This window comes from Hymenobacter antarcticus, from assembly GCF_039539545.1.
GTDB classification, from domain to species: Bacteria; Bacteroidota; Bacteroidia; order Cytophagales; family Hymenobacteraceae; genus Hymenobacter; species Hymenobacter antarcticus.
The window spans coordinates 1-57,671 of the sequence record NZ_BAABDI010000010.1 but is presented as its reverse complement, the minus strand read 5'-3'; the positions used below and the strand labels follow the sequence as shown (position 1 = coordinate 57,671).

At 59.8% G+C, this 57,671-nt stretch carries 40 protein-coding genes, 1 tRNA gene and 2 pseudogenes (1 of these 43 running past the window's edge); 32 read left to right on the top strand and 11 right to left on the bottom strand.

Annotated elements, in window-relative coordinates; genetic code table 11:
• Positions 1-552, bottom strand: partial view of a flavin reductase family protein gene (locus tag ABD819_RS09085; protein ID WP_345123322.1) — the 5' portion only. It extends 381 nt beyond the left edge of the window; only the first 552 of its 933 coding nucleotides appear in the window; the start codon lies at positions 550-552; its stop codon lies off the left edge, out of view.
• A gap of 61 nt (positions 553-613) precedes the next feature.
• Positions 614-820 (bottom strand): hypothetical protein, encoded by a 207-nt coding sequence (locus tag ABD819_RS09080; protein ID WP_345123320.1) that lies wholly within the window; start codon positions 818-820, stop codon positions 614-616.
• Positions 821-888: 68 nt separating this feature from the next.
• On the opposite strand from ABD819_RS09080, the gene ABD819_RS09075 reads away from it, so the two are divergent.
• From ABD819_RS09075 to acs, 8 genes are all read left to right on the top strand, one after another.
• Entirely contained in the window at positions 889-1,305 is a 417-nt protein-coding gene (locus ABD819_RS09075; protein ID WP_345123318.1) for an IS1/IS1595 family N-terminal zinc-binding domain-containing protein, read from the top strand.
• 145 nt (positions 1,306-1,450) lie between these two features.
• Positions 1,451-3,067, top strand: a complete 1,617-nt coding sequence (locus ABD819_RS09070) for a hypothetical protein (protein WP_345123316.1) — start codon at positions 1,451-1,453, stop codon at positions 3,065-3,067.
• A 53-nt stretch (positions 3,068-3,120) separates the two neighbouring features.
• Positions 3,121-4,635 carry an MFS transporter gene (locus tag ABD819_RS09065; protein ID WP_345123314.1) on the top strand — a complete coding sequence of 505 codons (1,515 nt, stop codon included), beginning with the start codon at positions 3,121-3,123 and terminating at the stop codon, positions 4,633-4,635.
• Between the two features lie 109 nt (positions 4,636-4,744).
• On the top strand, positions 4,745-4,990 hold the full coding sequence (locus ABD819_RS09060) for a hypothetical protein (protein WP_345123312.1): 246 nt from the start codon (positions 4,745-4,747) through the stop codon (positions 4,988-4,990).
• Between the two features lie 281 nt (positions 4,991-5,271).
• The gene (locus ABD819_RS09055) at positions 5,272-8,103 is read left to right on the top strand and encodes an ATP-binding protein (RefSeq protein ID WP_345123310.1); all 2,832 of its coding nucleotides are present in this window, start codon (positions 5,272-5,274) and stop codon (positions 8,101-8,103) included.
• Positions 8,104-8,175: 72 nt separating this feature from the next.
• The gene (locus ABD819_RS09050) at positions 8,176-8,565 is read left to right on the top strand and encodes a response regulator transcription factor (RefSeq protein ID WP_345123308.1); all 390 of its coding nucleotides are present in this window, start codon (positions 8,176-8,178) and stop codon (positions 8,563-8,565) included.
• A 73-nt stretch (positions 8,566-8,638) separates the two neighbouring features.
• Positions 8,639-10,555 (top strand): AMP-binding protein, encoded by a 1,917-nt coding sequence (locus tag ABD819_RS09045; RefSeq protein ID WP_345123306.1) that lies wholly within the window; start codon positions 8,639-8,641, stop codon positions 10,553-10,555.
• Positions 10,556-10,706: 151 nt separating this feature from the next.
• A complete protein-coding gene (gene acs, locus ABD819_RS09040; RefSeq protein ID WP_345123304.1) occupies positions 10,707-12,617 on the top strand; it encodes an acetate--CoA ligase in 1,911 nt (636 codons plus the stop codon).
• 82 nt (positions 12,618-12,699) lie between these two features.
• On the opposite strand, the gene ABD819_RS09035 is transcribed toward acs, so the two are convergent.
• From ABD819_RS09035 to ABD819_RS09015, 5 genes are all read right to left on the bottom strand, one after another.
• Complete coding sequence (locus ABD819_RS09035; protein WP_345123302.1) at positions 12,700-14,187, bottom strand: T9SS type A sorting domain-containing protein; 1,488 nt, start codon at positions 14,185-14,187, stop codon at positions 12,700-12,702.
• Between the two features lie 2,846 nt (positions 14,188-17,033).
• Positions 17,034-19,052: a monovalent cation:proton antiporter family protein gene (locus ABD819_RS09030; protein ID WP_345123300.1), complete on the bottom strand. Its 2,019-nt coding sequence runs from the start codon at positions 19,050-19,052 to the stop codon at positions 17,034-17,036.
• A 400-nt stretch (positions 19,053-19,452) separates the two neighbouring features.
• Complete coding sequence (locus tag ABD819_RS09025; RefSeq protein WP_345123296.1) at positions 19,453-20,937, bottom strand: exonuclease domain-containing protein; 1,485 nt, start codon at positions 20,935-20,937, stop codon at positions 19,453-19,455.
• 169 nt (positions 20,938-21,106) lie between these two features.
• On the bottom strand, positions 21,107-21,580 hold the full coding sequence (locus ABD819_RS09020) for a PA2169 family four-helix-bundle protein (RefSeq protein WP_345123293.1): 474 nt from the start codon (positions 21,578-21,580) through the stop codon (positions 21,107-21,109).
• Between the two features lie 79 nt (positions 21,581-21,659).
• Positions 21,660-22,856 (bottom strand): AI-2E family transporter, encoded by a 1,197-nt coding sequence (locus tag ABD819_RS09015; protein ID WP_345123291.1) that lies wholly within the window; start codon positions 22,854-22,856, stop codon positions 21,660-21,662.
• A 199-nt stretch (positions 22,857-23,055) separates the two neighbouring features.
• Between ABD819_RS09015 and ABD819_RS09010 the strand changes: the two genes are divergently transcribed.
• From ABD819_RS09010 to rplT, 9 genes and pseudogenes are all read left to right on the top strand, one after another.
• Positions 23,056-25,002 carry a DNA topoisomerase IV subunit B gene (locus ABD819_RS09010; protein WP_345123289.1) on the top strand — a complete coding sequence of 649 codons (1,947 nt, stop codon included), beginning with the start codon at positions 23,056-23,058 and terminating at the stop codon, positions 25,000-25,002.
• A gap of 225 nt (positions 25,003-25,227) precedes the next feature.
• A complete protein-coding gene (locus tag ABD819_RS09005; protein ID WP_345123286.1) occupies positions 25,228-28,362 on the top strand; it encodes a DUF7948 domain-containing protein in 3,135 nt (1,044 codons plus the stop codon).
• 644 nt (positions 28,363-29,006) lie between these two features.
• Entirely contained in the window at positions 29,007-31,742 is a 2,736-nt protein-coding gene (locus ABD819_RS09000) for a DNA gyrase/topoisomerase IV subunit A (RefSeq protein WP_425553963.1), read from the top strand.
• A gap of 137 nt (positions 31,743-31,879) precedes the next feature.
• On the top strand, positions 31,880-32,893 hold the full coding sequence (locus ABD819_RS08995; protein ID WP_345123284.1) for a tetratricopeptide repeat protein: 1,014 nt from the start codon (positions 31,880-31,882) through the stop codon (positions 32,891-32,893).
• A 36-nt stretch (positions 32,894-32,929) separates the two neighbouring features.
• Complete coding sequence (locus ABD819_RS08990; RefSeq protein WP_345123282.1) at positions 32,930-34,096, top strand: tetratricopeptide repeat protein; 1,167 nt, start codon at positions 32,930-32,932, stop codon at positions 34,094-34,096.
• Between the two features lie 137 nt (positions 34,097-34,233).
• Complete coding sequence (thrS, locus tag ABD819_RS08985; RefSeq protein ID WP_345123280.1) at positions 34,234-36,168, top strand: threonine--tRNA ligase; 1,935 nt, start codon at positions 34,234-34,236, stop codon at positions 36,166-36,168.
• A 277-nt stretch (positions 36,169-36,445) separates the two neighbouring features.
• A pseudogene (infC, locus tag ABD819_RS08980) lies at positions 36,446-37,003 on the top strand (translation initiation factor IF-3); the annotation flags it as partial.
• A 213-nt stretch (positions 37,004-37,216) separates the two neighbouring features.
• Positions 37,217-37,411 (top strand): 50S ribosomal protein L35, encoded by a 195-nt coding sequence (rpmI, locus tag ABD819_RS08975; RefSeq protein ID WP_070731735.1) that lies wholly within the window; start codon positions 37,217-37,219, stop codon positions 37,409-37,411.
• Positions 37,412-37,549: 138 nt separating this feature from the next.
• Entirely contained in the window at positions 37,550-37,894 is a 345-nt protein-coding gene (gene rplT, locus ABD819_RS08970; protein WP_070728591.1) for a 50S ribosomal protein L20, read from the top strand.
• A 208-nt stretch (positions 37,895-38,102) separates the two neighbouring features.
• Here rplT and ABD819_RS08965 read toward each other — a convergent pair.
• Positions 38,103-38,176, bottom strand: a tRNA-Met gene (locus tag ABD819_RS08965).
• Between the two features lie 132 nt (positions 38,177-38,308).
• On the opposite strand from ABD819_RS08965, the gene ABD819_RS08960 reads away from it, so the two are divergent.
• The 8 genes from ABD819_RS08960 to bshB1 all read left to right on the top strand — a co-directional run bounded on the left by ABD819_RS08960 (position 38,309) and on the right by bshB1 (position 47,415).
• Positions 38,309-38,722 carry an START-like domain-containing protein gene (locus tag ABD819_RS08960; RefSeq protein WP_345123269.1) on the top strand — a complete coding sequence of 138 codons (414 nt, stop codon included), beginning with the start codon at positions 38,309-38,311 and terminating at the stop codon, positions 38,720-38,722.
• A 107-nt stretch (positions 38,723-38,829) separates the two neighbouring features.
• Positions 38,830-40,281 carry an LptF/LptG family permease gene (locus ABD819_RS08955; RefSeq protein ID WP_345123266.1) on the top strand — a complete coding sequence of 484 codons (1,452 nt, stop codon included), beginning with the start codon at positions 38,830-38,832 and terminating at the stop codon, positions 40,279-40,281.
• 219 nt (positions 40,282-40,500) lie between these two features.
• Positions 40,501-40,776: a 30S ribosomal protein S15 gene (gene rpsO / locus ABD819_RS08950; RefSeq protein WP_345123263.1), complete on the top strand. Its 276-nt coding sequence runs from the start codon at positions 40,501-40,503 to the stop codon at positions 40,774-40,776.
• Positions 40,777-41,051: 275 nt separating this feature from the next.
• Positions 41,052-43,223 (top strand): polyribonucleotide nucleotidyltransferase, encoded by a 2,172-nt coding sequence (gene pnp, locus ABD819_RS08945; protein ID WP_345123261.1) that lies wholly within the window; start codon positions 41,052-41,054, stop codon positions 43,221-43,223.
• A gap of 122 nt (positions 43,224-43,345) precedes the next feature.
• A complete protein-coding gene (locus ABD819_RS08940) occupies positions 43,346-44,209 on the top strand; it encodes a sigma-70 family RNA polymerase sigma factor (protein ID WP_035566352.1) in 864 nt (287 codons plus the stop codon).
• Positions 44,210-44,379: 170 nt separating this feature from the next.
• The gene (trxB, locus tag ABD819_RS08935; protein WP_345123258.1) at positions 44,380-45,315 is read left to right on the top strand and encodes a thioredoxin-disulfide reductase; all 936 of its coding nucleotides are present in this window, start codon (positions 44,380-44,382) and stop codon (positions 45,313-45,315) included.
• A 118-nt stretch (positions 45,316-45,433) separates the two neighbouring features.
• Complete coding sequence (locus tag ABD819_RS08930) at positions 45,434-46,564, top strand: peptidoglycan DD-metalloendopeptidase family protein (protein ID WP_345123256.1); 1,131 nt, start codon at positions 45,434-45,436, stop codon at positions 46,562-46,564.
• 131 nt (positions 46,565-46,695) lie between these two features.
• Entirely contained in the window at positions 46,696-47,415 is a 720-nt protein-coding gene (gene bshB1, locus ABD819_RS08925) for a bacillithiol biosynthesis deacetylase BshB1 (protein WP_345123254.1), read from the top strand.
• A gap of 58 nt (positions 47,416-47,473) precedes the next feature.
• On the opposite strand, the gene ABD819_RS08920 is transcribed toward bshB1, so the two are convergent.
• The gene (locus tag ABD819_RS08920) at positions 47,474-48,328 is read right to left on the bottom strand and encodes a bestrophin-like domain (protein ID WP_345123252.1); all 855 of its coding nucleotides are present in this window, start codon (positions 48,326-48,328) and stop codon (positions 47,474-47,476) included.
• Between the two features lie 350 nt (positions 48,329-48,678).
• Between ABD819_RS08920 and parS the strand changes: the two genes are divergently transcribed.
• The 3 genes from parS (at position 48,679) to ABD819_RS08905 (ending at position 50,690) form a co-directional block, all read left to right on the top strand.
• Positions 48,679-49,122: a type II RES/Xre toxin-antitoxin system antitoxin gene (gene parS, locus ABD819_RS08915; RefSeq protein ID WP_345123250.1), complete on the top strand. Its 444-nt coding sequence runs from the start codon at positions 48,679-48,681 to the stop codon at positions 49,120-49,122.
• A 141-nt stretch (positions 49,123-49,263) separates the two neighbouring features.
• Positions 49,264-49,716: an RES family NAD+ phosphorylase gene (locus tag ABD819_RS08910; RefSeq protein ID WP_345123248.1), complete on the top strand. Its 453-nt coding sequence runs from the start codon at positions 49,264-49,266 to the stop codon at positions 49,714-49,716.
• A gap of 23 nt (positions 49,717-49,739) precedes the next feature.
• Complete coding sequence (locus ABD819_RS08905; RefSeq protein WP_345123246.1) at positions 49,740-50,690, top strand: hypothetical protein; 951 nt, start codon at positions 49,740-49,742, stop codon at positions 50,688-50,690.
• Between the two features lie 73 nt (positions 50,691-50,763).
• Here the strand turns inward: ABD819_RS08905 and accC are convergent, their stop codons facing one another.
• A complete protein-coding gene (gene accC / locus ABD819_RS08900) occupies positions 50,764-52,275 on the bottom strand; it encodes an acetyl-CoA carboxylase biotin carboxylase subunit (RefSeq protein WP_345123244.1) in 1,512 nt (503 codons plus the stop codon).
• Between the two features lie 216 nt (positions 52,276-52,491).
• Here accC and ABD819_RS08895 point away from each other — a divergent pair, with 216 nt between their 5' ends.
• Together ABD819_RS08895 and ABD819_RS08890 are read left to right on the top strand one after the other, a co-directional pair.
• On the top strand, positions 52,492-53,739 hold the full coding sequence (locus ABD819_RS08895) for an aminotransferase class I/II-fold pyridoxal phosphate-dependent enzyme (RefSeq protein WP_345123242.1): 1,248 nt from the start codon (positions 52,492-52,494) through the stop codon (positions 53,737-53,739).
• A gap of 253 nt (positions 53,740-53,992) precedes the next feature.
• A pseudogene (locus tag ABD819_RS08890) lies at positions 53,993-54,163 on the top strand (histone H1); the annotation flags it as partial.
• 210 nt (positions 54,164-54,373) lie between these two features.
• Here the strand turns inward: ABD819_RS08890 and tyrS are convergent.
• Positions 54,374-55,951 carry a tyrosine--tRNA ligase gene (gene tyrS, locus ABD819_RS08885; protein WP_345123240.1) on the bottom strand — a complete coding sequence of 526 codons (1,578 nt, stop codon included), beginning with the start codon at positions 55,949-55,951 and terminating at the stop codon, positions 54,374-54,376.
• Between the two features lie 152 nt (positions 55,952-56,103).
• On the opposite strand from tyrS, the gene holA reads away from it, so the two are divergent.
• Together holA and ABD819_RS08875 are read left to right on the top strand one after the other, a co-directional pair.
• Positions 56,104-57,162 carry a DNA polymerase III subunit delta gene (holA, locus tag ABD819_RS08880; protein WP_345123238.1) on the top strand — a complete coding sequence of 353 codons (1,059 nt, stop codon included), beginning with the start codon at positions 56,104-56,106 and terminating at the stop codon, positions 57,160-57,162.
• An 86-nt stretch (positions 57,163-57,248) separates the two neighbouring features.
• Entirely contained in the window at positions 57,249-57,551 is a 303-nt protein-coding gene (locus ABD819_RS08875) for a hypothetical protein (RefSeq protein WP_345123236.1), read from the top strand.
• Positions 57,552-57,671: the final 120 nt, after the last annotated feature.

Genomic DNA, 57,671 nt, shown 5'->3' with positions numbered 1-57,671 from the left:
GATGCCGTTGGCATCGGGCAGCAGAATATCCTGGCGAAAGTGGGCCCGCACCACCCGGCATATTATAAGGTTGCCGGCTCCGTTGTTCTGGCCCAGCTCGATGATTTGCTCCACCACGCACTCGAAAGCGGCCGGGGCTTCGGCCACGCGGGGCGGCCGCACCAGCTCCGAAGCCAGCTCGGTGAGGCCGGCTTTGGTGAATTCATTCACGCCCTTGGCGTATTCGGTGCTGGCCAGCGAAAGCTGCTCGACCAAGGCAAAATCGCAGATGTTGATGACGACTTCGGGCACCTCGCGCACGTTTTGCAGGGTGTGCTTCTGAGTATTGTCGCGCACGCGGTTGGCCGGCGAAAACACGAGGATGGGCGGGTTCGAGCTGAAGGCGTTGAAGAAGCTGTAGGGACTGAGGTTGACCCGGCCTTCGGCATCGATGGTGCTGGCGAAGGCCACGGGGCGCGGGGCCACGGCCCCCACCAGAAACGGGTGCCACTGGGCGGGCGTGAGGTCGGAAGGGGTGAGGGAGTGGAAAAGCGGGGCGTCGGGCGTAGGCATGGTCGGGAAATTGCCGCGGAGGTGTGTTGGGCAATCAAAGCTAAGTACTCATCGTGGAGTACTACCGAAAGCCCGCCCCGCTGGGGTCTATTGCCGTTCCGGCTACCCGGCGGTACTGCTCACTGACACTGCTTTTTATCGCAACCGGAGCTGCCACGAAACCACCGACACCCTGGCCCGGCTGAACATGCGCCCCCTGGGGCTGGCCGTGGATGCCCTGCTGGCCACGCGGCGGGTTGGCCAATAGTTGCCGGTTGTAGCCTGTCATTTGCTAAACAGATATATGTTTGCTAAATAACTGTAGCTTTACGCCATCCCCGCAATCGACTCTGTTCCATGAATGCTCCTGCCTGCCCCAAATGCGACTCGGTAGAAGCCACTAAAAGTGGCGTAATAGACGAGCGGCAGCGGTTTAAGTGTAAAAATTGCGGCTATCACTACACGGTGGCTAAAATGGGCCGTGAAGTCGATAGCTACTACGTAATCAAGGCTTTGCAGCTTTATATAGAAGGTGTGAGCTACCGGGAAATTGAGCGGCTGCTGGGCGTGAGTCACGTGAGTGTGATGAACTGGGTGAAGAAATACGGGGTGAAAGCTCCGCGTCAGAATGACTACCATCCGACCTACAAAATCCTCAATCAGAAGGAGCTGGCCGAGTTTTTTCAGAAACCCGAGAACGTGAAGGGGGCCGGAATGATGGTGACGGAGCTGGGCGATAAGTTCATGGTGATTCGCTGGGAGCGGTTTCGGTAGGGGGAGCTATAGTAAGGGGCCAGAGCTATAGCCGGTGCGCGGCATTCGGCGGGGGATTCTGCTACTTAGCCGGACCAAGCCGCCGAATGATGATTTCGCGGCCGGGGAAGTCATCCGTTCACCGCCTTATTCCCCCCTATTCTTCATGCGAAACATTCGTTACGCACTTACGCTAAGCGCACTGCTGTCGGCCGCTGGCGCCGGAGCGCAGGTGCTGCCTACTCCGCCCGCTACCCCACCCACGCCGGCCCCGTCGGGCACCAACCCGCTGCCCTCGGCGCAGCCCACGCCCTCGGCACCGGTGGCCCCGCCGGCTGGCAGCGCCGCCACGCCCACACCCACCGAGAGCGTGCCCTACGGGGCGGGCATGAAGGTGAACATCTCGCCCGATGGCTCCAAATACCTGCGCTTCATCAGCTGGCACCAGGTATGGACGCGCTACACCGAGAACAACTCGAATACCCTGCGCGCCCCCGGCAAGCCGCAAAGCGACCAGCTGGACTTTGCCCTGCGCCGCTCGCGCCTCATCGTGCTGGCCCAGCTCAACCCGCGCTTTCTGATTTACACCCACATCGGCATCAACAACCAGACGGCGGTGAGTGGCGGCGTAGCCCCAGCTGTGGACGGCAAAAAGCCCCAGCTGTTCATCCACGAGGCCGTGGTGGAGTACAAGGTGAATAAGTACATGAGCCTGGGTGCCGGGATGCACTATCAGAACGGCCTTTCGCGCCTCACGCGCTCCAGCACCCTGAACTTCCTGACCATGGACGCGCCGCTGACCAACTGGCCGGTCATCGAGGCCATCGACCAGTTTGCCCGCGGCATCGGGGCCTACGCCAAGGGCCGGGTGGGCAAGCTCGACTACGTCCTGAGCGTGAACGAGTCGTTCCTGACCAACCAGGCCGGCGCCTTCAGCACCCCCGTGGGGCTGGGCGTCACCACCGGTACGGGCTCGGCGGCCATCAACCGGGGCACCAACACGGCGCAGTACAACCCGCAGGGCACCAAGCACATCTATCAGGGCTACGTGAGCTATGAGCTGCTGGACCAGGAATCGAACCTGATTCCCTTCAACGTGGGCACTTACCTGGGTACCAAGCGGGTGCTGAACTTCGGCGGCGGCTTCTTCTATAACCAGGACGGCATGGTGTCGCGCGGTACCAGCAGCGTGCTCGACGCGACGGGCATCACAGCGGCCAGCGCGGCCGGTATTCCCGCGTACAACAACGCCGCCAACGGCACCCAGACGCACGACATCGGCCTGTGGTCGCTCGACGCCTTCTTCGACACGCCCGTGAACAAGGAAACCGGCACGGCCTTCACCTTCTACGGGGTGTACTACAACTACGACTTCGGCCCCAACCACGTGCGCTTCATCGGCGCCTCCAACCCCGGCTACGGCACCGACCCCCGCCGCGGCAACGCCGTGCCGCAGTCCGGCACCGGGCAAGTGGGCTTCGTCGAAACCGGCTTTCTGTTGCCCAAAAGCCTGCTCGGGCCCAAGGTGCGGGTGCAGCCCTACGTGTCGCACCAGCTGGCCAGCTACGAGGGCCTGCGCGCCGCCAGCGGCGAGCAGCGCAACGTGAACATCACCGACCTCGGGGCCAACTTCTACCTCGACGGGCACAACGCCAAGTTTACCCTCAACTACCGCAACCGGCCCGACTTCTCGCTGCCCGCCGGCACGGCCGCCACGGTCACGGCACCCTCCGACATTCGCTACCGCCCCGAAATCACGCTGCAAACCCAGATATTCTTGTAGGCCGCCTGGCCATTCCCGCTTTCTTACTCACCTTTTTTTTTGCCAGCAACCACATGGAACAGAGCTTGAAACCCGGCGCTTATGCCGCCACTGTTGACGGCCCGGTGGCGCACGACAACAACGCGACCCCAACCAGTAAAATCTGGCAGGTCATCACGGCTTCCTCAGTGGGCACCGTGATTGAGTGGTACGACTTCTACATCTTCGGCTCGCTGGCCACCATCATCGGGCCGGTGCTGTTTGGCTCGAAGGGCAAGATTGAGGACACCTTGCTGGGGGCGCTGGCCGTGTTTGGGGCGGGCTTCGTGGTGCGGCCGTTTGGGGCCATCTTCTTTGGCCGCATCGGCGACATGATTGGCCGCAAGTACACCTTCCTGCTCACGCTGCTGATTATGGGCGGGGCCACGTTCGTGACCGGCCTGATTCCGAGCTACGATAAAATCGGGCTCGCGGCCCCGGCCATCGTGGTGGTGCTACGCCTGTTGCAGGGCCTGGCCCTGGGCGGCGAATATGGCGGGGCCACCACCTACGTGGCCGAATACGCCCCCGACAACAAGCGCGGCTACTACACCAGCTTCATCCAGATTACGGCCACGGCCGGCCTGTTCCTGTCGGTACTCGTGATTCTGGCCACCCGCAAATTCCTCGGCGAAGAGGCTTTCAAGGAGTGGGGCTGGCGCTTGCCCTTCCTGCTCTCGGGCTTTCTCATTATTGCCTCCTACTACATTCGTCGCCGGCTGGCCGAGTCGCCGCTGTTTGCCAAAGCCAAAGCCGAGGGCAAAACCAGCACCAACCCGCTGCGCGAGTCCTTCGTGAACCCCGTAAACCGCCGCCTCGTGCTCATCGCCCTGTTTGGAGCCACCATGGGCCAGGGGGTGGTGTGGTACACCGGCCAGTTCTACGCTTATTCCTTCATGCTTTCGACCCTGAAAATGAGCATCGTGGATGCGGCCATCGTGCTCTGCACGGCCCTGCTGCTGGCCACGCCCTTCTTCGTGTACTGGGGTAGTTTGTCGGACCGCATTGGCCGCAAGAAAATTATCATGACCGGCCTGATTTGCGGGGCCCTGTTCACGATTCCGCTTTTCTACGGTATCAAGGCCTTTGCCGGGCCGCTGACGGAAAAAACGGCTGCCATCCCGGCTACCGTCGATGCCGCCGGAGCAGCCGTAGCGGCCGTGCCCGCCGTCATGCAATCGGCCTCGCCCCAGCTCCTGCCCATGATTGCGCTGGTGTTCTGCCTGGTGCTGTTCGTGACGATGGCCTACGGCCCGATTGCCGCCTACCTCGTCGAGCTGTTTCCGACCAAGGTGCGCTACACCTCGCTCTCGCTGCCCTACCACATCGGCAACGGCGTGTTTGGGGGCTTCGTGCCCTTCATCGCCACCTCGCTCACGGTGTGGGCGGCGGCTCAGCCCGAGGGCACGTTCTCAAAATCGTACAGCAGCTTCATGGGCCTGATTTACCCGGTTACTATTGCCTTCATCTGCTTCATTATTGGGTCGATTTACATGAAGGATGTGCGTAATGTGAAACTGATGGACGACCAGCCCTCGGCCGGCGCTTAGCGTCCCCGCGCCGGGCCTGGATAAGCCCTCAAAAGCCGCCGGCCTGTTGGGCCGGCGGCTTTTCCGTTACATTGGCGGGCGGTCGCTTACTTGGCGCATCGCCCGCCCCATGCCCATCAAGCCCTCATTGCCCGTGCCCAACCGCTCGCACCCCGACCACGTCGAATCCCGCCGCAGCCAGCGCCTGCTGTTCCTGGCCGGACTATTCGGATTACTGCTCAATTTCCCCCTGTTGGCCGTGTTCGACCACGACGGCCGGGTGGGCGGCGTGCCCGTGCTCTACCTCTACATGCTGCTCACCTGGATTCTGCTGGTAGGATTAACCGCCTGGCTGGTTCGTCGAACCAATGAGTGACTGAGTGGAGTGATTAAACTGGGATATGAGCGAATAAGAAATTCCTTGTTCAATTGCACAGTTAAATAATTCGATGAAATTGATTTTACAAAAAGACGGTCATGCTGAGCTTGTCGAAGCATCTCTACCGCTTCGCCAGGGCCGTTCAACGAAGCGGTAGAGATGCTTCGACAAGCTCAGCATGACGTTCTAAAATGACAAAACAATTCCTCCAAACTACTTAGTCTCAGTTGACCCACTCCTTCACTCAGTCATTCCTTCACTCAGTCACTCATTGAATAATGTCCAAGCTGCTTGTCATTGGCTTTTCGTTCGGCTACCTGGTCCTGCTCTTCGGCGTGGCCTACGCGGCGGAGCGTCGGTCGGCGGCCCGCAAGAGCCTGGTGAGCAACCCCTACGTGTACGCCCTGAGCATGGCCGTGTACTGCACGGCCTGGACGTATTACGGCTCGGTGGGGCGGGCCGCCTCCCACGGGGTCGAGTTCGTGAGTATTTACCTGGGGCCGACGCTGCTGGCACCGCTTTGGTGGCTGGTGCTGCGCAAAATCATTCGGGTGTGCCGGCAGCAGCGGCTCACCTCCATTGCCGATTTTATTTCGGCCCGCTACGGCAAAAGCGCGGCGCTGGGGGCGCTGGTCACGGCGGTGTGCGTGCTGGGCATCGTGCCCTACATCGCCCTCCAAATTAAAGCCATCGCGGCCTCATTCGTGACGCTGACCGGGAGTGGGGCCGGCGTGGGCGGGCCGGCCGCTACCACGGCCCTCTACACGACGGCCGCGCTGGCCGTGTTCACCATCCTGTTCGGGGTGCGCTCGGTGGAGGCCACCGAGCGGCACGAGGGCATCGTGCTGGCCGTGGCTGTGGAAAGTGTGCTCAAACTGGTGGCCTTCCTGGCGGTGGGCCTGTTCGTGACCTACGGCCTGTTCGATGGCTTTGCCGACGTATTCGACCAGGCGGCGGCGGTGCCGGCGCTGCGGAAGCTGTTCACCCTCAGCGGCGCGGGCACGAGCGGGGGCACCTGGTTCACGCTGCTGCTGCTCAGCATGTCGGCGGTGCTGCTGCTGCCCCGGCAGTTTCAGGTGGCGGTGGTGGAGAACGTGGATGAAAGCCACCTGCGCAAGGCCATGTGGCTGTTTCCGCTCTACCTCATCATCATCAACCTGTTTGTGCTGCCCATCGCCTTTGGGGGCATGCTGCGGCTGGGCACCAGCGGCATCGACGCCGATACGTTCGTACTGGCGCTGCCGCTGGCGGCAGGGCACTCCTGGCTGGCGCTGCTCACCTACCTGGGGGGCTTGTCGGCGGCCAGCAGCATGATTATCGTCGAAACTATTGCCCTGAGCGTGATGATGAGCAACCACCTGCTCATGCCGGTGCTGGTGCGGGTGCCGGCGGCGCAGCCGGCCCTGCAAACCCGCTGGTTTGCCTACCTGGGCCGCGTGGCCCTCGAAAGCCGCCGCCTGGCCGTGGTGCTGGTGCTGCTGCTGGCCTACGCCTACTATACCGTGGTGGGCAAGCAGCTGCCGCTGGTAAACACCGGCCTGGTGTCGTTCGCGGCGGTGGCGCAGTTCGTGCCCGCCGTGCTGGGCGGCCTCTACTGGAAGGGCGGCACCCGGCGCGGGGCCACGGTGGGCCTGCTGGCCGGGTTTGCGGTGTGGTTTTTTACGCTGGTGCTGCCCACGCTGGTGGGGCCGGGGCAACTGCCGACGAGCATCATGACGGATGGCGTGGGCGGTATCGCGGGGCTGCGGCCCTTCGCTTTGTTCGGGCTCGAAGGGTTGGACTACCTCTCGCACGGGCTATTCTGGAGCTGGTTTTTCAACATTGGCCTCTACGTCGGCCTGTCGCTGGCCTGGCCGCCCACGGCGCTGGAGCTGCGCCAGGCCGATGTGTTCGTGGACGTATTCACCCGGCGCAGCCTGGCCGAGGAAGTGGCCGGCTGGCAGGGCCGCACGCCCTTTCCCGACGTGCGCGGCCTGCTCATCGGCTTTCTGGGGAAGAAGCGCACCAACCAGGCGCTGCGCACCTTCGCCACCCGCTTCCCCGATGCCATGCCCCCCGCGCAGGAAGAAGAATTCACTCAGTTACTCAATCACTCAGTCACCGTTCCTGCCGACCCGCGCCTGCTCACTTACGCCGAAAAGCTGCTGGCCGGCAGCCTAGGCCCGGCCAGTGCCCGGCTGCTGGTGGCCTCGGTGGCGGGGGCCGAGCAAATCAGCTACGACAGCGTGGTGGGCATTCTCAAGGAAAGCCAGCAGCTGCTGGAGGCCAACCGCCAGCTCCAGAAGCAGAGCCGCCAGCTCCAGCGCCTCACCGAGGAATTGCGGGCCGCCTACGACCAGCTTCAGGCCCTGGACCAGCGCAAGGACGAATTTCTCTACACCGTGACCCACGAGCTGCGCACGCCGCTCACCAGCATCCGGGCGCTGGCCGAAATCCTGGCCGACAACCCCGATTTGGAAGCCGAAGAGCAGCAGCGCTTCCAGCTCACCATCGGGCGCGAGGCCGAGCGGCTGACCCGGCTTATTTCGCTGGTGCTGGATTTGGAGAAATTTGAATCGGGCCAGGCCACGCTGGAGCGCACGCCCGTACCAATTGCCGAGCTGGTAGCCGAAGCCCTGGAGGCCGTGGGCCAGCTGCTGCGCGACAAGCACATTGCCCTGCACGTGGACGTGCCCGCCGACCTGCCCGTGCTCTTCGCCGACCGCGACCGGCTGATGCAGGTGCTCGTCAACTTGCTTTCCAATGCCGTGAAGGCCTGCCAGGACAACGGCCAGGGCCGGATTTCGGTGCTGGCCTGGCCCGCCGCCGACATGGTGCTTCTGTGTGTTGAGGACAACGGGCGCGGCATCTCGCCGGCCGCCCACCACCTCATCTTCGACAAGTTTTACCAGGCCCACAACCAGACCACCCGCAAGCCCGAAGGCACGGGTCTGGGCCTGGCCATCACCCGCAAAATCGTGGAGCTCCACCACGGCCGCATCTGGGTGGAGAGCGCACCCGACCAGGGGGCCCGCTTCTTCATTGAGCTGCCGCTGCCCGGAAGCGCGCCGGAAGAGCGTCATGAAACAGAACGTCATGCAGAGCGCAGCGAAGCATCTTTACCGCAATAGTAAACCAATTAGTTATGCAGTAAAGATGCTTCGCTGCGCTCTGCATGACGGACTTCCACCTGTCTTATCTACATGAAAACGACCCACATTCTAATCGTTGACGACGAGCCGAACATCGTCATGTCGCTCGAATTCCTGATGCGCAAAAATGGCTACCAGGTCGGCATTGCCCGCAACGGCACCGAGGCCCTGGCCGCCATCGACCAAACCGCCTACGACCTCATCCTCCTCGATATCATGATGCCCGACGTGGACGGCTACCAGGTGTGCCGCCAGCTGCGCCAGCGCCCCGACCGCGCCGGCACCAAGGTCATTTTCCTCTCGGCCAAAAGCCGCGAGGCCGACGTGCAGAAGGGCTACGAAATGGGGGCTGACTTATACATTCCCAAGCCCTTCAGCACCCGCCAGCTCATGGAGAAAGTGCGGGAATTGCTGGCCGATAATGTAGCGCGGACTTTGTAGTCCGCGACCGAACGACATCAAACGAACCTAACCTACTCGCGGACTACAAAGTCCGCGCTACTTCCCACCCGCCATGAAACCTGCCTGCTCCTACGCCGCCACCCACGCCGCCAGCCTGGCCGACCCCGCCGCGTTCTGGGCGGCCCAGGCCCAGTACCTGCACTGGGATAAGCCGCCCGCCGACGCCCTGAGCCAGGATGCCAACGGCTTCTACCGCTGGTTTGCGGGTGGGGAGCTGAATACCGCCTTCCTCTGCCTCGATGAGCAGGTGCGGCAGGGGCGGGGCGACCAGCCGGCCCTGCTCTACGACTCGCCCGTTACCAGCACCCGCCGCAGCTACTCCTACGCCGAGCTGCTCGACCTCACGGCCCGCTTCGCCGGGGGCTTGCGGGAAATCGGGGTTGAAATGGGCGACCGGGTTATCATCTACATGCCCAATATGCCCGAGGCCGTGGTGGCCATGCTGGCCTGCGCCCGCATTGGGGCGGTGCATTCGGTGGTGTTCGGCGGCTTCGCGCCCCACGAGCTGGCCGTGCGGATTGACGATGCCCGGCCCCGCGTGGTTATCTGCGCTTCGGGCGGCATGGAATTCGACCGCGTGATTCCCTACAAGCCGCTGGTGGACGAGGCCCTGGCTCTGGCCACCTTCCAGCCGGCCCATGTGGTGGTGTGTCAGCGCGGCTTCGTTACGGCCGGGCTGTTGGCCGGTCGCGATGTCGACTACCAAACCCTGCTGAGCGCGGCCCCGGTGGCCGCCGTGCCGGTGCCCGCCACGCACCCACTTTATATATTATACACCAGTGGCACCACCGGCCGGCCCAAGGGCGTGGTGCGCGACCACGGCGGCCATGCCGTGGCGCTGCACTTCAGCATGCGCGCCATTTATGATTTGGCCCCCGGCGATGTCATTTTCAGCGGCTCCGATATTGGCTGGGCCGTGGGGCACTCCTATATAGTGTACGGGCCGCTGCTGCGGGGCTGCACCAGCGTGCTGTTTGAGGGCAAGCCGGTGCGCACGCCCGATGCCGGTACGTTTTGGCGGCTGGTGGCCGACTATCGGGTGCGGGTGATGTTCACGGCCCCCACCGCCATCCGGGCCATTAAGAAGGAGGACCCCGACGGGGAGCTGGCCCGGCAGTACGACCTGAGCAGCCTGCGTCACCTCTTTCTGGCCGGCGAGCGTTGCGACCCCGCCACCTACGCCTGGGCCCAGCACTTGCTGGGCGTGCCGGTGGTAGACCATTGGTGGCAAACCGAGAGCGGCTGGCCCATGCTGGCCACTTTGGTGGGCCTGGAAGGTATGCCCACCCCCCGCGCCGGCAGCGCCGGCCACCCCGTGCCGGGCTACGATGTGCACATTCTCGATGAGGCGGGCGCGCCCGTGCCGGCCGGCACCACCGGCCTGGTAGCCGTGAAACTGCCCCTGCCCCCCGGCTGCTTTCCCACGCTCTGGAACGACGATGCCCGGTTCCACGAGTCCTACCTGGCCCCCTTCCCCGGCTACTACCTGAGCGGCGATGGCGGATACCGCGACCACGAGGGCTACACCTACATCATGGGCCGGGTCGATGACGTGATAAACGTGGCGGGCCACCGCCTGAGCACCGGCGAGATAGAGGAGGTGCTGGCCGCCCACCCGGCCGTGGCCGAATGCGCCGTGCTGGGCCTGGCCGACAGCCTGCGCGGCCAGGTGCCAGTGGGCCTGGTGGTGCTGAAGGACGGCCAGACGATAGGGGAGGAGCAGCTGGAAAAAGAGCTGGTGGCCGCCGTGCGGGCCCGTATCGGGGCGCTGGCCTGCTTCCGTACGGTGCTGAGCGTGGCCCGGCTGCCCAAAACCCGCTCCGGCAAAATCCTCCGCAAAACCCTCCGCCAGCTGGCCGATGGCGAAGAATTTGCCCTGCCCGCCACCATCGACGACCCGCTGATTCTGGATGAAATCCGGGCCGCCCTGGTCCGGCGGGGCGTGGGGCAGGCATTTTTGAAGAATTAATCGAACGTCATGCTGAACGCAGTGAAGCATCTCTACCGCTTCGTTGCAATCGTAGTTGATTACCAATGCAGTAGAGATGATTCACTGCGTTCAGCATGACGTTCTACTAACAATTAACAATTAACACCAACGATAAAAACCCACCATCTCCATGCACTCCCGCATTCGCACCCTCGAAGAATACCACGCCGATTACCGACAGTCCGTCGAAGACCCCGATGCTTTCTGGGCGGCCTGCGCGGCACCTTTCACTTGGCGTAAGAAATGGGATACCGTGCGCGGCGGCGAGTTTTCGCCGGCCGGCACCAGCACCTGGTTCGATGGGGCGCGGCTCAACATCACCGAAAACTGCCTCGACCGGCACCTGGCCCAGCGCGGCAATAAGCTGGCCCTCATCTTCGAGCCCAACGACTCGAAAACCCGGCACCTGCGCCTGACTTACCGCGAGCTGCACCAGCAGGTGTGCCAGTTTGCCAACGTGTTGCTGAACAACGGCGTGGAGAAGGGCGAGCGGGTCATCATTTACCTACCCATGATACCGCAACTGGCGGTGGCCGTGCTGGCCTGCGCCCGCATCGGGGCGGTGCATTCGGTGGTGTTTGCCGGTTTCTCGGCCACCGCTATTGCCGACCGGGTGAACGATGCCGATGCCCACTTCGTGCTCACGGCCGACGGCCTAAACCGCGGCCCCAAGCAAATTCCGGTGAAGAGCGTGGTGGACGAGGCGCTGGTGACCTGCCCCGGCGTGCGCCGCGTCATCGTGGTGGAGCACCTGGGCTGGCCCGTAACCATGCAGGAAGGCCGCGACGTGTGGTACCACGAGGAGGCCAAAAACGCCGCCCTCACCTGCCCCGCCGAGGAAATGGCGGCCGAAGACCCGCTTTTCATCCTCTACACGAGCGGCAGCACCGGCAAGCCCAAGGGCGTGGTGCATAGCCAGGCCGGCTACATGGTGTGGGCTGATTATACGTTCCGCAACGTGTTCCAAGTAGAGGAGAATGATGTGTACTGGTGCACGGCCGACATTGGCTGGGTCACGGGGCACACCTACGGGCTGTATGGGCCGCTGCTGGCCGGCAGCACCAGCCTTTTGTTCGAGGGCGTGCCCACCTACCCCGATGCCGGCCGCTTCTGGGAGGTGATTGACAAGCATCACGTCACCATTTTCTACACCGCGCCCACGGCCATCCGCAGCCTCATGGCCACGTCCCTAGACAATGTGCTGAGCTACTCGCTGCACAGCCTGCGCATCCTCGGCTCGGTGGGCGAGCCCATCAATGAGGAAGCCTGGCACTGGTACCACCAGCACATCGGCAAGGGCCGCTGCCCCGTGGTAGACACCTGGTGGCAGACCGAAACCGGCGGCATTATGATTTCGGCCCTGGCCGGCATCACGCCCAGCGTGCCCGCCCGCGCCGGCCTGCCGCTGCCCGGCGTGCAGCCCGTGCTGCTGAACCAGGACGGCACCGAAATCGAGGGCAACGACCAGGAAGGCTACCTGGCCATCAAGGGCAGCTGGCCGGGCATCATCCGCACTACCTGGGGCGACCATGAGCGGGCCCAGCAAACCTACTTCCAGCCCTACCCCGGCTACTACTTCACCGGCGACGGGGCCCGGCGCGACGAGCAGGGCCTGTACCGCATCATCGGCCGCGTCGATGACGTTATCAATGTGAGCGGCCACCGTTTCGGAACGGCCGAAATCGAAAACGCTATCAACCAGAACGAGTACGTAGTGGAGTCGGCCGTGGTGGGCTACCCGCACGACGTGAAGGGGCAGGGCATCTACGCCTACGTTATCTGCCAGCACGGCCTGCCCAAAACCGCCGCCGAGCGCAGCATCTACGAGGCCAGCATCATCGAAACGGTGGTGGCCGAAATCGGCAAAATCGCCAAGCCCGACAAGATTCAGCTCGTGTCGGGCCTGCCCAAAACCCGCTCCGGCAAAATCATGCGCCGCATCCTGCGCAAAGTCGCCGAGGGCGAAACCAGCAACCTGGGCGACGTGACGACTCTACTGGACCCGGCGGTGGTGGAGGAGATTCTGGCCGGCAAGAAGTAAGCCGACACACCCAGCCAAAAGGCCCGCTTCCAATTAGGAGGCGGGCCTTTTGGCTGGATACATATCAGGTTGCCTTGCGACACTAAAGCCGCTGCAGCTTCCGTCGCACCTCATTCGCACCTTGGCGCACTCGAAGCGAATAAATGCCTGAAGCCAGCGATTTGACATCCATTTGGTAACGAGTGGTGCCGCTTAGGGCCGAAGAATTTTGGCTAAGCACCAGTCGGCCCGTTGCATCATAGAATTCAATGGCTACCGGTCCCGCGCTTGGGGTACTCAGGTCGAGGGTGAGGAATTCCTGCATGGGCACCGGGTATGCCACCACCCCAAACGCAATGGTTTTGGCGAACTGAACCGACCGCAACATGCTGTAGGCGCTGGTCCCATCCAGGTCAATTTGGTGGAGGCGATAGTACACCTCTGCGTGCTGGGCTCCCACCTGCACATCGGTAGCCGAGTAACTAAGCGGCTTCGAGCTTGTTCCCGCGGCGGGTATCCGGCTGATTTCGCGCCAGTCCAGGCCCGTCCACGAGCGTTCGACGGCAAACCAAGCACTGTGCAACTCCGAGGCCGTACTCCATTTCAGTACGGCATCAAGCTGGCGGGCAGTAGCGGTAAAATCGGTGAGTTCCACCGGAAGCGGGGTATCCGCAGTGCTCACCGTGAACCACGCATTGAGCACGGTTGGCGTGATAGTTAGCGCGCGAGCGACTCCCGATTGCGGCCCTCCTTCGCGCACCCAGCTCAGCCCCTGGTTGGTAGAGCGCCACACCTGGGCCATGCTGGCCCCGAAGTTCAGGGTGCGGTCGTTGTCGGATAGCCACGAAAGGGTTACAGTCACGGGGGTCGCCGGGTTCAATCTATTGCTGGTCGAAAGCACCCACATGCGGTCAATGCCCTGATTGCCGCTAAGCAGCGGATTCTGGCCGAAGGAATAATTGGGCTGATTTACGCCCGTCCGGCGGTCCACCTGCAAAGTGAACGCCTGGTTTTGTGGATTGAGCACGAACCCCATGCGGCCAAAATCGATGGGAGCAGAGCCCGCCACGGTTTGTGTTTGTCGCAGGCTGCCCTTCACATAATGGTCGTTCGTTTCTTTGTACACCTTCCCCGTCGGGGTCAGTGTCATGCTCAGGGCCGTCGTCGTATTTAGATGCCCCTGGTCAAGTACCAAGGCACCCTTAACGGTGGCATTCGAGCCCAGGACCGTGCCACCGGTGTTGTTGAGGCGCAGGTTGTGCATGGTTGCCCCATTCATACTGAGGCTGTGCGAAGCCGTGCCCATCAACACTATCGTGCCCAGGCCCGCCGTCCAGTTGCTACCCGCTGCACTAAGAAGGTCTCCCTCGTCCACGAAGAGCCGGCCCTTGACCATGCTGAATCTTCCGTCATTCATGACATTTCCCCGCACGTAGAGCACCGAATCGGTGATGCCTACGATGCCGTTCGGGCCGATGTAGAGCGCCTGGGCCTGGCTGGAAAGCGGCCGCGCCACGCTTCCTCCCAGCAGGGCCAGGAATGCGGTAGTGCGCATCAAGCGCGCCCACCGTCTGTGTAGGATTGAGTTCATGGCGACAGTTATTGAACGCTAACGACAACCCAAACACTGCCATCGTAGAGGAGCTGCGCTATACCAACACTGCCAAGCGTTATTGTAACTGAAAGAAGCGGCCCCGCGCTACCCAATTCAATTTGGTATGTTGTCGACCCGGTAAGGATGAGCTCACTTCCAGGGGTGTAACGGACGAACAGTAGGCTGCCAGCAGTTCCGGGAGTTGGTAATGGATACGAGTTGCCGTTGGTGTTAATGAGGGTAGCACTAGAGCCAGCTGGGCCAGTGGAACCAACCGGCCCAACCAACCCCGCTGCGCCAGTAGGCCCTGCATCTCCGGCATTACCCTTGACCCCGGTAGCCCCAATCGGACCCTGCGAACCCACTGGTCCAGCCGGCCCAGCCGGCCCAATCGGCCCAATCGGCCCAATCGGCCCAATCGGCCCAATCGGCCCAATCGGCCCAGCCGGCCCAGCTCCACCGGTTGGTCCAGCCGCCCCAGCTAGTCCGGCAGCTCCAGCCGCCCCAGCTAGTCCGGCAGTCCCATTAGTACCTGCCGCTCCAGTCGCCCCAGCCGCTCCAGTCGCCCCAGCCGCTCCATCCGCCCCATTGGTGCCATTAGTACCATTAGTACCATTAGTACCTGCCGCTCCAGCCGCCCCAGTCGCTCCAGCTGCCCCAGCTAGTCCAGCCGCCCCAGCCGCCCCAGCCGCCCCAGCCGCCCCAGCTAGTCCGGCAGTCCCATTAGTACCTGCCGCTCCAGTCGCCCCAGCCGCCCCAGCCGCTCCATCCGCCCCATTGGTGCCATTAGTACCATTAGTACCATTAGTACCTGCCGCTCCAGCCGCCCCAGCTGGTCCGGCTAGCCCAGCTGCTCCAGCCACCCCATTGGTGCCATTAGTACCTGGTGCTCCAGCCGGCCCAGCTACACCGGCTGGCCCAGCCGCTCCAACCGCCCCATTAGCGCCTGCCGGACCTATCGGCCCAATACTCGTGGGCAGTGTTACGGGACTGGCACCCGTCAAAGTCAGGGTGGTCCCGCTTATGGATAAAGAAGGCATGGCCTGTGCGGAAAGCAGCCCCGAACTATTTGCGATAACCATGCGAGTGCCGGTGCCCGCTAACGTAGCGAGCGTTGTATTTCCTGAGATGGATGTGTTGATACCATTGAGTGCAGTAGTGCCGTTGAAAGTGGTGCTGCCACTGAATGTGGAGTTACCGGTATTAGTCGAATTCCCTGTGACAGTCATATTTCTATCTACAGTCAGGTTATTACGAACCGTGATGTTTTCGTTCACAGTAAGGTTGTTGCTTACATTAAGGTTGTTGCCGACGTTCATGTTTCCGCCCACGCCACCCGAACCGCTAACATTGAAGCTCGCATTCTGCAGGCCCGTCTGATTCAGGACAAAATCATTGCCGGTGCCAGGCGCTTCGGTACCAATCTTTATCACACCGGTGTTGTCGGTCGTAAGGTAACGGATGCCGTTGCCTCCCAAGCCCTCAACCCGAACGCTGCTCATGTTTCCGCCCAGGTGTAGCGTATTGGAGGGTACCGAAGTGCCGATGCCCACCTTCATGGTGGCGCTCGTTACCAGGTTACCGGCCATATTTAGTCGCATCCGCTCGTCGTTGTTGACCCGGAAGGCCAGGTCCTGGCCATTCATCGTGCCCATAAAGTTGGTTGAGGTGGAACTGGTGCCGTTGAGGCCCCAAAAATCCTGCCCCACGGTAAAGCCAGTGGTCACGAATCGCTGCCAGCTGGGTACCGCGGCTGTTCCGGCATTATAGTAAAAGCCTGCACCACTCAGGTTGGTGCTCGTATTGTACACCAGCAGCGCCGGGGCCGGGTTGCTGATGGTAGTGCCGTCGGTAACGGCTTGCAGGGCAACCCTAGGGAGCAAAAAGCCAAGCGACGAACTCTGAACGTCGAGGGCGGCCGAAGGATTTGGAGTCGTCGTGCCGATGCCTGTCTGGGCTTGGCTGGTAAATGCCGGTGCTAGCAGCGTGGCTACAAGAAGTAGGCGCACGGAGGCTTGTAAGAGATTTCCCATGCTGTTTTACTAAAAAGATGGATAAGAGCAGCAACTCCTGCCAGAGTGAATATATGTAAATATATACATTAATTTAATAATAAAAAAAATAAATATTATTATAATTAATAATATTTTAAAAATTATATAAATACGTTATATTTTATGGTAAAAATCAATAAAAATTGCTATTAATCATGTTGTAGTTGAATAATACTGACTTGCCGACAATATATTCTATGTCAATTTTCAAGAGTGAAGCGGAAAATATACGAGAAATCAAGGGTGTATTAATATTTTCAAAATATTGTGTATCAACACTTTATTAATAGCACCTGCAGCCATACTTTGCCTCTTAGTCAAGCTCTGGACAATTTGCTCTGCTGCTCGCTGCACAGCCTACCTATGCTCTACTCGGTGCGCGAGCCCAGCACTAAAGAGGCCAGGGGCAGGTACTACCAGCATGTAGGCAAGGGCTGTTGCTCCGTGGCGGACTCCTGGTGGCTCACGGAAATCGGGGGCGTTTTGGTGTCGGTCTTGGCCGGCATCACGCCCAACGTGCCGGCCCGCGTCGGCCCGTCCAAATTCCGTTCCGGCAAATGCGCCGCATCCTGCGTAAGGTCGCCGGGGGTGAAACCAGCAAGCTGAGTGACGTCACCACCCTCCTGTGCCCCTAGTGGTGGAGGAAATGGTAGCCGGCCGCAAGTAGCCTGGCCAAGCACCGAACAAGGCCCGCTGAACACTGTTCAGCGGGCCTTGTCGCGTTGGAAGGAAGTAGGAGCTAGGCGACCGCCTCGCCCGGCTCGTCCGGGCCACCGCCGGGGCAGGGCATCAGGCCTCGGCGGGCTGCATCGTCTGCACGAAGGACGCTACCTGCGCCGGCTTGCCGAAGACATACAGCGTGTCGTGGAGCTGAATGACGGTGTCGTCGTTCAGGTCCGGGAGCATCGAGCCATCGCGGCGAATGGCCAGCACGCTCAGCCCGAAGCGCTGCCGCATATCGGACTCGGCCAGGCGCTTGCCCACCAGACAGGTTTGCGGGTCGGCCTGGAGCGGCACCGTGGCCAGCTCGGCCCCCGCCAGCCCGACGTGGATGCTCGACCAGGCCGATTTCGTGATGGAATGGGGCCGCAGCATGGCGTGGTTGCCATGGCGCAGCTCGTCGATGAGCTTTTCAATATCGGGCTGCGGCACCAGGAAACGGGCCAGTACGTGGGCCAGCACCTCCATCGACGTTTCCTGCTCCTGCGAAATCACCTTGGTCGCGCCCGCCTGGTAGAGCTTCTTGTGCTCGTAGAGGTAGAGGCTGCGCACCAGAATGCAGGTTTTGGGGTTGAGCCGCCGGATGGCGACGACGGCCCGCAGCGTGGCGGCGGGGTCGGAGATGGCCACCACCACCATCCGGGCCTGGGCCACGCCCAGGTGCTCCAGCACGGGCTCGTGGGTAACATCGCCGTACACGATGCGCTCGCCGCGCTTCAGGCCCCGGTGCACCTTTTCGGCATCGGCTTCGAGGATGATGTGCGGGAGCCTGGCAAACTTGGCGGCCCGCACTACGTTGCGCCCGTTCAGCCCGTAGCCCACCACCACCAGATGGTCGGTGAGCGGGCCGTGGGGGAGCGTGAGCGACGGCAGGGAAGGACTATCAGCCGGGTGCAGCTGCTGCTCCAGCCGCATGGGAAACGGCCGGCGCATCAGCCAGGCCACCGAGGGCCGGGCCGCGGCCATCACCAGTGGCGTGCAGCACATGGTGAGCACGGAAATGGCCAGAAATAGCTGGTAGCTGTCGGGGCTGATGAGGCCCGCCTGCAGGCCCGCCCGCGAAAGCACGAAGGAAAACTCGCCCACCTGAGCCAGGGCCAGCCCGGCCAGCAGGGTTTCGCCCACGGGCGCCCGCAAAAACACGGCGGCGAACGGAGTCAGCAGCATTTTCAGCAGTATCACGCCGAGCGTGAGCAGCAGAATCTCGAGCGGGTGGGCCAGCAGCACCCGCACATCGAAGAGCATGCCGATGGATACGAAAAAGAAGCTGGCGAAAACCTCCCGGAACGGCAGTACGCTGCTCACGGCCTCGTAGCTGTATTCGGAATCGGCAATGAGCAGGCCGGCCAAAAAGGCCCCCAGCGCCATCGAAAGGCCCGCTTCCTCGGTCAGCCAGGCCACGCCCAGGCAGGTTCCGATGACGGTGAGCAGGAACAGCTCGCGGCTGTGCGTGCGGGCCACCGCCAGCAGCAGCCAGGGCATGAAGTAGCGGGCCCCGAGGACCACCACGACCAGCACGCCCACGATTTTGGCCAGCATCAGGCCCAGCATCAGCCAGGGACTGCCGGTGGCTTGCCCGCTGAGCAGCGGAATCAGCAGCATCATCGGCACCACCACCACATCCTGAAAAAGCAGGATGGCCAGCACAATCTGCCCGTGCATGGATTCTACTTCCATCCGCTGCTGCATCAGCTTGAGCACGATGGCGGTGCTGCTGAGGGAAATCAGAAAGCCCCAGAATATGGCCGTACCCATAGAGCAGCCAGCGGCCAGCGCCAGCACGGCCACCACCAGCACCGTGAGCCCCACCTGCAACGTGCCGCCCAAAAAAACCGCCCGCCGGATACGCACCAGGCTCTGCATCGAAAACTCCAGCCCAATGGTGAACATGAGCAGGATAATGCCCAGCTCCGCCACCTGATTGACCTTCAGCGGGCCCTTCACCAGCCCGAGCGCGTAGGGCCCGGCCAGCATGCCCGTAACCAGAAACCCGATGATGGAGGGCAGCCGGATGCGGATAAACAGCAGCGTAACACCTACGGAAAGCAGCAGGATAATCAGTAAGTCGAACAGCAGGGAAGAAGTCATGGCTCCCGGCGCTGGTAGACGCGCGAATTGAATGGTTGGTCAGTAAGTTGCGCGGTGCGGACGCCCGTGGGCTGGCCGCGCTCAGCCCATGGGCAGAACCTGAGTGGCAGTTGACAGCAGCTTTCCCACCACTCTCTAAAACTAGGGGAAAGCCGGTAGCCGAACTATGATAAAAATCAGCCTGCGTCCTACTAATAATTCAATTACAGCAACTTTCGGGTTGGTGTACGGGAGTAGAGACGCAACATTTTGCGTCTCGTCGTTGAACGGCTTACGGGAGCACCGTCAGACGATTTCGTTCAACGACGAGACGCAAAATGTTGCGTCTTTACCTTGTTTAAACGGCCACATACTAATTTGATAACTGTCCTAATTCACCGCTCCACCCATTCGCCGGTCTTTACCCGAACACCTTCACCCGCTCGCCCTTGTGCCTGGTGCGCAGGTGCTGCCGGATAATCTGCTGCACGTCCTTGTTGTCGGTGTAGGGCTTGATGACGTCGCGGAAATCGGCCAGCTTGCGGGCCGAGAACGTCTCATCCACGTAGCCGAAGCCCCGGTAGCGGCCGTTCTCAACCAGCACGATGCTTTTTTCCAGCTCGGTGCGGCCCGCCCCGATGACCACGAAGGTTTCGTGCTCGTAGCTGATGCTGTCGATGGCCTCGTCCACGCGCAGGTTGTAGCTCTCGGGCGGCTCCTGGCCCACGCAGGCCCCCAGGCAGCGGTGCACCTGGAAGTCGAAGCAGCCGCCCGGCGTTTTGTACAGGCCACAGAGCTTCTGGCAGAGGTTGTACTTGGATACTTTGTGGTAGAGAAAGCCCTGGGCCTTGAACTGATTGCCCAGCGCGATGATGGGAACTTCGGCATTGCGGGCATCGGCGCGGCCGTAGGCCAGGCGCTTGTAGCCCTGCTCATCGATGCGCAGGTAGATGCCGGCCGGGAATACCGAGCGCCGCTGGGCGCGGTTATAGGCCGGCTTCATCAGCTTAATCAGGTGCGACTCGTAGAGCAGCGCCACCAGCTCGGAGCCGGTCAGCTCCCAGGTAATATCGGCGATGGAGTTTTTGAAATCCAGGCTCTTGCGCGACTTCACGTCTACCGCGAAATGCTGCTGGATGCGCTTGTAGATATTGATGGACTTGCCCACGTAAATCACCTCGCCCGCTTCGTTGTGGAAGTAGTATACGCCCGTGGCTTGGGGCAGACTGGCCACCAGCGCCGCCGACACCAGCGGCGGCATCAGCGCCTCCCGAATGGCCGACTGCACGGCCGCCACGCGCTTGGGCGACGGCGCTTTGGTGCCCTCGGGCCGGCGGCCGGCGGGGGCCAGGGCATCCACGCGGGCCAGGGTGTGGCTGGTATCGGTGCCGTGGGGGAGGTCTTCGGTTTCGGTGGTTATCGTCAGCAGCCGGCCGAAGAGCAGGGCTGTGGCGTGGGCATCGCCGGCGGCGCGGTGCCGGCCTTCGAGCGGAATGCCGATGTTCTGGCACAGCTTGCCCAGGCTGTAGCTGGGCTGCCCCGGAATGAGGCTGCGCGAGAGGCGCACGGTACACAGCGTTTTGCGCGAGTAGTTGTAGCCCAGGTCGGCAAATTCCTTCTTCAGAAACGAGTAGTCGAAGCGCACGTTGTGGGCCACGAACACGCAGCCTTCGGTCATTTCCACCACCTTGCGGGCCACCTCGTGGAACTTGGGCGCGTCGCTCACCATGTCGTTGGTGATGCCGGTGAGCTGGGTAATGAACGGCGGAATGGCCCGGCCAGGGTTGAGCAGCGTGGCGTACTCGTCCACGATGCGCTCGCCATCGTGAATATAAATGGCTATTTCGGTGATGCGGTCCTGCGTGGGCTGCCCGCCGGTGGTTTCAAGGTCAATGATGGCGTACAAAGCGCGGCGGGGAATGGGGTCAAAAGAAAAGCTAACAAACTTAGCCCGCCAGAAGGTTGCAACTAAAAAAGGCAGCCCTTGCGAGGCCGCCTTTTTTAGTGGTTTATGAGCTGTGATTGGTAGTGGTTAACGATTAGGTTAAGTGCGCCTGTTCCTCAACCACTAATCATTAGCTGGTTTGGCCCTTCAGCTGGGTGATTTTATTCTTGGCTTCCAGAATCTGGCCGTGCTGCTTCTGAATCACGGTTTTTGCTTCGGCGGGCAGGTCGGATGCTTGCAGGGCGGTTTCGTAGGCCTTGAGGGCGATGGCGTCGCCGGTTTCGCACTCGCCCAGAATGGCGGAGTCGTCCTGGCCCGTCACGACCGATTTGATGTTAATCCAGCCGCGGTGCACGGCGGCGGCGGCATCGGTCAGGGCTCCTTCAATGGTGCCGGAATCTTCGGTGCTGACGCCAAAGCGGCTGGCGTGCTGGCTCAGGTCGGCGGCAAACTGGGCCCGCTGCTGCGACAGGCGACTCAGCTCGGCTTTCAGTTGGGGGTTGGTTACGCCCTCGGCGGCCTCCTGGTAGCCCTTGGTGGCCGTTTTGTTGATTTCAACCAGGTCGTTGTAGGCGCGGGCAGTGGTTTCGTTCGACGAAGTCATGGGGAAAAAGTTTAGGTGTAAAATAAGGAGAAGGTACCTGTTGCTATACTTTTATTCGGGCGGCCGGGTTGCGGCGGTGCTACGTACGCTTGACCATGCGCAGGGCTTTGGCAAAAAAGCCGGGCTGGTCGTCCGAAGTATCCTTTTTAGTATCCTCGCCATCGGTCACGTCGCCTAGCAGGAAGCCCCAGGGCTCGGTGGCCTTGCTGGAATCGAGCAGCACTTTTATCACGGCAATCAGCGGGATGCTGAGAATCATGCCCGGCGTGCCCCACAGCTCGCCGCCCAGAATCAGGGCAATGATGGCCGCCATGGGATTGATGCTCACTTTGGAGCCCGTAATCATGGGCGTGATGAAGTTGCCTTCCAAAAACTGCACGAATACGAACACGCCCACCACGGCCGCCGCCTTGCCCGGCGAGCCGGTTTCGACCAGCGTCACCAGTGCCGGAATGGCCGAGCCCACCAGAATGCCGATGTAGGGAATAATGGCCAGTACCGAGGCGAAAATGGCGAAGAACACGGCGAATTTCACCCCCAGCACCAGCAGGCCAATGGCATTGAGCACCGACACGATGACGATGACCGTGAGCAAGCCCTGAATGTAGGCCTGCACCACCGTCTGAATGCTGTCCATGGTATGCAGCACGCTGGTGCGCTTGTCGGGGGCCACGAAGCGGAACATGAACTGCCGCATGTGGTCGCGGTAATACAGGAAGCAAAAGATGTAAATCGGCACCAGCGTGGTTACGCTCAAAATACCCGCCGTGGTGCTGAGCGTGGAGCCTAAAAAGCCGCCGGCTGAGCTCTTTACTGATTTCATTGAGCTGTCAATCAGCTGCTCTTTGCTCATGGGCTCGTAGCCGAATTTGGCGTGCGCCCACTGCTGAATCTGGTCAAAGTACTGCACGCTTTTGGCCTGAAGCTTGGGCAGTTCCTCGCGCAGGCTCATAATCTGGGAGCCAAACAGGTAAAACAGCCCAACCAGCGTACCAATTACCAGCAGCAAGGCCACGATGATGGCCCAGATGCGCGGAAATTTCCAGCGCTCGAGCCGCGTGACCAGCGGCAGGAGCAGCACTGCCAGCAAGGCCGCGAACAGGATGGGCAGCAACACGCTATCGAGCTTGCGGAGCACGAGCACGAGCAGCGAAAGCCCGATTAGTAGAAAGGTGTAGTATACAACCGGGGCCTGCTTGACTTCAGCCGGTGCGTGGGTTTGCGTGGGCGAGGGCAGGTTGCGCGGCTGGTTGAGAGTATTGGGGCGGGGAAACATTTAAGAATAAAAAAGGATTCGGGAGAGGAGGAAATTCCGGAATCATCCCCTGGCCCAGTGAACTGCCGGGGGCATGACGGTGTTGAAAACTAAATAATTTGGCGGGCTTAGCTAAGCTGACTGGTAAGGCCCGGCTTGGCGAACCGCCCTTTTCTGCGTTATTTTACCTGAAATCTGCTCCCCTTACGTATTTTTTGTAATGAAAGACGAACTACTTGTCGACGACCTGGAAGCTACCCCGAAAGTGCCCGACCACGGCTACAACGAAGACAGCATCCGGTCGCTGGACTGGCGCGAGCACATCCGGCTGCGGCCGGGCATGTACATCGGCAAGCTCGGGGACGGGTCGGCCTACGACGACGGCATTTATGTGCTGGTAAAGGAAGTGGTCGACAACTGCATCGACGAGCATGTGATGGGCCACGGCCGGACCATCGACATCAAAATCTCCGATTCGCGGGTGCAGATACGTGACTACGGCCGCGGCATTCCCCTGGGCAAGGTGGTGGACGTGGTGAGCAAAATCAACACCGGCGGCAAGTACGACTCCAAGGTGTTTCAAAAATCCGTGGGCCTGAACGGCGTGGGCACCAAGGCCGTGAATGCCCTGAGCGGCTACTTCCTGGTGCAAAGCGTGCGCGAAGGCATTATGAAGGCGGCGGAGTTTGCCCAGGGCAACCTGGTGGCCGACCTCAAGCCTACCAAAACCAGCCAGCGCAACGGCACCCTCGTCACCTTTCAGCCCGACGACACGATTTTCAAGAACTACCGCTTCATCCCGGAATACCTCGAAAACCAGGTCTGGAACTACGTTTACCTCAACGCCGGCCTCACCATCAACTTCAACGGCCAGAAGTATTACTCCGAAAACGGCCTGCTCGACCTGCTCGCCCGCAAGGCCGACGTGGAGCACCTGCGCTACCCGATTATCCACCTCAAAGCGCCGGATATCGAAATGGCCATGACCCACGGCAACGACTACGGCGAGGAGTATTATTCCTTCGTGAACGGCCAGTACACTACTCAGGGCGGCACGCACCTGGCCGCCTTCCGCGAGGCCGTGGTGAAGGCCGTGCGCGAGTTCTATAAGAAGGACTACGATGCCGCCGACATCCGGGCCAGCATTATCGCCGCCATTTCGGTGCGCGTGCAGGAGCCAGTGTTCGAGAGCCAGACCAAAACCAAGCTCGGCAGCGTGAACATGGGCGAGGACGGCCCCACCGTGCGCGGCTTCATCCTCGATTTCGTCAAGGAGCACCTCGATAACTACCTGCACAAAAACGCCGCCGCCGCCGAGGCCCTGCGCAAGCGCATCGAGCAGAGCGAGCGCGAGCGCAAGGACATGGCCGGCGTGAAAAAGCTGGCCAACCAGCGCGCCAAAAAAGCCAACCTGCACAACCGCAAGCTGCGCGACTGCCGCTTCCACCTGGGCGAAAACGCCAGGGACGGGGCCGAAAAAGAGCTGCTCACCACGCTCTTCATCACCGAGGGCGACTCGGCTTCGGGCAGCATCACCAAGAGCCGCAACGTGGAGCTGGAGGCCGTGTTCAGCCTGCGCGGCAAGCCGCTGAACTGCTTCGGGCTGAAGAAGAAAATCGTGTACGAGAACGAGGAGCTGAACCTGCTTCAGCACGCCCTCAACATCGAGGAAGGCATTGAAGGCCTGCGCTACAACCGCGTAGTGGTGGCCACCGATGCCGATGTCGACGGCATGCACATCCGGTTGCTGCTGCTCACGTTCTTCCTGCAGTTTTTCCCGGATTTGGTGCGCAACGGCCACGTTTTCATTCTTGAAACGCCGCTGTTCCGGGTGCGCAACAAGAAGGAAACCATCTATTGCTACAACGAAAGTGAGAAGCAGGCCGCCATGCGCAAGCTGGGCAAGAACCCCGAAATCACCCGCTTCAAGGGCTTGGGCGAGATTTCGCCCGACGAGTTTGGCAAGTTCATCGGCGAAAACATCAAGCTCGAACCGGTCATTCTGCAGTCGGACCGCAGCATTCAGCAGGTGCTCACCTATTACATGGGCAAAAACACGCCCGCCCGGCAGGAATTCATCATCGACAACCTGCGCCTGGAAAAGGACCTGGTGACGTCGGATGTGCTACCAGTTGCGGAAGTGGTAGAAGCCGAAATCGAGGCGTAGTACCCGGACAGGCACTTCACCAGCATTTTTTTAAAGCCCCTGACAACCTCAGGGGCTTTTTTGTGCACGCTACTATCCAGACTCGTTCTACTCGGAGGCAAGGCAATAATTCAGCAATACTATTTCTAAAAAACCTGCGCAATGGCTTGGGAATTTTGCCGTTATGAGGCAAGCCATTTGTAGTTTTGATGCTTCAACTTTTCCACATTTATGACCAAATAGTTTATGCGTCTTTCTTTAATGATGGGTTTATTGCTGGCCACTGCGGTGGCCAGGGCCGCTACCCCGGTCACCCAAGTGCCCTTTGTGCCCAATAACGGCCAATGGGCGAAGCAGGTAAAGTATGCGGTGGACCTGCCCGGCGGGCGGCTCTTCCTCGAAAACAACTGCTTCACCTACAGCCTGGCCGCCCCGTCGGCGCACGGCCCCGAAAGGGAGGCTTCCCAAACCCCGGTAGCTGGCCACGCCTTCCGCGTGACCATGGTGGGAGCCGCCGCGGCTCCGGCCCTGATGGGCGAAGAGCGGCAGGAGGGATTTCACAACTATTTTTTGGGTAATGACCCCGCAAAGTGGGCCGCGAAGGTGCCACTGTACGCTGGCGTGCGCTACCACGAAGCCTACCCCGGCATCGACGTGCGCTGGCACCAGCAAGCCGGCAGCAGCCAGCTGGAGTATGATTTCGAACTGGTGCCCGGTGCCAAACCGGCCGCCATCCGCCTGCGCTACGACGGCCTCGATGGCCTGGCCATCACCCCGGAAGGGCACCTGCGGCTGCGCACCAGCGTGGGCGAGCTCCGCGAGCAGGCTCCGGTGGCGTGGCAGCTGTCGGCTACCGGCCGGCGCCGGGCGGTGCCGTGCCGCTTCGTGCTGCGCGGCCACGAAATCAGCTTTGCGCTGGGCGCGGGCTACGACCCGGCTCAGCGCCTGGTTATCGACCCCGTGCTGGTGTTTGCCAGCTATTCGGGCTCGCCGGTGGGGATGTCGGCCAACACGGCCGCTTCTGATGCGCAGGGCAATATGTACACCGGCGGCTACCTGTTTGGTGGGCAGTATCCGGTAACGCTGGGAGCCATCAAAACCGCGTTTTTTAACGGAAACATGGGAATTGCTAAGTTCTCGGCCAATGGCAGTACCTTAATTTATGCCACGTACCTGGGTGGGAACGGCACGGGTGGCAGCCCATTTTCGCAGGACTACCCGCTCGACCTGGAGGTGAGCGCGGCGGGCGAGTTAGTGATATTGGGCACCACCACCGCCCCCGACTATCCCACCACGGCCGGGGCCTTCGACCGCCAGCTGGGTACTGGCAGCTCGGGGAGCTTTACTCCGCTTGATTTCGTGGTTACCCGCTTCAACGCGACCGGTACCGCCATTCTGGCTTCTACCTTCCTGGGCGGCTCCGGCGAGGAGGCGGGTTCGGTGTCGTCGGTGCCCGGCAGCCTGGCGATAGACCCCGCTACCGGCGACGTGCTGGTGGCCAGCACCACCCAATCCACCGATTACCCCATGCTCAACGCCGCCCAGCCTATCAAGAGCGCGGGCTACGAAGGCGTGCTCACCCGCTTCAACCCCGGGCTCACCGCCCTGCGCTGGTCGACCTACCTGGGTGGCAGCAGCGACGACCGGGCCCACGACGTGAAAGTAGCCGCCAGCGGCGACGTGTACGTGTGCGGCGGCACCACCAGCCTCAACCTGCCGCTGGGCACGCCTGGCCTTATGCCGGTGGCCCCTTTTGGCAACAATGGCTTCGTGCTGCGCTACAGTGCCGCCGGCCTGCGGCTGGGCGGTACCTACCTTGGCACTAGTTCCAACGACGTGGCCCGTTTTCTGGACCTCGACGCCAGCGGCCAGGTGTTGGTGGGCGGGGCTTCGGATGGAGACTATCCGCGCACAACTGGCACCTACGGGGCCGTGGTGCCCGGTAGCACGGGTTTTTTCGTGCATGCGCTCAACCCGACGCTCAGCGCTACCATCTTCAGCACGCAGGTGAGCGTGGTTGCCGCCGGCTCCCTGCAGAGCTCGAATGTGCTCACCGGCTTCGGGCGCGACAACTGCGGGCGGCTATACTTCAGCACCTACGGGGGCAACCTGCCCAGCCCCGGCTGCCCGCGCACCGCCGATGCTTTTTCGAGCCAGCCGCGCAGCCTGTACCTGGCCGTGCTGGCCGAAAACGCCACGGCCCTGCTCTATGGTACGTATGTAGGCGAAGCCAACTTCAACGCGGGTACCTCCGGGGGCACTCACGTTCACTTCGCGGCTTCCAACCAGGTGTCGCGGGCCGGGGTGCTCTATCACCTCACCTGTAACAGCGGCCGCACGTTTGGCACCACGCCGGGGGCGTTTTCGGCCGGTGCTACCAGCGGCCTCGACGGGGCCGCCTTCAAATTCGATATGGCGCCCACCAGTGCTGCCGGTATTTCGTTATTGGTGCCTACGCCGCCCGCAAGCTGCGCGCCCTACGCGGTCCAGTTCGTGAATAATTCTTCCACCACACTGCTTTACAGCTGGGACTTTGGCGATGGCAGCCCGCTCGACACGGCCCGCGCCCCGCGCCACACCTATGCCAACGCGGGCACCTTCACGGCCCGGCTCGTAGCCACCCGTCGCGGCACGGCCAACTTCTGCGGCTTGGGCACGGCCACACTCAGCGTTCCGGTGGTGGTGCTGCCGCCCGTATCGGTGCGCCAGGTGCGGGACTCGCTGGGCTGCGGCCGGCCCCTGGTGCTGGACCCCACGCGCCTTACCCCATTCGTGAGTGGCATTGCCTATACCTGGAGCAATGGCGCGCGCACGCCGTTTATTACCGTGACCGCGCCCGGCCGCTACCGCGTCGAGGTAGACCAGGGCCAGACTTGTCCGGCCGTGGTCGAATATGTCATCCGGGAAGCGGTGGCTCCGCCCGTGCGGAACGTGGTCGATTCACTATCCTGCGGCCAGCTGAGCGTCCTCGACCCGGCCCGCTTGTCGCCCCGGCCCACGGGCACTGCTTACCGGTGGAATACCGGGGCCCAAACGCCCACCTTGCCCGTGACCACGCCCGGCCGCTACAGCGTCGAGATTGAGCAGGGGCGGTTTTGCCCTCAGGTAATAGCGTATGAAGTGAAGCTGAGCAGGGAATTTCAATTGCCCAACATTCTTACCGTCAACGGTGATAAGTTGAACGCGGTGCTGAAAATCCCCGGTTCCTATGGCACGCCCCAGCTCAAGGTCTTCAACCGCTGGGGCCGGCTCGTGTACGAAACCACTGCTTATCACAACGACTGGGCAGCCACCGACCAGCCCGCCGGCGTCTATTACTATTTGCTGAGCCAGCCTTCCTGCAGCATCAACCTGAAAGGCTGGGTGGAAATTGTCCGCTAAGGCGCGGTTATTTCCGGGCAGTTATGAGGCTGTGAATAAAAAAAAGAGCGTCCGTAGAAATTGTTTTTAAATTTTTGCGTACGTTTGGACCGCCGGCCAGGGGTAGACTGGACGGCAAATTCCACGGAAAAGCCCGGGCCTTTGGTCCGGGCTTTTTTCGTGCCGGTGAAAATCGGTCGGTTTCCCCCTTTTTAACGCGCATGGCCGGTCCAGGAATGGCTATTTATATTAGCTTGCTTTTGTCTGATATATTGCCGTAATTTACGATTTAAGCAGGTTTTTATTCTTGATTTGTGCCGACTTGTTCAATCGGCGCACTAAAAATATTGGGAACTTTACCCTTCCCGGCAGGTTTGTGAGTTATTGCGCTCCGCGCTGATACCGGTATTTTTGACGGCAGTTCGCCGACCTCATTCGTTTCCCCCGTGGCTACACTCGACACCCCCGATTCCGACACCCCCGACCAAAATTTTTTACAGCCCGGCGATTCGGTGGATTTTGACCTGTCGGCCTTCTCCCCAGCCGCGGCCGACGATGCCGCGGAGCCGGCCAGCTTCGCGGAGCAGGACGCGGCCCACCTCCGGCCGGCCGAAGCCACCGACTTATTCGACGGCACCCTGACCGTGCACGTAGCGGCCGAAACCGTGCCCGAGCCCGAAACGGAGGAAGAGCCCAAGTTCGCCCCCGGCGAAACCATTCACGACGTGGCCACGGTGCGCGGCATGTACCAGAACTGGTTTCTGGACTATGCCAGCTATGTGATTCTGGAGCGGGCCGTGCCCGCCATCGAGGACGGCCTGAAACCCGTGCAGCGGCGCATTCTGCACGCCATGAAGGAGATGGACGACGGCCGCTTCAACAAGGTGGCCAACGTCATCGGCCAGACCATGCAGTACCACCCGCACGGCGACGCCAGCATCGGCGACGCCATGGTGAACCTGGGCCAGAAAGACCTGCTCATCGAAACCCAGGGCAACTGGGGCGACGTGCGCACCGGCGACGGCGCCGCCGCCGCCCGCTATATCGAAGCCCGCCTGAGCAAATTCGCGCTCGACGTGGTGTTCAACCCCGACACCACCGAGTGGCAGCTGAGCTACGACGGCCGCAAGCGCGAGCCCACCACGCTGCCCGTGAAGTTCCCGCTGCTGCTCGCGCAGGGCGTGGAGGGCATCGCCGTGGGCCTGAGCACCAAGATTATGCCCCACAACTTCCGGGAGCTGTGCAAGGCTAGTATCGACGTGCTGCGGGGGCGCGAGGTGCAGCTGTTTCCAGACTTTTCGACCGGCGGGCTGTGCGACGTGACCAACTACAACTCGGGTATGCGCGGGGCCAAAATCCGGCTGCGCGCCACCATTGAGAAGGTCGACAAGACCCTGCTCATCATCCGCGACATTCCGTATGGCTCCACCACCACGGCGCTGATGGAGAGCATCGTGAAGGCGAGTGAGGCTAATAAAATTAAGATTAAAAAGGTGGTTGACAACACGGCCGCCAACGTGGAAATCCAGGTGCAGCTGCCCGCCGGCGTGTCGCCCGACCTCACCATGGACGCGCTGTATGCCTTCACCGACTGCGAAATCAGCATCTCGCCCAACACCTGCGTCATTATCGACGACAAGCCCCGCTTCGTGGGCGTGGAGGACGTGCTGCGCCAAAGCACCAAGGCCACCGTGCGCCTGCTGGAGCGCGAGCTCGAAATCCGCCAGGATGAGCTGTGGGAAAAGTGGCACAACGCCTCACTGGAGAAGATTTTCATCGAAAATCGCATCTATCGCAGGATTGAGGAGTGCGAAACCTGGGCGGAAATTCTGGAGACCATTGACAAGGGCCTGAAGAAATTCGTGCGCATAGAAGGGGAGAAGGCCAGGGCCGATGACCAGCGCATTGTGCTGCGCCGCGCCATTGAGGAGGAAGACCTCACGCGCCTGACCGAAATCCGCATCAAGCGGATTTCCAGGTTTGACGGTTTTAAGGCCGACGAATACATTCAGAAGCTGGAAGTGGAGCTGGCCGAAGTGGCCGACCACCTGGCCAACCTGACCCGCTACGCCATCAACTACTTTGAAGGCCTGCTGAAGAAGTACGGCGCGGGCCGGGAGCGCAAAACCCAGCTGCGCACCTTCGACGTGGTGACGGCCCAGAAAGTGGCCGTGGCCAACCAGAAGCTGTACGTGAACTACGCCGACGGCTTTGTGGGCTACGGCCTGAAAAAGGACGAAAACGCGGTGACCATCTGCGACTGCTCCGACCTGGACGATATTATTTCCATCAAGCGCGACGGCACGTTTACGGTGACCAAAATCGCGGAAAAAACCTTCGTGGGCAAGGATATTCTGCACGTTGGCGTCTACAACAAGAACGATGACCGGCTGGTGTACAACATGGTGTACCTCGATGGAGCGTCGGGCATCAGTTTCGCCAAGCGCTTCCTGGTTTCGGGCATCACCCGCGACAAAGCGTACGACCTGACCAAGGGCACCAAGGGCACCAAAACGCTCTATCTCACGGCCAATCCCAACTCGGAGTCGGAAATCGTGAGCATTCAGCTTTCCGACAAAGCTCCGGCGCGGGTGAAGCAGTTCGACTTTGACTTTGCCGAATTGGGCATCAAAGGCAAGGGCTCGATGGGTAACATCGTGACCAAGCAACCCATCAAGAAAATCACCCAGAAAACGTTGGGCGACTCCACGCTGGGCGGCCGCGAGGTATTCTTCGATAGCGTGGTGGGCCGCCTCAACACCGCCGGCCACGGCCGCTACCTGGGCACGTTCGACACCGAAAACACCGTGCTGGTCATCTTCAAGGATGGCAGCTACGAGCTGACCGCGCCCAACCCCACCAACCACTACGATGTGCCCAATATCGTGCTCCTGCGCAAGCATGAGCCCGAGGTGGTGCTCTCGGTCGTGTACGTGGACGGGGAAACCAAAATCCACTACGTCAAGCGTTTCAAGATTGAAACCAGCACGATGGACAAGCGCTTCAGCTTCATCTCAGAGGCCAAAGGCTCGAAGATGCTGGCCGTGACGGCTAACCCGGAACCGTTGGTGGAAGTGAAAATGCAAAAGGATAAAAAGGCCGATAAGGAAACGGAGAAAATCGCGCTGCACGAATTCATCGACGTGAAAGGCTGGAAGGCCATGGGCAACAAGCTGAACTACTACAAAATCCACGCCCTGGTCCTGCTCACCGACGAAGGCTCCGAGCCCCAACGGCGCGAAGTAGCCAAAAAGCGCGCCCCTCTGCCCAAGCCCGGTGAGGCCCCCGCCGCCGAGTCCGCGATGACTGAGCCGACTGGCCCGGTTGGCGTCACGGCCGAGGAAGTGGCCCGCGCCCAGGAATTGCTCAAGCGCCCAAAAGCGCAGTTGGGGCTATTTTAAGCAAATATTCAAAGCGTGAGAGTGCGGCAGCCGGGGCAGAATCCTTGTCCGGTTGCCGCATTTTTTTGGCCAGCTGCCGGGGGCTGGCCCCGCTGAACTTGGCGGTTGGTTGTGCCATTGGCGTATTTCTTTGCCTTATGCTTACTTTTTTCCAGTTGTGGTCGTTGTGTCCGGCTCGGTTCCGGCGGCGCGGCGGCGGGGGGCTGGTGGTCTGCCTGTTGCTGCTGGCCGTGGGTAGCGCGCCAGCTCAGGCCCAGCTTCCGGCCCGGCCCCGCAAGCCGGCGGCCCCCGTGGCCAAAGCGCCGGCCGTGAAGCTGCCCGCCGCCGACCCGCCCGCCGTGCGCACCAAACTGGCGCAGGCCGCCAGCCTGGCCAGCGCATTCAAAGACTCGGAAGCCCTGGCCGTTTATCAGGATATTCTGAAAACGGTGCCCACCCACTACCTGGCGCTGTGGCAGGCGGCGGTGCTCAGTGTGAAAATTGGCAGTCGCTATTCCGACGAAACCCGGAAAGCCGCCTATTTCGACGTTGCCCGCCAATATGCCGACCGCGCCTTGCTGCTTGAGCCCGAAGGGGGCGAAAGCAACTACGCCCTGGCGCTGGTGCTTTTCAACCAGGCGACTTTGCTGCCGGCCGGGGCCCGACTACAGGTTTTTCGTGACATCCGGGCGCACGCATACTTGGCCACCGAAAAGCGGCCCGACTGGCCCGAAGCCTGGCAGCTGCGCGGCCGCTGGCAGTATCGGGTGGCGCACTACAACGTGTTTGAGCGCCTCTACAGCAAGCTGGTGCTGGGCGGCGTGCCCACCGGCGGCGACAGCCGCGAAGCCATGGCCAACCTGGAAAGAGCGCACCAAATGGCTCCGCAAAACATTCAGGTCAGCTACGACCTGGCCCGCATGTACATCTACCAAGGCCGTCGGAAAAAGGCAATCGCCGTGCTGAAAGAAGTCGAGAAATTGCCGCCCATCACCAGCGAAGACTTGGTAGTGAGTCGGTTGTGTCGTAAGCTGTTGCCGCCGCTGGTGCGGGCCGATGCCCGCCGGGAGAAGCGGTTAGCGCGGCAGAATCCAGTCGTTCCAGCTACCGCTCCCGCAGCCGTGCCAACTTCCCGCCCGGCCCCGAGCGACACCCTCAGCCGCAAGCAATAGTTTGCAACGCCCGCCCAGGACCGTACTTTGCAACTAATGAAGCGCGTTATTTCTTTGTTTGGGCGGTGTTTGGGCTGCTGGGCGCTACTGGGCAGCCTGGCCCTGCCGGCCTGCCAAACCACGCCCGCCGAGCGTCCCGATACGCTGGTGAACCTGGCCACCGTGCAAAGCGGCCCCCGCGTGCAGGCCGACGAGCTGAACGGAGCCATTGCCCGGGAGCCTCGTAACACGGCGCTACTGGCCCGCCGCGCCACGCTGCGCCTGGCCGCTGGCCAGCCCCGCGCCGCCCTGGCCGATGTGGTGGCCGCCCTGCAAATTGACGATGCCGATGCCGGCCTGTACTTTTTGCAGGCGCGGGCGTTCCGGGCGCTGGGCCAGCTGCCCGATGCGCTGGCGGCCGCCCGCCAGGCCGCCGACCGCGGCTTCACCGGCCCCGAGCTGCCCCTCATGGTGGGCGAAACGCACCTGGCGGCCCGCAACTACGCGGCCGCCCTCGACAACCTCGACCGGACCTTGCGCCTCGACCCCGACCAGCCCGCCGCGCTCTTCTACAAAGGCCTCGCCTACGCCGCCACCGCCGATACCAGTACGGCCGTGCAGTATTTGCAGGATGCGCTGGCCCGAAATCCCCGCGAACCGGAAATCCTGCATCAGCTGGCGTTTTTGCTTAATGCCTGGCGTATTCCGGCCGATGCCGCCCGCTACGCCGCGCTGGGCCTGCGCCTGGATACCGCCTCGGGCCTGTTGCACTACGACTACGGCCGCCACCTGGAACTTCAGGGCCAGCCCGATAGCGCCCTGTGGTACTACCGCCGCGCGCTGGCCCTTGATACCACCGTCTACCGGGCCGACTACCGCCTCGGTTTGGCGGCGGCCAAAGCACGTCGCCCGGCGGTCATCATTCAGCACCTTACGCGGGCGCTGCGTCGTAATCCGCGCCTGCCCCAGGCCCGCGCCCTCCTCGCCGAGGCCCTCGAAACCCAGAACCGACTGCCCGAAGCCATTGCCCAGTACCGCCTGCTCGTGGCCGAAAATCCGGGTAATCCGCACTGGACGTTCAAGGTCTGGAAAATAGGGGGGAAGGCGCAGGCGCTGCTGCCCGACAGCCTGCGGCCCGCCCCGCGCAACTACTATCGCCGGCCGGCTCCGGTGCGCCCGTTGCCCATCGCCCCGCTGCCCACGCTCACGCCCAGCGCCAGATAACGCCCTTAAATTGGGGTGAAAGGAGCCGGAGAAGACCGGATAAAATCCATAATTCTTCGCCGCGCATTCTTACTTCCTCATAAAGCGAAGCGTAACTTGCGCCCAGCTTTGCCCACCGGGCACTTTACCCCATTCTCATGCTCAACATCACCCTCCCCGACGGCTCGGTTCGCCCGGTCGAGTCCGGCACTACCGGCCACGCCCTGGCCGCCAGCATCAGCGAAGGCCTGGCCCGCAACGCCTTGGCCGTGCGCGTCAACGGCGAAGTCCGCGACCTGCACCGCCCCTTTACCGAAGATGCTGCCGTCGAAATCCTGACTTGGAACGACACCGCTGGTAAGTCCACGTACTGGCACTCCTCGGCCCACCTCATGGCCGAAGCCCTTGAAGCCTTGTACCCCGGCGTGAAGCTGGCCATCGGCCCGGCCATCGAAAACGGCTTCTATTACGATGTTGACCTGGGCGAAGGCCGCAGCATTTCCAGCGAAGACTTCCCCGAAATCGAGAAGAAAATGCTGGAGCTGGCCAAGAGCAAAAGCCGCTACATCCGCAAGGAAGTCTCCAAAGCCGATGCCATTGCCTACTTCACCGAAAAGCAGGACCCTTACAAGCTGGAGCTACTCGAAAACCTCGAAGACGGCCAAATCACCTTCTACACGCAGGGCGGTTTCACCGACCTCTGCCGCGGCCCGCACATCCCCGACACCAGCACCATCAAGGCGGCCAAGCTGATGAACGTGGCCGGGGCCTACTGGCGCGGCGATGAGAAAAACAAGCAGCTCACGCGCCTCTACGGCATCACCTTTCCCAAGGCCAAGGACCTCACTGAGTATCTCGAACGCCTCGAAGAGGCCAAGCGCCGCGACCACCGCAAGCTGGGCAAGGAGCTGAAGCTGTTTGCTTTCTCCGAGAAAGTAGGCGCCGGCCTGCCCCTGTGGCTGCCAAAAGGCACGGCCCTGCGCGAGCGCCTCGAGCAGTTCCTGCGCAAAGCCCAGGTGAAGGCCGGCTACCAGCCCGTCGTCACGCCCCACATCGGTTCCAAAGAGCTGTACGTGACCAGCGGCCACTACGAGAAATACGGCGCGGATTCGTTCCAGCCCATCAAAACGCCCAACCCCGGCGAGGAATTCTTCCTCAAGCCGATGAACTGCCCGCACCACTGCGAAATCTATAAAACCGAGCCCCGCAGCTACCGCGACCTGCCCGTGCGCTACGCCGAGTTCGGCACCGTGTACCGCTACGAGCAGTCGGGCGAGCTGCACGGCCTCACCCGCGTGCGCGGCTTCACCCAGGACGATGCCCACATTTTCTGCCGCCCCGACCAGGTGAAGGACGAGTTCAAGAAGGTGATTGACCTGGTGCTTTACGTCTTCAAAAACCTTGGTTTCGAAGACTATACGGCCCAAATCAGCCTGCGCGACCCCGCAAACAAGGTCAAGTACATCGGCTCCGACGAGAACTGGGCCTTGGCCGAAAGCGCCATCCAGGAAGCCGCCGCCGAAAAAGGCCTCAGCACCACCACTGAGCTCGGTGAAGCCGCCTTCTATGGCCCCAAGCTCGACTTCATGGTGCGCGATGCCCTCGGCCGTCGCTGGCAGCTCGGCACCATTCAGGTCGACTACAACCTGCCCGAGCGCTTCGACCTCGAGTACGTGGCCCCCGACAACACCAAGCAGCGCCCCGTCATGCTGCACCGTGCGCCCTTCGGCTCGCTGGAGCGTTTCGTGGCCGTACTTATCGAGCACTGCGCCGGCAATTTCCCGCTCTGGCTCACGCCCGAGCAGTTCATCGTGCTGCCCATCTCGGACAAGTACATCGACTACGCCAATGAGGTAAAAGCCCAGCTGGAGCAGCACGAGCTGCGCGGCACCGTGGATGCCCGCGACGAGCGCATAGGCCGCAAAATCCGGGACGCGGAAATGAGTAAGATTCCCTACCTGCTGGTGGTGGGGGAGAAGGAAGCGCAGGACAACATCATCAGCGTGCGCAAGCACGGCGAGGGGGACCTGGGCTCGATGCCCTTGGACGCTTTCGTCAAGAGCGTACAAAGTCAGATTGTAGAAGCCTATTAATCAGGTTAGAGCGGAGAAAAAAGAACGTCATTTTGAGCGCAGCCGAAGCATCTCTACCGCAGTAGTAATCCATTTAATCGGAATTAGTAGGGTAGCAGAGATGCTTCGACTCCGCTCAGCATGACGCCATTTTTTGCTTGCTTGAAAATAGAATTGGCTGCCGGCTTGCCTTTCCAATTAAAAATGCCGATATTTGCCCCCTGATTGCCAGGCCCCACCCGGCCCAAACCGCCCAGAATCTCATTTCCCGCCACTTTTTTAGGAGGAGGACCATACCATAGCAGCCCCGAATCGTCGGTACGTGCCCCGCCAGCAGGTGGAAGAGCCGTTCAAAATCAACCAGAAAATCCTCGCGCGGGAAGTCCGCCTCGTTGGCGATAACGTCGAACAAGGCGTGTACCCAACTGACCAAGCCCGGAAAATGGCCCAGGACCAGAATCTCGACCTCGTTGAGATTTCGCCCACGGCCACGCCGCCCGTTTGCCGCGTCATCGACTACTCGAAATTTAAGTACGAGCAGAAGAAGAAAACCCGTGAGCTCAAGGCCAAGCAGACCAAGGTCGTACTCAAAGAAATTCGTTTCGGTCCCAACACCGACGAGCATGACTTCGCCTTCAAGGTGAAGCACGCCCAGGAATTTCTCCGCGAAGGTGCCAAAATCAAGAGCTACGTGCACTTTGTGGGCCGAAGCATTGTGTTTAAAGAGCGGGGCGAAATCCTGCTGCTCAAATTTGCCCAGGCCCTTGAGGACCTGGCCAAAGTAGAGCAGCTGCCCAAGCTAGAAGGCAAACGCATGTTCCTCTACCTGGCTCCCAAAGCCGCGGTAGTAGCCAAAGCCGCCGCCAAGCCCGCCGCTCCGGCCGATGCCAAGCCGAAAGCTCCGAAATCTGCCGAGCCCAAAGCTGAAGTCACCGAACAGACCTCCGAAACGGCCCCGGCACCCGCTGCCGACGCCGCCGAATAGATTTTACCCGGTTGAAGATGGCTTCCCGACCACCGGTCAGTCAGCAATCAACAATCAACAACCAAACCTCCAACAACCACTACGATGCCGAAAGTAAAGACGAAATCCGGTGCTAAGAAGCGCTTTGCGCTCACCGGAACGGGCAAGGTGAAGCGGAAGCACGCCTTCAAATCACACATCCTCACGAAGAAGACGACCAAGCAAAAGCGCGGCCTGACCCACACCGGTCTCGTGAGCAGCGCTGACATGAACCGCGTGCGTCAGATGCTCAACTTTTAATTAAAAAATTGAGAATTAAAAATTGCTGCTGTTTGCACAATTGCTCTATTTTTAATTATTGATTTTTTAACTCATTTTCACCAGGCTTCCGGCTCTAAGACTTTAACCCGTCGCCGGCTGCCAAAAACTCTCTAGGTTATGCCAAGAAGTGTCAACCATGTGGCCTCGCGCCACCGCCGTAAGAAAATCATGCGTTTGGCGAAAGGCTACTATGGCCGTCGCAAAAACGTGTGGACCGTAGCCAAGAACGCCGTTGAAAAAGGCCTCTTGTACGCTTACCGCGACCGTAAAGTAAAAAAGCGGGAGTTCCGCGCCCTTTGGATTCAGCGTATCAACGCCGGCGCTCGTGAGCACGGCCTGTCGTACTCGCAGCTGATGGGCGGCCTGAAAAAGGCTGGCATCGAGCTCAACCGCAAGGTGCTGGCTGATTTGGCCCTGAACCACCCGGCTGCCTTCAAAGGCATCGTGGAGAAGGCAAAGTAATTGCCCCTTGGGCGTTACCAACCAAGAAAACGCTGGCCCCTGGGTTCAGCGTTTTCTTGTTTTGGGGCTTCATAACCCAAACGGCCCGGCCGCTAACGCGGCAAAACGGGGCGCAGCTATTCCGGTAGCCGCAAACAGCTCCCGCCTGCCAGATGGCCCTAATGAAAAAAACCGCTTCGGCACTGGGCCAAAACGGTTTTTTCTGAAGTAGCGGGGACGAGAGTTGAACTCGTGACCTCAGGGTTATGAATCCTGTGCTCTAACCAACTGAGCTACCCCGCCGGGTTTTTTGTGGGTGCAAAGGTAACGCCACAATACGCCCCGACGCAAGCGTCAAGGCCAAAAAAACTGTAATTCCTCTACGTAGTGCTGGTTTCAAACCCGCCAACTCATCCTTTCTTCGCTTTATCTCCCATGGCATTGCCTGATATTCAAACTAAAACGCGTTTCGTGGTGGAATTCCCGATTAACGCGTCGCCCAAGATACTTTTCCCCTACCTGGCTACGGCCTCCGGGCTTTCACAGTGGTTTTGCGATGATGTGCGCTACGCGGATGGGCATCACCTTAACTTTATCTGGGACCAGGAGAATCATTTTGCCGAGATTTCGGGGCAACGCCTGAACCGGGCCGTCCGTTTTGTTTTCCTCAACGAGCAGCGCCAGACCGTGGCCGATGCCAATTATCTGGAGTTTACCCTCGATTCGTCGCAGGTAACGGATGAGGTATACCTGCGAGTGGTTGACTATTCGTCGGGACACGATGCTGCTGAGCAACAGGAAATGTGGGAAAGCCTGGTGGCGAAGCTCCGGGAGCAGGTAGGCGGGTAGGGGCCGGGCGACGGTAGGCGCCGCACTGGCTGCCGCCGTTACCGGTACTTTTTTCTCCTTCCCATCGTTTCAGCCCGGGCGCGGAATTCACCTCAGCGCCGCTCGCTATGATTAAAAAGCTCGACAAGCTTATTTTGAAGGCCTTTGCCGGGCCTTTCCTGCTCACTTTTGCCGTGGTGCAGTTTATTCTGCTCACGCACACGCTGCTCAAATACCTCGACGATATCATCGGCAAGGACCTGGGCACGGGCGTACTGTTGCAGTTGCTGTTTTATTTCAGCGTACTGATTGTACCCATCTCGCTGCCCCTGGCCGTGTTGCTTTCGTCGCTGATGACCTATGGTAATTTGGGCGAGCACCACGAGCTTACGGCCATCAAGGCCTCGGGCATCGCCCTGACGCGCATTCTGCGGCCGGTGCTGCTGCTCACGGTAGGCCTGGCGGTGGGGGCGTTCTGGTTTAATGAAACCATCGTACCCCGTGCCAACCTGAAAGCGTATAGCCTCCTCTGGGATGTGCGGCAACAAAAACTGGCCCTCGATATTCGCGAAGGCGTGTTCTATAACGGTATTCCGGGCTACACCATCAAAGTCGATAAGAAAACCGGCGAAAATGGCGACCGCCTGCATGGCGTCATGATTTATGACCATACCCAAAAGTCGGGTAATGCCACGGTGATGCTCGCCGATTCCGGCCGCATGTTCACCCGTTTCGGTGGGGCTTACCTGGGCCTGGAGCTTTTCCACGGCAATAACTACGTGGAACAGCCCGATGCGCAGAACCGGGCCGGGGCCAGCTTCATCCGGCAGGGCTTCGACCACAACATAGTCACCTTTTCGCTGGCTTCGTTCGACTTAGGCCGCACCAAAGAAGACCTTTTCAAGCAGAATCGGATGATGCTCAACATTCCGCAGCTGCACCAGGCCACCGATTCCTTGCAAAGACAGATGCGCCGGGAGCAGAATGTTATCCCGCGGCAGATGAATGCGTACTACACCTTCCTGCGTTTTGATACGACTAGCCGTGCGGCCAACCAACGGGTAGTAGGGCTGCAAGTGCCCGCCACGCGCTTGCCCGCCACTACGGCCGCCATGTTGCAACAGGCCGCCAACCGGGCCCGCAACATGCGCGCCTACGCCAGCAGCACGGCCGAGCGCCTGAACGACATGGCCAAGAACTCGGCGCTGTTCCGCATCGAAGTCTACCGTAAATACTCCCAGTCGGTGGCGGTGCTACTCATGTTTTTGATTGGTGCGCCCTTGGGCTCCATCATCAAGAAGGGTGGGCTGGGAGTACCCATTCTGGTTTCCATCCTCTTTTTCATTATCTACTATGTAATTAGTATTATGGGCGAGAAATACGGCCGCGAGTTTGTGATGCCCGTGGGCCTGGGCATGTGGCTGTCTAATCTGGTGCTGCTGCCGGCCGGCTTGTTTTTCCTGTACCAGGCCTACAACGACTCGGGCTTGCTGGAAATGGATTTCTGGCGTCGGCTCCCGCAACGGCTGGGCATTCCGTCGTTGCGCAAAATCACCGAGCCGGCAGAAGAAGTAGCGTAAGCTTTAGCCTGTGACGAGCGCAGCGAGTGTAATCGTTGAACGGCGCGGCCACCGCCACTCGCTGCGCTCGTCACAAGCTGTTGCGTATGCTACAAAATATCGTCTTCGTGCTTTCATCCTGTTTTTAAATTGCGTACCTTTGCGGCACCCCAATGTGTGGGGTAACCGACTAACATTTTTTCATCCTTAAATCTAAGACGGGGTAACTCCTATCAGCCGATGATTTTAACCACCGAAGCAAAACAGGCAATTTTCGAAAAGAACAGCCTGCAAAAAGTAAAAACTGATACCGGTTCGGCCGAGGCTCAGATTGGCCTTTTCACCCACCGCATCACCCACCTGACTGAGCACCTGAAGGTGAACAAGAAGGACCACAGCACCCGTCTGGGCCTGTTGAAGCTGGTAGGTAAGCGCCGCCGCATGTTGGATTACCTGCAGCACCGCGAAATCAACCGCTACCGCGCCATTATCAAGGAGCTGGGCATCCGTAAGTAAGTCCAGAATCTGAGAGTAGGGAGCCTTCCAACGAAGGTTCCCTACTCTTTTTTTGTTCGGGTCGGTTTGGCACTGAGACTGCCCCGGAATGATTAGTTGTCGGTTGCTGGTTGTCCGTTGTCAGGCCGTTCATTAACAGTTCTGACAACGGATAACCAGCAATTGATAACCAAAATATCGTCGCATTTGTGTTTACCTGAGTAACGACGGCCGCCACTGGCGGCATTCGTTTTTGGCTGCTCGCCCGCTGTCGCTTTTCCAAGCAAATCCCGCTGATGTCCCAACCCCACGCCATTACCAAAACCCTGGCGCTGCCCGACGGCCGCGTTATCTCCATCGAAACTGGCCGGCTGGCCAAATTCGCCGACGGTGCCGTCGTGGTTCGCCTCGGCGATACCATGCTGCTCGCCACGGTAGTGTCGGCCCCAAGCCAGCGCGACGGTGTTGATTTTCTGCCCCTGTCGGTGGACTACCAGGAGAAATTCGGCTCGGCCGGCAAGATTCCCGGTTCGTTTCAGCGCCGTGAAGGCCGCCTGAGCGACTACGAAATCCTGGTTTGCCGCCTCGTCGACCGTATCCTGCGGCCGATGTTCCCCAAAGACTACCACTACGAGGTGCAGGTAATGATTACCCTCATCTCGGCCGATAAAGAAGTGCAGCCTGATGCCTTGGCCGCCCTGGCCGCCTCGGCTGCGTTGTCGATTTCGGACATTCCGTTTGCTGGTCCGATTTCCGAAGTGCGCGTGGCGCGCATCGACGGCCAGTTCCAGATAAACCCCCGGACTTCCGACCTGGCCCGCGCCGATATGGACCTGATGGTAGGCGCAACCGCCGACTCGGTGGCCATGGTGGAAGGTGCCATGAAGGAAGTGAGCGAAGAGGAAATGGTAGCCGCCATTGCCTTCGGCCACGAAGCCATCAAGGCCCAGTGCCAGATGCAGAAGGAGTTGGCCGAGGCCGTGGGCCGCACCGCCGATTCGCCCACTCGTGAGTACCCCAAGTACGAGGAGAACGAGGCGCTGAAAAAGACCATTCTCGACGCCGTGTACCAGGGCGCTTACGATGTGGCCCGCAGCGGCAACACCAGCAAAGGTGGCCGTAAGGAAGGCTTTGGTAAGGTGAAAAAGGCCACTTTGGAGCATTTGCTGGCCGTGGATGCCGAGTTGAACATGAAGATGTTCAGCCGCTACTATGGCTCGGCCGAGAAGAAGGCCATCCGTGACATGATGGTGAAGGAGCGGGTGCGTCTCGACGGCCGCCAGCTCACCGAAATCCGCCCCATCTGGTCGGAAATCAACTACCTGCCCGGTGCGCACGGCTCGGCCATTTTCACCCGCGGCGAAACTCAGAGCCTGACCACGGCCACGCTCGGTACCAAGCTCGATGAGCAGATTGTGGACCAGCCGCTGGCTAAGGGCTACTCGAAATTCATGCTGCACTACAACTTCCCCGGTTTCTCAACCGGCGAAGTGAAGCCGAACCGGGGCGCTGGCCGCCGCGAAATCGGCCACGGCAACCTGGCCCTGCGCTCGCTGCGCCAAGTGCTGCCGCCCGATGATGAGAACCCCTACACCATCCGCATCGTGTCGGACATTCTGGAGTCGAACGGCTCCAGCTCGATGGCCACCGTTTGCGCCGGCTCGCTGGCGCTGATGGACGCGGGTGTGAAGATTTCGGCTGCTGTGGCCGGTATCGCCATGGGTCTGGTGCAGGATAAGGAAACCGGCGAATATGCCGTGCTGAGCGACATTCTCGGCGACGAGGACCACCTCGGCGACATGGACTTCAAAGTAACCGGCACGGAGAAAGGCATTTGCGCCTGCCAGATGGACATCAAAATCCAGGGCTTGAGCAATGAGATTCTGACCGCCGCGCTACACCAGGCTCGTGAAGGCCGTCTGCACATCCTGGGTGAAATGGCCAAGACCATTGCCGCCCCGGCGGCTGAGCTGAAGGCGCACACGCCACGCTCGCACAAGATGTTGATTGACAAAGAGTTTATCGGCGCCATCATCGGGCCGGGCGGCAAGGTTATCCAGCAAATCCAGAAGGATACCAACGCCACGGTTATCATCGAGGAGAAGGACGAGAAGGGCCACGTAAGCATTTACGCGGCTAACCAGGACGACATGCAGGGTGCCATCGACCGCATCCGCGCCATTGCGGCGCAGCCGGAAGTAGGCGAAGTGTACAAAGGCAAGGTGCGCAGCATTCAGCCCTACGGCGCTTTCGTGGAAATCATGCCGGGCAAAGACGGGCTGTTGCACATCTCAGAAGTGACGCACGAGCGGATTCAGACGCTGGAAGGCCTGCTGGAAGTGGGCCAGGACATTGACGTGAAACTGGTGGAAATCGACAAGAAAACCGGCAAGTACCGGCTCTCGCGCAAGGTGCTGTTGCCCAAGCCCGAGGCGACGGCAGCCAGCAACGGCGAAGCCCAAGCGTAGCTGGGCTAAGCGTCCCGAACTAATGTCAGAGGTAGCCTGTTGGCTACCTCTGACCTAGGGACACGCCGAAACGGCCTTTTCTTTCGTATAAACCCCATTAGATATCGTTCTTACCTAGTCCCATGAGACAGCTAAAAATCAGCAAGCAGATTACCAACCGTGAAAGCCAGTCGCTGGATAAATACCTCCAGGAGATTGGTAAGGTGGATTTGCTCACGCCCGACGAGGAGGTAACGCTCGCGCAGCGTATCCGCGACGGCGACCAGCAGGCGCTGGAAAAGCTGACCAAGGCCAACCTGCGCTTCGTGGTGTCGGTAGCCAAGCAATACCAGAACCAGGGCCTTTCGCTCGGTGACTTGATTAACGAGGGCAACCTCGGCCTTATCAAAGCCGCCAAGCGCTTTGATGAAACCCGCGGCTTTAAATTTATCTCCTACGCCGTATGGTGGATTCGTCAGTCCATCCTCCAGGCGTTGGCCGAGCAGAGCCGCATCGTGCGTCTGCCCCTGAACCGCGTGGGTTCGCTGAATAAAATCAGTAAATCCTTCTCGGAGCTGGAGCAGAAGTTTGAGCGCGAGCCTTCGCCCGAAGAAATTGCCGAAGTGCTGGAGCTGACCACTTCCGAAGTAGTTGATACGCTGAAAATCAGTGGTCGCCACGTATCGGTGGATGCTCCGTTTGTGCAGGGCGAAGAAAACCGTTTGCTCGACGTGCTCGAAAACGAGGATGAGGAGTCGCCGGACATGGCCCTGATGAATGACTCGCTCCGCAAGGAGGTGCAGCGCGCCCTGAGCACGCTCACCAAGCGCGAGGCTGATGTTATCACGCTGTACTTCGGGTTGAACGGCGAAGCCGCGCTGACTTTGGAGGAAATTGGCGAGAAGTTCAACCTCACGCGCGAGCGGGTTCGCCAGATTAAGGAGAAGGCCATTCGTCGGCTGCGGCACACGTCGCGCTCGAAAGCATTGAAGCCTTATCTGGGTTAATGAATTAGTTTTGCAGAATAAAAAACCCCGACCGTTAGGTTGGGGTTTTTTGTACAGCCAGATGACGGAGATGAAGTGCGAAGCGGGACTTTGCCTTCACACACCGACAGCGGCTTTATATCCATCGTTCAACGATACGCGAAGCAGAGCTTCGCACTACAGCAATCGAAATGTCTGAACACATCAAATGCCTGATTATCGGCTCCGGTCCGGCTGGCTACACCGCCGCTATCTACGCCGCCCGCGCCAATATGGTGCCGGTTATGTACATGGGTTTGCAGCCCGGCGGGCAGCTCACTATCACCAATGACGTGGAGAATTTCCCCGGCTACGCCGATGGCGTGAACGGGCCGCAGATGATGGAAGACCTGAAAAAGCAGGCCACCCGTTTCGGTACCGATATCCGCTACGGCATTGCCACGGCGGTAGATTTCTCGGTGCATCCGCGCAAAGTCACCATTGACGAGTCGCTGGAACTGACGGCTGATACGGTAATCATCGCCACGGGTGCTTCGGCCAAGTGGCTGGGTATTCCGTCGGAAGCCCGGCTGAACGGCTCGGGCGTTTCGGCCTGTGCTGTCTGCGACGGCTTCTTCTATCGGGGCCAGGAAGTGGCCATCGTGGGAGCCGGCGACACGGCGGCGGAGGAAGCCACGTACCTCGCCAACCTGTGCAGCAAGGTGACCATGATTGTGCGCAAAAGCGAGATGAAAGCCTCGAAAATAATGCAGCAGCGCGTGCTTGACAATCCCAAGATTGAGGTCCTTTTTGATACCGTGACCGACGAAATTCTGGGCGAGCACGTCGTGGAAGCCGTGCGGGTTAAAAATACGCTGACGCACGAAACCCGTGAAATTCCGGTGTCGGGCTTCTTTGTGGCCATCGGTCACGACCCGAATTCCAAGATTTTTCAGCCCTACCTGCACCACGACGAGCAAGGCTACCTGAAAACCCTGCCCGGAACCAGCAAAACCAACGTGGACGGTATTTTCGCCTGCGGCGACGTGCAGGACTTCACCTATCGCCAGGCCGTGACGGCCGCCGGCACCGGCTGCATGGCCGCGCTGGACGCCGAACGCTACCTGGCTGCTTCGGGCATACACTAAAGTGCTGTTTGCGGCGTGTTGGGTACTATCGCGCATTGCCGCATGCCTATTTGTTTAAACTGAACGGCACGGGCCGGGGCGTACGTGAGCCCCGGTTACGGCCTTTTTCTGTTTGCTTTTGACTTTTCTGAAAACAACTTATTGGCGGGCGACGCTGCTATTGCTGGCACTTGTGCTGCTACTGGCCGGGCTTAACCCCGCCCAGGCGCAACGGCGCAAGTCTCCGCGTCCGAAGGCCAAGGCCGGCAGTGCCACCGGCAAATCAGACTTTTTCCGCATTAAAACGCCGAAAATGCGCTATGTGCGGCCGGATACGACTACGGTTATCGAAACCGAAGAATTGCCCGACGACAACTCCGACGCCGCGAAATCCATCTTTTTCAATCCGGCTAAAAAGCTCAGCATCGTGAGCGAGGATACCACCACATTGGACCTCGGCGGGCAGGAGATTGTGGAGATGTCGGAGGAAGTGTTGATTGATTCCTCATGGGTGAAAGTGGCCGGCTACTATTCCATCTGGGATACGCGCACCGTGAACCCCTACCGTGTGGATGGCCGCAGCTACCGCGACTCGCTGAAGCTGCGCCTTATCGACCCGCCCCGGCAGCGCTACGCCAAAATGCCTTTGGTGACGACGCCCATTACGTCGGGCTTTGCCTTCCGGGGCTACCGCTGGCACTACGGCATGGACCTGGACCTGGAAACCGGCGACTCGGTGCGGGCCGTGTACGATGGCGTGGTGCGCATTCAGGCCTGGGACGGCGGTGGCTACGGCAACTACGTGCTGGTGCGCCACTACAACGGCCTGGAGACGATTTACGGCCACATGAGCAAGGCCCTGGTGCCGGTGGGCACCTTCGTGAAAGCGGGGCAGCTCATTGGCTATGGCGGCAGCACGGGGCGCAGCACGGGCTCACACCTGCACTTTGAGGTGCGCTACCAGGGCAACCCCATCAACCCGGCGCTGATGTATGATTTCCCCGGCTACAAGCTGAAGCGCGACAACTTCACGATTACCTCGCAGCTTTTCAACTACTACAGCCGGGCCGTGGGGCGCAGCCGCAGCAGCGGAAGTCGCAGCCGGAGTGGGTCGCCCTCGCGTGCCCGGCAGACCGTCACGCACAAGGTGCGCTCGGGCGATACGCTCTCGGAAGTGGCCGAAAAGTACGGGGTGCGCGTAAGCACCCTCAAAAAGCTGAATCCGGGCGTGAAAACCCTGCAGCCTGGTAAGAAGCTGCGCATCAAATAAATCACTGATTATCGCGGATTAACCGTGATTTCACTGATTTTTTTCTTTGCCGAAAGCCCTGGAAGGGTCGAAAGTTGCCTTGATGTTTATGCTGAAATCAGCGAAATTATTTTAATCAGCGAAAATCAGTGATGAAACTGGATATTCTGGCGCTGGGCGCCCACCCCGACGACGTAGAAATGTCGTGTACCGGCACGCTGCTGGCCGCGATGGCAGTGGGTAAAACGGTGGGCATTATCGATTTTACGCGGGGTGAATTAGGTACCCGTGGCACTCCCGTGACCAGGGCCGCCGAAGCTGCGGCATCCAATAAAATCCTGGGCATTGAGGTCCGCGAAAACCTGGGCTTGCCCGATGGCTTCTTTCGCAACGAGCGGGAGCACCAATTGCCGCTCATCGCCGCTATTCGGCGCTATCAGCCCGAGGTGGTGCTCTGCAATGCCATCCACGACCGGCACCCCGACCACGGCCGCGCCGCCCAGCTGGCCTCGGATGCCTGCTTCTTAGCGGGCCTGCGCATGATTGAGACCTTTGGCGATGATGGCCTGCCGCAGGCCGCCTGGCGGCCCAAAAACGTGTACCACTACATCCAGGACCGGCAATTACCGCCCGCTTTCGTGGTGGATATCACGCCGCACTGGGCCAAAAAGTGGGAAGCCATTCAGGCCTTCAAAACCCAGTTTTTTGACCCCGAAAGCACCGAGCCGCAGACGTATCTGTCGAGCCAGACTTTCGCGCATTTCATGGAGGCGCGGGCGCGGGAGTTCGGCCACATCATCGGGGTTGAGTTTGGCGAAGGCTTTACCGTGGCGCGGCCGATGGGCGTGCGCGAGTTGGGCGACCTGCTGTAGTTGAATTGCTGTATCGGATGGGCTTGGCCAGGCCGGCGGCCCTGGCGCTGGGCGGCTGCTACTGTGCGGCGGGCTTGTGGGGCGCTTGCCCGGCAGCCGGCAGGGGCAGAGCCGCCGAGTCGCGTTCGGGCCGGAACTGCTGCCGTAGCTCGGTGAACAGTTCCTGCATGTCGGTAGTGCGGATGAGGCCCCGGCGAGGTCGGTCGAGGTCGAGGGTGATGTAGACGACCAGCCCGACCAGCAGATGGAAAACGGCCACGGCCAGCCAGTCAAATTTGCGACGATTGGTGCCCACGTAACCGGTGAAGAAGGCCGTGGCCAGCGAAATAATGAACAGCATGTACACGATGGGGTCGGGCACGCGGGCCCGCAGCGAGGCCTGCCGGGCCAACCCGTGCTCGAAAACGGTGTTCAGGGCCGCAATCATCTGCTCGGTAGCAATCTGGTATTCGGGTTCGGGGGACAGGCGCACCGTGCGGGCCCACAGGCGTTGGGCATAAAATTCGGATTGGGCCAGCGCGGCGGCGATGGGTGCTTTCTCACGCGGGGATTCCGCGTAGCGAATGCGCGATTCAAGATACTGGCGCAGGTCTTGCCGAAAGCCTTGCCGCTCGGCTGCCGGGTAGAGGTCGGCCCGCAAAATGGCGGTGTGCAGCGAGGTGGCTACGTCGATGATGGCCCCGCGCCGGGCCTCAAAGCGGGTGCCGGCCATGGCAAAGGTGAACGCCAGCAACAGCCCCTGCAACGCCAGCAGCGAAGCCACCGCCACCGATTGCTCGTCGGTGGCGGTGGCATAGGCCGAGCGCCACTTGCCCACGCGCAACCCAATGCCGGTGAAAACGAGGAGCGCGCCAAACAGCAGCGACACGAGCAGCGTGGTATGGGTCGTGTAGAGCATAGAATATTCACTCATGGGCTTCCAGGCAGAAAAATCGTGAGGAATCGGGAGTCCGCATCGCCCGGCTCTGGCCAGTGGAGGCGCACATACCGTGACCCGACGTATTCGAGCGTGGTGGAATGTAGGTATAATATAGTAAATAAATAATTATAATATATTTGTATTTTTGAAATTGAGATTTTAAAGTCAGATGCTTGACTCATAGGTTATAGTAGCCATTAATATTGTTGAGCGAAGTAGTTGAGCAAGCATGCGATTTCTGCGCCAGGAAGCGCCGGCGCAACTGTATCGGAACAAAGTGGAAGAATTTCCTGTTGATTGGGAAAATATTCCCACTTTTGGGGCTCGATAGACTACTTATGTCCATGGCTACTGCTGCCACTCATCCGACTGCCGTTTACTCGCCCGCTCTGCTCGGGCTGCAGGCCACCGTGGCCGATTCCTTCGCCCTCGTGATGGAAGCCCGCACCGGCGTGCCGGCCAAAACCGCTTTCGACGTGGCCTCGCTGCTGAAACTGAGCGCCGACGAGTTGGCCGACCTGCTACACACCACCACCAAAACCCTGCGGGCCTACCGGGAGGGCAAAAAGCGTCTCGGCCCCGCCGCCAGCGAGCAAGTGCTCAAGCTGCTGGCCCTGGCTAGTCTGGGGGAGAAAGTATTCGGCTCGCTCACGGCCTTCCGCCGCTGGCTCGACAAGCCCGCCTACGGCCTCGACAACCAAGCCCCGCTGGCCCTGCTCGAAACCAGCGGCGGCATCGATTTGGTAGCCGACGAAGTAGACCGCATTGCCCACGGCGACTTCGCATAGAAAAACCAGCCCGTCATGCTGAGCGCAGCCGAAGCGTCTCGCTTGTGGTAGTAATTCTTTTTTCGACTATTGGATTAGCACAGCAAGCGAAATGATTCAGCTGCGCTCAGTCTGAACGCAGAAAAAATACCCAACTCCCAAGTGGAAATCTATCGCATCTGCCTGGCCAAATACGCCGGCGAACTCATCGCCTCCGGCAACCCCGGCCGCTGGAACCTGCGCGGCCAGCTGGTCATCTACGCCGCCGGCAGCCGCGCCCTGGCCTGCCTCGAAAACGTGGTGCATCGCAGCGGCGAAGGCCTCAACAGTCTCTTCAAAGTCATCCGCATTGAGGTGCCCGATTCCCTGGCCGTGGAGGAGCTAACGCTGGACCAAATGCCCGACGAATGGCAGCTGCCCCGCCACTACGCCCGCTGCCAGCCCTTGGGAGCCGACTGGTACCAGCGCCAAACGGCAGCCATAATGCGGGTACCGTCTTCCATCATCGCCCACGAGCACAACTACGTGCTCAATAGCCGCCACTCGGATTTTACGCAGGTGCGCATTGTGGGCTGGGAGGACTTTGAGTTTGACCCGCGCATTAAGGCTGAGTAAGCGTAATAAAATAAATTTCTGCTATGATTAATGACTTTTTTCTTATAATCGTTAGAGGGGCAAAATTCGATTTAGCACAAATCGATTTCTCATTTGCGAATTACAAATACGTGCCTCTCAACTCTTCGCTCATTGATGAGTTTTTGATTTCTCAACAGAAAACAGATACAGATTATCTATCTACTATTCGTGCTCGTTATACGAGAGGGCATCAAATTCACGACCCGCACTATGCAATACTTCCTATCGACTCAAATCAAATATCTTGGAACCATGCAATGAGATGTATATGGCTATCGACAATTGCCTATCCAAGTGATTTGCAAAAGATATACGAAATAAGGTATGGGCGTCTTTCACCAATATCGATAGTTCAAACTTCTATGACTGAATATGACCGTTATGAAACTTTTAACCCAATGCAAATACCGGACGGAGAACTGAGTTCTTTGCAGGAGTTTTTAGTGTTAGCTTTTGATAGAATAGGTAGGGATAATTATATAAGCCAAGTAGTCGATGCTTATCTACAAAGTCGCCAAAGTTCATTGGTACATCATAGCTACTTATCTCTGACCATGGCACTAGAGACAATTCTGGATGGTAAAGATGAGTTGACGTACCGACTTAAACGTGCTGTAGCCATTATTCTCGGACGTACAATTGATAGTTGCGAGGTGCTATTCGGAATGGTAGGACATATGTATGGGCTTCGTAGTACCATTATCCATGGCGAAAAATTTAAAAGAGAAGAACTGGATTACTACCTGCCAACTTTAGAAAAATTAGTCTCTCGGCTAATTATAGAGCTAATAATTCATGATGTAGATACAAGGATTTCCCTTGGCAGGATTATGAACAGGTCAGGATTTGGAGATTACAGTAAAATTTCAGAGTCGCATAAAGAATTTGCTTTCAATGCAGAAACCTATGCCATATTGAATATTAAAGAATACAGTAAATACAAAGCGAAGTAAACGCAAACAAAAAAGCCTTAGCTGTACAGCTAAGGCTTTTTTGTTTGTAAGAATGCGTAGTGTGTAAAAACATCTACCGCACCCCCAACCGGTTCCTGCGCCACCCCGAACCCTCCGTACCCGCCGATTCACCAGTTGCTACCGCCGCTTTGGGTTTCTTCTCGCTGAGCAGCAGGGCACCTAGCGCGGCGGCTATTTTCGCCGTGGCCTCATCCGGCGCGGTGGGGGCGAGGGTGGTGGGGGTGAAATGGTCCTTGATGAAGTTCGTATCGAAATTGCCGCTCACGAAGGCGGGATGGCGCAGCACGTAGGCCCCGAAGCCCAAGGTGGTTTCGATGCCCGTGATTTGATATTCCTCGATGGCGCGGAGCATGCGGGCGATGGCCTCGGCGCGGTTAGCCCCGAAGGTGACCAGCTTGGCAATCATCGGGTCGTAGTAAATCGGGATGTCCATGCCCTGCTCAAAGCCGTCGTCGACGCGCACGCCGGGGCCCTGGGGGCGCACATAGGTGGTCAGGGTTCCGATGTCCGGGAGGAAGTTGTTCTGCGGGTCTTCGGCGTACACGCGCACCTCAATGGCGTGGCCGGTGATGGCGAGGTCTTCCTGCGAGAAGGCGAGGGGCTCGCCCTGGGCTACTTTAATTTGTTCTTTCACCAGGTCGAGGCCGGTGATTTGCTCCGTGACGGGGTGCTCGACCTGGAGGCGGGTATTCATCTCCAGGAAGTAGAAGTTGTGCTTGTCATCGAGCAGGAATTCCACGGTGCCGGCTCCCGCGTAGTTGCAGGCGCGGGCCACGTCCACGGCGCAGCGGCCCATTTCGGCGCGCAGCGCGGGCGTGAGCACCGAGGAGGGCGCTTCCTCAATCACCTTCTGGTGGCGGCGCTGGATGCTGCACTCGCGCTCGAACAGGTGCACGATATTCCCGTGCTCGTCGCCCAACACCTGAATTTCGATGTGGCGCGGGCCGGTCACGAACTTCTCGATGAACACCGCCCCGTCGCCAAAGGCCGATACCGCCTCATTAATAGCCAGCTGCATCTGCTCCTCAAACTCGTCGGTATTGTTCACGATGCGCATACCCTTACCACCGCCGCCGGCCGAGGCCTTGATGAGAATGGGGAAGCCGACTTCCTCGGCAATCAGCTTGGCGGCGGGCACGTCGGAAATGGCTTCGTCGGTGCCGGGCACCAGCGGGATATTGTAGGCCTTCACGGCCTGCTTGGCCGAGAGCTTATCGCCCATCATTTCCATGGCCTCGGGGCTGGGACCCACGAAAATCAGACCCGCCTCGCGCACGGCGCGGGCAAAGCCGGCATTCTCCGAGAGGAAGCCGTAGCCGGGGTGAATGGCATCGACACCCAATTCCCTGCATACTTCCAGAATCTTGTCGCCGCGCAGGTAGCTGTCTTTGGAGGCGGGCGGGCCCACGCACACGGCCTCATCGGCGTAGCGCACGTGCAGGGCGTTGCGGTCGGCTTCGGAGTAGATGGCTACGGTGGCAATGCCCATTTCCTTGGCGGAACGGAGGACGCGCAGGGCAATTTCGCCCCGGTTGGCGACGAGTAGTTTGGAGATTTTTTTCATTGAAACGGGCGGGTGGGACGGGTTCAGGACACAAAGAAAGTCCCAAACCAGGCGCTCGCAGCAAACCTGCCGACCGTTTGCCGGTTGTTAAGCCCAAATTATGTACAACCGCAGCCGGGGGTTATCTTTGTGATTAGGCCCGTTTTGGCTAGCCCCAAAAATCCCCGCAGAGGCTGTTTCCCCGCGTTTTACACTCACCTTATTCCCGTTTCTTCAGTGGATATTTTCGACCGGATTTCGGCCAACCGCGGCCCGTTGGGTTCGCATTCGCATTACGCTCATGGCTATTTTGCCTTTCCCAAGCTGGAAGGTGAAATCAAGCCGCGCATGATATTTCGTGGCAAAGAAGTGCTAACCTGGAGCCTTAACAACTATTTGGGCCTGGCCAACCACCCCGAAGTGCGCCGTGTAGACGGCGAGGCGGCTGCGGCCTGGGGCATGGGCTATCCCATGGGCGCGCGCATCATGAGCGGCAACACGAGCTACCACGAGCAGTTGGAAAGCGAGCTGGCCGATTTCATGAGCAAGCCCGATGCCTTGCTGCTGAATTTTGGCTACCAGGGGATTCTGAGCACAATTGATTCGCTGGTGACCCGCCACGACGCTATCGTATACGACGCCGAGTCGCATGCCTGCATCATCGATGGCGTGCGCCTGCACCAGGGCAAGCGGTTTGTGTACCCGCACAACGATATTTCCAACCTCGAAAAGCAGCTGCAGCGCGCTACCCGCCTCACGCAGGAAACCGGCGGTGGCATTCTCGTCATCACGGAGGGGGTGTTCGGGATGTCGGGCAACATGGGCAAGCTGCGCGAAATTGTGGCATTGAAGGAGAAATACTCATTTCGGCTCCTCCTCGACGATGCTCATGGTTTTGGCACAATGGGAGCCACCGGAGCGGGTACGGCCGAGGAATTGGGTGTTATTGACAGCGTGGACATAATTTTTTCCACCTTCGCCAAGAGCATGGCCAGCATCGGCGCGTTCGTGGCCGGGAACGAAAGCGTGATTGAATATTTGCGCTACAACATGCGGAGCCAGATTTTTGCCAAATCGCTGCCCATGCCACTCGTCATCGGCGCGCTAAAGCGGTTGGAATTGCTGCGCACCCAGCCCGAGCTCAAGGAAAACCTGTGGAACGTGGTGCACGCCCTGCAGAGCGGCCTGCGTGAAAAAGGCTTCAACCTCGGCACCACCGAATCGCCGGTGACCCCCGTGCTGCTGGCCGGTGAAATCTCCGACGCTACGGCCCTAACCTTTGATTTACGCGAGAATCACGGCATTTTCTGCTCCATTGTGGTGTATCCGGTGGTGCCCAAGGGCGTGATTATGCTGCGCCTCATCCCCACGGCCACGCACACGCTGGCCGACGTGCAGGAAACGATTGTGGCCTTCGAAGCCATGGCCGCCAAGCTCGATAAGGGCCTTTACAGCAAGGCCCCGGCCCCGGCCCAAATAGCCTAGAATAGCCCGCCAGGGCACATCGCGCCGGCTGCCCAAGAGGGTGGCCGGCGTTTTTGTTTTTGAACTATTCTAAGTTGGAGGCAGGCAAGTGATTTTGCGCAAATGGCCTTTTTTTTGGCAAAATCGGCCTCTAAAAGCAGGGGAGGGGGTTTTTAAAAAAAAGCGAAAAACTTGCTTGCATTTGAAATCCCTGTATATTAGGGCCGGCTTAACACCGCTACTAACTCATTTTTCACCCCCAACCCCAACCCCAATGAATAATTTTGGCAAACTGAAGGACCTCGTGATGTCGCTCGAAGACGACTTTTCGAAATTCTACGAGAAGCAGAACGCTGCTGCCGGCACACGTGTCCGTAAAGGCATGCAGGAGCTGAAAACGATGGCTCAGGCGTTCCGCACCGAAGTGCAGAACACTAAAAACACTGGTGCCGCCGCGGCTGCTCCTGCTGCCAAGAAGGCCGCTCCTGCTAAGAAAGCTGCTCCGGCCGCTGCTAAGAAGGCTGTTCCTGCCAAGAAGAAGTAATCTGAACCACGGATTCGCTCGGATTTATCGGATTTGTCGGATTTCGTGGACAGTAAAAAAGGCCCTGCCGATTGGCAGGGCCTTTTTTTATGCCTGTGGGAATGGGTGGAATTACACGAGCTCAATCAAAAAGTAGTTCTTCTTGCCTTTCTGCACCACCAGGTACTTGCCTGCCAAATAGGTTAGGGCGGCTACGTGGGCATCGGGCGAGGCCACTTTCTCGCGGTTGATGCTCACGCCGCCCTGCTGAATCATTTTCTTCGCTTCGCCCTTGGAGGTGAAAATCTGATGCAGCGTGATGTCGCTGAGCAGCGTGGCGGCGTTGAGGTCCGGGAGGTCGACGCGCAATACGCGCAGGTGGGGCACGCCGGCGAATACGTCGAGCAGGGTGGCCTCGTCGAGGGAGGCGAGGTCGCCACCGCCGAAAAGGACTTGGGAGGCGGCGATGGCGGCTTCGGTGGCTGCGGGCGAGTGGACGCGGGTGGTTACGTCGGCCGCCAGGGCCTTTTGCAGGATGCGCAGGTGCGGGGCTGCGGCGTGCTCGGCTTCCAGCTGTTCAATTGCTGCCTGTGAGAGCAGCGTGAACACGCGAATGAGGCGCGGGGCGTCGGCATCGGCGGCATTCAGGAAGAATTGGTAGAACTGGTAGGGCGAGGTCAGGGCGGGGGCGAGCCAGACGGTGCCGGTTTCGGACTTGCCGTACTTGGTGCCGTCGGCTTTGGTGATGAGCTGGCCGGTCAAAGCGTACGCTTTGGAGTGGCTGAGCGGCTGAGTGGCTGAGTGGCTGGAATCTGCCGCTGCTGCTTCTACTTCGGCGTTGGCGAGGCGGCGGATGAGCTCGGTGCCGGTCGTGATGTTGCCCCACTGGTCGCTGGCGCCCATTTGCAGGGTGCAGTTCAGCGTTTTGTTGAGGTGGACGAAGTCGTAGCCCTGCAGCAGCTGATAGCTGAATTCGGTGTAGCTGATGCCGTTTCGAGAATCTTCCCGATTCTCAGAATTCAATTCTGAGTTTAAAGAGGAAATTGAACTGATGACATTTTCAGTTGCCATATTAACGTCCACTATTCTATCATCTAGAATAGCAGGTTCAGATATCTCAAGCATAGTCCAGCTATCATGAGCTGAACGCAAGTCAGACACTGCGGAACTTAGACTTTGACTTCGATTAACCAATTCTGAAGCAATTGCTTTGACCTGGGAATTGTCATTGGATTGGCCTATTCTTTTCTGAACAGAGTCCTTGGCCATCATGTAGTTTACGGTGAGGTGCTTGCCCACCTCGCGCAAAAAGCCCAGAAAGCCGATTTCCTTGAACCAGTCGTAGTTATTCACCACCAGCGCGCCGGTGGGGCCTGCGGAGAAGTCCAGAAACTTCTCCAGCTGGGCCTGAATACCGGCTTGGTTGTGGCGCAAAGTGGCTTCGTCGAGCAGGTTGCGCTCGGCCGATTTGCCGCTGGGGTCGCCAATCATGCCGGTGGCCCCACCCACGAGGGCCACGGGGCGGTGGCCGGCGCGCTGCAAATGCACTAATAGCATGATAGTAGCCAGGTTGCCGATGTGCAGCGAGGCCGCCGTGGGGTCGAAGCCGATGTAGCCGGTGATGGGGGCATTGGCCGCGAGGTGTTCGGCGGTGCCGGGCATGGCATCGTGGTACATGCCGCGCCAGGTCAGTTCTTCAATTAGATTCAATGGGTGAATGGCTGAATGGGTGAATGGGTGAATGGAAACGTTATTCACCCGCAAAACGTGGCCCCAAAGGTACTAGGCGGCTTTACCTTTGCCAGCGTGGAAGAACGTGCCGCCCGTTCATTCACCCATTCACCCATTCAGCCTTTCACCCATTGATACAGGAAGCCGACGCGATACTTAAGCAGCTCCAGCAGCGGCAGTTTCAGCCCGTGTATTTTTTGCAGGGGGAGGAGCCGTACTACATTGATGTGGTGGCCGATTTGATTGAAAAAACCGTGCTGGCCGAGCACGAGCGCAGTTTCAACCAGGTTATTATCTACGGCAAGGACGTGGACGTGACCGGCATTCTGGGCCAGGCCAAGCGGTTTCCGATGATGGCCGAGCGCTCGGTGGTCATCGTGAAAGAAGCTCAGACGGTGGCCGATTTGGAGCAGGAGCGGAGCTGGCCGTTCCTGGAGGCGTACCTCAAAAACCCGTTGCTCAGCACCGTGCTGGTGTTTTGCTACAAGCACAAGACGCTGGATAGCCGCAAGAAGCTGGGCAAGCTGCTCAGCGGCAAAGACTCGCCGGTTGTGCTCATGACCAGCAAGAAGCTCTACGACAACCAGGTGCCGCAGTGGCTCACGGCCAACGTGCGCGGGCGCGGCCAGCAGATTACGGGGCAGGCCACGGCCATGCTGGCCGAGTACATCGGGGCCGATTTGGGGCGGCTGGCCAACGAAGTCGACAAGCTGGTGCTGAACCTGAAGCCCGGCCAGCCCATCGACGAGGAGCTGGTGCAGCGCATGGTGGGCATCAGCAAGGACTACAATATTTTCGAGCTGCAAAAGGCGTTGGTGCAGCGCGACGTGCTCAAGGCCAACCGCATTCTGGCCTACTTCGCGGCCAACCCCAAGGCCAACCCGCTCATCCCGAACCTGACGCTGCTGTTCAACTTCTTTACCAAGCTGCTGGTGCTGCATCAAGCCGGCCCCAACCCCTCGGATGGCGTGTTCAAAAGCCTGGGCATTATAAACAGCTTCGCCCAAAAGGAATACCAGCAGGCCCTGCGCGTGTACCCGGCCGAGCGGGTGGTGGGCCTCATCCACAGCATCCGCCGGGCCGACGCGCAGAGCAAGGGCATCGAAAGCGGCTCGATGGACGACGCCGAGATTCTGCGGGAGCTGGTGTGGCTGATTCTGCACAACGTGCCGGCCGGGGTGCTGGGGTAAAGCAATTTGATGGGGACGAAGCCGTTTAAAACCTAAATTGCCAATCCGCTCGAATTTCATACAGTTCCTAACTGTCCCCCATTCCCATGGCCTTTTTTATCAAGCACATGAATCGCCGGGCGCTGTATTGGGTTGTTGTAATAACTATTTTGGGGCTGGGTGCTTGGGGGGCATGGCAGCACCGGCAGGAACAGCGGCGGGCTTGGCTTACGCTTCGTCTCTTAGATACCACGCTGCAAGCAGAAAATGAACAAGCCAAAGAGAGAGCGGCTAATACGGTAAGGGGCATCCGGGTGGCGGTGGTGCGAAACCTAAACCAGGAACGCGACCAGGTAGTACTGCGTCAGGCCGAAAAAATTCGTGACCAGACCAACGAGCTAGCTGTATAGTCCCGGAGGATAGTGGGGTACCTTTACCGCCTGCTTACCGAACGAATTTATGGGAAAATTACCACACGGGTGCGCCCGCACAACGCCGGCAACTCGGCGCCTTATCCAGCAAAGTACAGA

Coding starts and splice junctions, on each gene's coding strand:
- ABD819_RS09080 (WP_345123320.1), bottom strand. CDS start 820: ATGACAGGCTACAACCGGCAACTATTGGCCAACCCGCCGCGTGGCCAG.
- ABD819_RS09075 (WP_345123318.1), top strand. CDS start 889: ATGAATGCTCCTGCCTGCCCCAAATGCGACTCGGTAGAAGCCACTAAA.
- ABD819_RS09070 (WP_345123316.1), top strand. CDS start 1,451: ATGCGAAACATTCGTTACGCACTTACGCTAAGCGCACTGCTGTCGGCC.
- ABD819_RS09065 (WP_345123314.1), top strand. CDS start 3,121: ATGGAACAGAGCTTGAAACCCGGCGCTTATGCCGCCACTGTTGACGGC.
- ABD819_RS09060 (WP_345123312.1), top strand. CDS start 4,745: ATGCCCATCAAGCCCTCATTGCCCGTGCCCAACCGCTCGCACCCCGAC.
- ABD819_RS09055 (WP_345123310.1), top strand. CDS start 5,272: ATGTCCAAGCTGCTTGTCATTGGCTTTTCGTTCGGCTACCTGGTCCTG.
- ABD819_RS09050 (WP_345123308.1), top strand. CDS start 8,176: ATGAAAACGACCCACATTCTAATCGTTGACGACGAGCCGAACATCGTC.
- ABD819_RS09045 (WP_345123306.1), top strand. CDS start 8,639: ATGAAACCTGCCTGCTCCTACGCCGCCACCCACGCCGCCAGCCTGGCC.
- acs (WP_345123304.1), top strand. CDS start 10,707: ATGCACTCCCGCATTCGCACCCTCGAAGAATACCACGCCGATTACCGA.
- ABD819_RS09035 (WP_345123302.1), bottom strand. CDS start 14,187: ATGAACTCAATCCTACACAGACGGTGGGCGCGCTTGATGCGCACTACC.
- ABD819_RS09030 (WP_345123300.1), bottom strand. CDS start 19,052: ATGACTTCTTCCCTGCTGTTCGACTTACTGATTATCCTGCTGCTTTCC.
- ABD819_RS09020 (WP_345123293.1), bottom strand. CDS start 21,580: ATGACTTCGTCGAACGAAACCACTGCCCGCGCCTACAACGACCTGGTT.
- ABD819_RS09015 (WP_345123291.1), bottom strand. CDS start 22,856: ATGTTTCCCCGCCCCAATACTCTCAACCAGCCGCGCAACCTGCCCTCG.
- ABD819_RS09010 (WP_345123289.1), top strand. CDS start 23,056: ATGAAAGACGAACTACTTGTCGACGACCTGGAAGCTACCCCGAAAGTG.
- ABD819_RS09005 (WP_345123286.1), top strand. CDS start 25,228: ATGCGTCTTTCTTTAATGATGGGTTTATTGCTGGCCACTGCGGTGGCC.
- ABD819_RS08995 (WP_345123284.1), top strand. CDS start 31,880: ATGCTTACTTTTTTCCAGTTGTGGTCGTTGTGTCCGGCTCGGTTCCGG.
- ABD819_RS08990 (WP_345123282.1), top strand. CDS start 32,930: ATGAAGCGCGTTATTTCTTTGTTTGGGCGGTGTTTGGGCTGCTGGGCG.
- thrS (WP_345123280.1), top strand. CDS start 34,234: ATGCTCAACATCACCCTCCCCGACGGCTCGGTTCGCCCGGTCGAGTCC.
- rpmI (WP_070731735.1), top strand. CDS start 37,217: ATGCCGAAAGTAAAGACGAAATCCGGTGCTAAGAAGCGCTTTGCGCTC.
- rplT (WP_070728591.1), top strand. CDS start 37,550: ATGCCAAGAAGTGTCAACCATGTGGCCTCGCGCCACCGCCGTAAGAAA.
- ABD819_RS08960 (WP_345123269.1), top strand. CDS start 38,309: ATGGCATTGCCTGATATTCAAACTAAAACGCGTTTCGTGGTGGAATTC.
- ABD819_RS08955 (WP_345123266.1), top strand. CDS start 38,830: ATGATTAAAAAGCTCGACAAGCTTATTTTGAAGGCCTTTGCCGGGCCT.
- rpsO (WP_345123263.1), top strand. CDS start 40,501: ATGATTTTAACCACCGAAGCAAAACAGGCAATTTTCGAAAAGAACAGC.
- pnp (WP_345123261.1), top strand. CDS start 41,052: ATGTCCCAACCCCACGCCATTACCAAAACCCTGGCGCTGCCCGACGGC.
- ABD819_RS08940 (WP_035566352.1), top strand. CDS start 43,346: ATGAGACAGCTAAAAATCAGCAAGCAGATTACCAACCGTGAAAGCCAG.
- trxB (WP_345123258.1), top strand. CDS start 44,380: ATGTCTGAACACATCAAATGCCTGATTATCGGCTCCGGTCCGGCTGGC.
- bshB1 (WP_345123254.1), top strand. CDS start 46,696: ATGAAACTGGATATTCTGGCGCTGGGCGCCCACCCCGACGACGTAGAA.
- ABD819_RS08920 (WP_345123252.1), bottom strand. CDS start 48,328: ATGAGTGAATATTCTATGCTCTACACGACCCATACCACGCTGCTCGTG.
- parS (WP_345123250.1), top strand. CDS start 48,679: ATGGCTACTGCTGCCACTCATCCGACTGCCGTTTACTCGCCCGCTCTG.
- ABD819_RS08905 (WP_345123246.1), top strand. CDS start 49,740: ATGATTAATGACTTTTTTCTTATAATCGTTAGAGGGGCAAAATTCGAT.
- accC (WP_345123244.1), bottom strand. CDS start 52,275: ATGAAAAAAATCTCCAAACTACTCGTCGCCAACCGGGGCGAAATTGCC.
- ABD819_RS08875 (WP_345123236.1), top strand. CDS start 57,249: ATGGCCTTTTTTATCAAGCACATGAATCGCCGGGCGCTGTATTGGGTT.